The sequence below is a fragment of the Nocardia noduli genome (assembly GCF_019038455.1).
GTDB classification, from domain to species: Bacteria; Actinomycetota; Actinomycetes; order Mycobacteriales; family Mycobacteriaceae; genus Nocardia; species Nocardia noduli.
In genome coordinates this window covers 1-43,984 of record NZ_JAFMPL010000066.1, presented here as the reverse complement: position 1 = coordinate 43,984, position 43,984 = coordinate 1, and the positions used below count along the sequence as shown (strand labels likewise).

Below are 43,984 nucleotides of genomic sequence, written 5' to 3'. Positions count from 1 at the left end.
CTCTCGCGGGTGGCGAGTGGATGGCCGCGTGTGGTCGCGATCACCAGGTCCTCGACCCAGAGCTTTTCCACGGTGAGTCCTGGCTGTTCGACGCTGCCGCGGATCAGTGCCAGATCGCAGTCGCCGTCGGCGACCGCCGTGATGCGTTGGCGGAACGGCTTGATGACGAATTCGATTTCCGCGTCGGGGTGGGCGGCGCGGGCCGCGGCGATGGCCGAGAGCGAACGGGTCGCGAAGGACATGTTGGCGGCCAGGCGGATTCGATGCCCGGTGGTGCGCACGGTGGCGCGGATCGCGGATTCCAGGCTCAGCATCTGCTTAGCCAAGGGTAGTAGCCGCATGGTCGCGTCGGTGGGGACGACGGCCCTGGTGGAGCGCTCGAACAGCGGCACGCCCAGGTCGCGCTCGAGTCGGGCGATCTGATGACTGATCGCCGACTGCGAGATGAAGCAGCGGGTTGCGGCCTTGCTGAAGCTCAGTTCCTCGCAGACCGCGATGAAGTATGCCAGCTGGCGAAGCTCCACGACAACTCCTCATTCATGAATGATCCAGATAAGAGTCATCTCCATTATGCGCCTGAACACCTGAAATATCTGCGTTCCGAATAACGGTTGGTAATGAGAGAAGGAGGCTGTCATGGAACACGCAGATGTGGTCGTCGTCGGATCGGGGTTCGGAGGGTTGGCCGCGGCCAAGCAACTGGCGAAGTCGGGAATCGAGTACGTGCTGATCTCGAGCACGCCGGAACACCTTTTCCAGCCGTTGCTCTACCAGGTCGCGACAGGTGTGCTGGCATCGGAGGAGATCGCGCCCCCGATCCGGTCGATCCTGCGGCGTCACCCCGAGGCCGATGTTCGGCTCGGCAAGGTGGTCGCCATCGATCCCGATGCCACGGTGCTGACCTACGAACACGACGGTGTGCGCACCGAGATCGGCTACGGTGCGCTGATCGCGGCCACCGGCGCGTCGCAATCGTATTTCGGCCGCGACGATTTCGCGGAGAAGACCTTCGCGCTCAAGACCATCGACGACGCGAGGATCCTGCGCGGGCAGATCCAGCGCGTCTTCGCCGAGGCCGCGGTCGCCGACGAGGAGAGCAGGAACAGGCTGCTCAGCTTCGTGGTGGTCGGCGCGGGCGCGACCGGTGTCGAGGTCGCGGGCCAGTTGAAGGAACTGTCGAAGCGGTACTTCCACCAGGAGGTTTCGGTCAGCCTGGTCGAAGGCGCGGCCGAGGTGCTTCCGCCTTTCGGTGGTGGACTGTCGGAATACGCGAAGAGGTCGCTGGAGAAGGGTGGCGTCGAGGTGCTCGTCGACACCTTCGTCACCGATATCGAACCGGGCAAGGTGACGGTCAAGGACAAGTCGGGCGTCGAGCGCCGGATCGCTGCCGAGACCGTGGTCTGGTCGGCCGGTGTGAAGGCGGGCGGCTTCGCCGAACTCCTGGCCGAGGCCACCGGATGCGAGACCGACCGGGCCGGAAGGCTGCTGATCAACCCGGATCTGACCGTCGGCGGATACGCGGACATCTACGCCATCGGCGATATGACCTCGCTCAACGGCTACCCCGGCCAGTCGCCGGTGGCGATGCAGGAGGGCAGGCACGCCGCCGATATCGTCCGCCGCAAGAAGCGCCCAGGCACCCCGTTCCTCTACTGGGACAAGGGCAGCATGGCGGTGATCAGCCGGTTCAGCGCGGTGACCAAACTCAACGACCGGATCACCTTCCGCGGCGTGACCGCCTGGTTCATCTGGCTCGCCGTGCACCTTTTCTATCTGGTCGGGTTCCGCAACCGCTTCGCGGCGGTGGCCTCGTGGCTGGTGGCGTTCATCGGCAGCGGCAGGCCGGGGTTCGCCGAAGTGGAACGCGAGCCGGTCGGCGAGGTGCCGCAGCCGCAACGATTGGCGGCCTGAGTGACGGTTCGGATATCGCGCTGCTTCGGCGATCGGGGCAGCGCGGTCGCGTGGCCGGAGGGCTGTCGCTAACGCGGACCGACGATTCGGTGAACGCCGGGTGTGACGGTCGTCTCGTTAACCGAACCTGCATCGCGGCGACACTTCGAGGTCGCTCCATCGCTGTCTCGGACTGGCTTCATCACGGATATGACTATTTCGTCCGTGTTGACAGCCCCGAGTCGGCAGACGGACTCGGGGGTGGAACGGTCTCGGTACTCGCTGGTCGTCTCGTCCGACGCCGAACATCGTGAGGCCGCGCAACGCCTGCGCTACGGCGTCTTCGCCAACGAGCCCGGCTTCCATATCCCCGACCACGGAACCGGTCTGGACGCCGACAGATTCGATGAGCACTGCGACCACCTGCTGGTCCGCGACGATGCCACCGACCAGTTCGTCGGCTGCTACCGCATGTTGCCGCCGGACCGGGTCGCCGCCGCGGGCGGCTATTACACGGCCACCGAATTCGATCTGAGCCGGTTGGATCCGGCCGGGCACCGGATCGTCGAGATGGGTCGCGCCTGCGTGGTGCCCGATCACCGCAACGGTTCGGTGCTGACCCTGATGTGGGCGGGCATCCTGCACTACATCCAGCTCACCGGCTACGAATGGGTGATGGGCTGTGTCTCGGTGCCGATGAGGGACACCGAGGCCGACGAGCCGGGAGTGAACGTGCGCGGCGTGCGGGACATGCTGCTCGCCCGGCACGGCTCCGACCCGGAACGTCGTGTGCGCCCGTACAACCCGGTCGTCGTCGACGGCCGCACGCTCGACGAGCTGACCCCGCCGTCGCGCCCCAAACTGCCGCCGCTGATGCGCGGGTACATGCGCCTGGGCGCGGAGATCTGCGGTGAACCGGCCCACGACCCCGACTTCGCGGTCGCCGATTTCGTCGCGCTGCTCGGACTCAGCACCATCAACACCCGCTACCTGAACCGATTACAGGACGCGGCAGCGACATTCGACGGTGGACGGTGAGATAGATGGTTTCGGACGCCCCCCTCGCGACAGCCACGCATTCGTGGATGCCGTCGAGTCCCTGCGGACCAGGCTGCCTCGAGTCGATCGACACGGTCGGCGGCGCACGGGTCGCCGCCCGACTGCTCGGGGTGGCGGGGCTGTTGGTCAGCTTCCCGCTGCTGAATGTCGCGACGCCGCAGCGCAGACGCGAGCAGTTGCAACGGCGCTACGCCCACGCGCTGCTGGGCTGCCTCGGAATGCGATTGCGGGTCGTCGACAATCGTGTCGCCGCGCGCAACGTGACCGAGGAATCCGTGCGCACCGACCTGGTCGCACGAATCGGCACCGCGCTGCGGCGTGACGATCGCGGTGTCGAGATCCGCCCGACCAGAACCGGTTACGCACCGCCCGCCACCGGAGTTCTCGTCGTCACCGGCCATATCGGCTGGACCGACGTGGTCGCGTTGGCCGCGGTGCAGCCGCTGGGATTCGTGGCGCGCGCCGATATGGTCGAATGGCCGCTGCTCGGGAACCTGGCGAAACTGATGCGGGTCGTCCCGATCGAGCGCGAACGACTACGGTCACTGCCCGATGTGGTGGCCGCCCTGTCCGCGCGGCTCGCGGCGGGCGACCGGATGGCGGTCTTCCCGGAGGGCACGACCTGGTGCGGCCGCGCCTACGGCGGTATGCGCCCCGCCCTGTTCCAGTCCGCCGTGGACACCGGCACCTACGTCCAGCCGGTGCGGTTGCGCTACCTCGACACCCACGGCGCGCAATGCGCGGTGCCCGCGTTCGTCGGCGAGGACACCTTCGTCGGCTCGGCCGCCCGGGTGCTGCGCTCACGCGGCATGGTCGCCGAAATCGTGCTCGAACCGCTGGAACATCCCGGCCTGGACCGCCGCGACCTCGCGCGCCGGTGTGAGATCGCGGTGCGCGGCGACGAACGATCGCGCCACGGTGTCGCGGGCACGGAATGGATCGAGGCCACGACGACGCGGGTGCAGGATCCGGCGCCGATCACCGACGCCACCGAGCCGCGGAACACGACGGCCGGGATTCGTCCGCGCGCGGGTGTGCGACGTCGAGCGGTCGCGCTGTTCCGCGGTCGCGGCAGGGATGCCTCGGCGCGGCGGTCCGTCGGATCGGGGCAGTGATTCCTCGAGCCGAGTGCGTGAACGGGCGATAGCCCCTCGGACCAGGACTTTCGATATGCCGCCCTAGCGGTGGCACATCACTGTTACCTGCGGCGAGATCCGTTCACGCTGAGCGCAAACCTGGTGCGATGACCGGAATTTCTGCATCCTGCACGGATGCTCGAAGTGAGGGACACGGCAACCAACGAGCGGCGAACCCCGCTGTATCGTCGCCCGGGGTTGCTGCGCGCTCTCGCCCCGATCGCCCTGTTGGCGCTCTGGCAGATCGTCAGTAGCAACGGGTGGGTCTCGGCCAAGAAACTGCCCGCGCCGTCGGTGGTGCTCGACGCCGGACTGGAGATCTACCATTCCGGTCAACTCGGTGACGCGCTGCTGATCTCGGGGCAGCGCGCGCTGTTCGGCTTCCTGCTCGGCGCGGGGCTCGCGCTGGTCCTGGCCACCGTCGCCGCGCTCGGCAAGGTCGGCGAATACACGCTCGACCCGCCGTTGCAGATGATCCGCACGATCCCGCTGTTCGGCCTGATCCCGCTGTTCATCATCTGGTTCGGCATCGGCGAGGAACCCAAGATCTATCTGATCGCGCTCGGCGTGTTCTTCCCGCTCTACCTGAACACCTACTCCGGAATCCGCCAGCTCGACCCCAAACTGCTGGAACTGGGCCGCACCCTGCAACTGACCCTGGTCGAGCGACTCGGCCTGCTCATCGTGCCCGGCGCGCTGCCCCAGATTCTCGTCGGCGTGCGCCAGAGCCTCGGCATCGCCTGGTTGTCGCTCGTCGTCGCCGAACAGATCAATGCCAGCGCCGGTCTCGGATTCGTGGTCAACAACGCCCGCGAATTCCTGCGCACCGACATCGTCATCTTCGGTCTGCTGATCTACAGCCTGCTCGGCCTGGCCACCGACGCGATCGTGCGCGCCCTCGAACTCCGCGCCCTGCGCTGGCGTACCTCCGTCGATCGAAGGAACACCCGATGACGATCACCACGAAGGTCGCCGCCGAGCCGGTCGCCGCCGCCGAGCCCGCCGCAAAGGCAGCCCGAATCACCGGATTGGGCAAGAGTTTCGGGCCGAACGTCGTCCTCGACGGCATCGACCTCGACATCGCCGCGGGCGAGATCGTCGCGCTGGTCGGGCGCAGTGGTTCCGGCAAGTCGACGCTGCTGCGCGTCATCGGCGGACTCGAGACCGCCGATCGAGGCTCGGTCACCGTCGATGCCCAGCCCACCTTCGCCTTCCAGGAAGCCCGGCTGATCCCGTGGTTGCCGGTGGTGCGCAATGTTGCCCTCGGGCGTCCGCGCCCGCGCAATCGGCGCAGGGACCAGGAATTCGCCAGGACGGTGCTCGAGCAGGTCGGCCTGCGCGAGCGAGCCGACGCCTGGCCGCTGACCCTGTCCGGCGGCGAGGCGCAGCGGGTGGCCCTCGCCAGGGCCCTGGTCGCCAACCCTCGGCTCCTGCTGCTGGACGAACCCTTCGGCGCGCTCGACGCCCTCACCCGCCTGTCGATGCACGAACTACTGCTCGGCCTGCACGCCGAGCACGGATTCGGTGTGCTGCTCGTGACGCACGACGTGACCGAGGCGGTCACCCTCGCCGATCGGGTGCTCGTCCTCGACGACGGCCGGATCGCCGACGAGGTCGCGATCGACCTGCCGCGCCCGCGATCGCATTCGGCCCCCGAGGGGGCCGGGTACATCACCCGCCTGCTCGCGCTGCTCGGCGTCCGCGCCTGATTTCTCTGTGCCTTATACCGCAGAGCCCGACTTCTTCATGTCCCACAACGCAGGAAAGCAGTTCTCGTGAAACGACTCTCGATATCCCGACTCGCAGGCGCGGCGATGCTCGCCGTGGCCGTGTTCGCCACCGCGGCGTGCGGCGGCGACACCGAGCCCGCCGCCGACGGTCCGGTGGACCTCGGTTCGGTCACGCTGAAAGTCGGTGATCAGAAGGCGATTTCGATCGAGGTGCTGCTGCGGGCATCGGGTCAGCTGGAGAATCTGCCCTACAAGATCGAGTTCTCCACCTTCACCGCGGGCCCGCCGTTGATCGAGGCGGCCGGTGCGGGCGGCATCGATCTGGCGCAGGTCGGCAACACCCCGGTGATCTTCGGCGCGGCGGCGAATGCCGATATCAAGATCGTCGGCGCGCTCGCCGCCACCGGCAAGGGCGACGCGATCCTGGTCGGCAAGGATTCCCCCGTCCGCGCGGTCGCGGATCTGAAAGGCAAGAAGGTCGCGGTCACCAAGGGAAGTTCGGCCAACGCGAACCTGCTGCTGCAATTGCAGAAGGCCGGACTCGGTCTGAGCGACGTCGAACCCGTCTACCTCGCCCCCGCCGACGGCTATGCCGCCCTGACCAGGGGTGATGTCCAGGCCTGGGCGGTATGGGATCCCTACACCGCGATCGCGGAGAACGAGGTCGGCGCCAGGACCATCGCCACCGCCGACCAGGCCGCCAACGGCTACAACTTCTGGGTCGCCTCGAACAAGGCCGTCGGCGACGCCGGAAAGTCGGCCGTTATCAGCGATTTCTTCACCCGCTACGCCGCCGCCACCAAGTGGTCTTCGGACAATCTCGACCTGTGGTCGACCAAATACGCCGAACTCACCTCGATCCCGGTCGACGCCTCCCGCATCACCTGGACCCGCTCGATCAAGGAGCCGATCGCCCTCGACGACAAGGTGGTCGCCTCCGAACAGCAGATCGCCGACGCGTTCACCAAGGCAGGCGCGATCCCGGGCAAGATCAGCTTCGCCGATTTCGTCGACAACAGATTCGAACAGCGGAAGTAGTCGGGGTCACTCACACCCTGACGAGGACTCGACGAAGCTCGTTCCCCCGACGGCCCCGCATCCACGATGCGGGGCCGTCGGTGTGGGGTACCGCGACAGAACCCCCGCATCGGCTACGGTCTACGACGCACCAACCTGCGCGATTCCTCACGTCGAGAGGCGAAGTCCGTTGTCGGTGAACCTGTTCTGGCGTTCGATGTCCGTCGTGGCGGTGTCCCTGCTGATGGCGGTGCCCGTGTACAGCCGGGCGGACCCGGTGGACGACGCGCACCCGATCGGGTTGGACCGGTTCTATCACCAGCGGCTCGAGTGGAAGCCCTGCGGCGTCGAGAATATCGACAAGGCCGGGGGCGAGTGCGCGGATGTGCTGGTGCCGCTCGACTACGGCAACCCCGCCGATCGCACGATGACCGTGGCGATTTCGCGGGTGCCGGCCGGAGATCCGGAGCGGCGAAGGGGAATTCTGCTGTCCAATCCCGGCGGACCCGGTTCGGTGGGGTTGGACAGTATCGACCTGCTCGGTGATGTGCTCTCGCCGGAGGTCATGGCGAGTTACGACCTGATCGGCATGGATCCGCGCGGGGTCGGCGAATCCGGTCGGAGTCCGCGGTGCGGGTGGCCGGTAGGGGAGATGATCCGGTCGGCGGGGCTGGATCCACTGGGATTCGTGCACGACACGGTGCAGTCAGCGGGGATGGCGGCGAGCTGCCTGATCCGCGATCCGAACAGGCTGAGGCAGTTCACCACCCGCAACACCGCGCGTGACATGGATATCGTGCGAGCCGCCCTGGGGGAGGAAACGGTCAACTTCTACGGCGTGTCCTACGGCACCTACCTCGGTGCCGTGTTCACACAGATGTTCCCCGAGCGCACCGACCGCGTCGTGCTCGACAGCGCGATCGACCCGGACCGGTACTGGGAGGGTTTGGTCCAGGACTGGGGTCCGGCGGACGAGATCGCCCTGGACGACTGGGCCGACTGGGTTTCCGGCCGGGATGACGAGTTCCGGCTCGGTGCGACCCCGCAGCAGGTGCGCGCGAATATCGAGGAGCTCGTTCGTTTCGCCGCGCGCCAACCGATCGTCATCGACGGATTCGCCATCGACGATCACTGGCTTCCGTACATCCTGCACAGTTTGCTGATGAACTTCCGGCTCAACGAAGCGCTCGCAGCCACCGTGCGGGAGATCGCCGATGCCGCGGGCGGTCCGCCCACCACATCGCGAACACCCCGTCTCGGTGCCATCGTGGCGGCGCTGCGCGACGAGGAGAATTCGGTACTCGCGGAAATAGCCTGCGGCGATGCCGGGGTGCCGATCGATCCGACCTGGTACTGGCGCAATATCGAAGAGACCCGCGTCACGCAGCCGGTGTTCGGCGCACTGGCGAACAACATCCAGCCGTGCGCCTTCTGGCTTCGTCCGGTCGAGCCGCCGACCGTCGTCCGGAACGCGGTGCCCGCGCTCATCGTGCAGGCGACGGGAGATCCCCGAACCCCTTATGCCCACGGCGTCCGATTGCACCAGGACATGTCCGGGTCACGGATGGTGACATTGCAGGATGTCCGCATCCACATGACATTCCGGCCCGAACTGAGCAGCTGCGTGAGTGACGCGATCAACACGTACTTCAGCGTGGGAACCAGGCCGGATACCGATATCACCTGTTACGCGGATCATTCCACGCCATAGGCGGCACCGGGATGGGCCGACCGGCCCGTGTCTCGAGTGGTGTTCAGGGTCGAGAGTCGACGATGCCGGTCGCACCGGCATCGAACTGTCGGGACCGGCCGGTCAGCGTTGGATGCGGTCGAGGTAGGAGCGGCGCTGCTGTTGGTCGTACTGTCCGGGGTCCCGGCCGACGAATTGGCGTTTCACAGCCCGCAATGCCGTCTCGGGGATGCCCTGTTCGACAGTGCCCATGGGGGCGAGCCATCGGGGGATGGTCACTTCGGAGCGTCGGTGGCGGACGGTGTCGGCGATGGCCTCGCCTACTTCACGGGGTTGCAGGGTGGGTTGCAGTTTCAGGTTCACCCCCGAGGTGAGCTCGGTGTGCACGGCGGCGGGCATGACGGTGGTGAGGGTGACGCCGGTGCCTGCGAGTTCGGCGCGGACCGCGCGTGAGAGCGCGCCGACGGCGAATTTCGAGGCGCAGTAGACCGCCGCGCCCGGTGTGGTGACCTTGGCGGCCATGGAGGCGACGTTGACGATGTGGCCCTGTCCGCGCGCGACCATTCCCGGCAGTGCCAGGCTCATGCCGTTGATCACCCCGCCGACATTGATGGCCATCTCGCGGTGGTGACCTGCCAGGTCGAGGTCGAGGAAAGGCGCCAAGCGCATGATCCCGGCGTTGTTGACCAGGATATCGACCGGTCCGGACGTGGCGGCGGCGATCAGGAACTCGGCGAAACTGCCGGGGGCGGTGACATCGAGATGTGCGGCGTGTGCGCCGATCTCGGCGGCGGTCTCCTGCGCGGCGGCCAGGTCTATATCGCCGATCCAGACCTGTGCGCCGCGAGCGGCGAGCGCACCGGCGGTGGCACGGCCGATACCCCGGGCTCCGCCGGTGACGCAGGCGACCGCGCCGTCGAGCCGGATCACCGGTTCACCGCGCGCAGCGCGAAGTAGCCGATCGCCTTCACCTCGCCGGCGCGTGACGCCATCGACGCGCGGCCCAGACACACTCCCGGCACCAGTTCGACGATCTCGTCGCGGATGCGGTCCATCGGCACCAGGCCGCCGGCCGGGGCGCCGAGCGCGGGATCGGTGTAGGTGACGGCGACGACCGGTCGGAAGGGCGGCAGGACCGAGGGTTCGACGCGATACCGGAATCGGAAACCGTGGTACACCCCTTCCGGTGATCGCCGCCAGCCTCGGTGTCGCGGCACCGCCACCCGCAACGCCGAATAGGCCAGCCGGTCGAGCCGGTTGTATCCGGTCTCGGTGGCGGCATCGAAGCCCTTGCCGACCCAGCCCGGCCGCACCGTGATCACCGGATTGAGCAGAGCGGCTTCGGGGATTCCGAACAGCTTGCCGACGATCAGTCCCTCGTAGTCGCCGTTCAGCCGCGGCGGCGCGCCCTGGGCGAATAGGGCCGCCAGCAGGTCGCGGTCATCGGCGGAGCCGGTCCGGCGCAGGTGGTCCCAGCAGGACGCGGCGGCGTGCGCGGGAGCCGAGGTGGCCAGTTCGCGCAGCTCGGCGACCAGGGAGCTCGGTGCCTGCCCTGTCGGGGAGGGACCCGGGTGGCCCGCGGTATCGGTATCGGTCATCGAATTTCCTTTCGAGAGGGAACGGCGAAACGAGCTCAGGCCGCGGCCGACGGTGCGACGGCGGCGATGTGCGTTCGCGTGAAACGGGCGATCTCCGCGGTGAGCTGTCGGCTCTCGGGCAGGTAGGGGAACACCACCGGGAAGGCATGGATCTGCCCGTAGAAGATGTGCAGTTCGCACGGCACATCCGCCGCGGTGAGCAGGGTCGCCATGACTTCGGAGTCGACTCGCAGGAACTCGTCGTCACAGGCGACCAGCATGGTCGGCGGCAACCCGGACAGATCGCCGTTGACCGGAGACATCGCCGCATCGATCCGACCCTCTCGAGTGCAACCCCATTCGGCGATGCGTGTGAAAGCGGCCACGGGGAGATACGCCTCGGTGGCGGCGTTGCGGTGGGCGAGTTTGGCGGTCAGGTCGAGGTCGAGCCACGGGCTCACCGCGACCACGGCTCCCGGCGCGGGCAATCGCGCCTTCGCCACGCCCAACGCGGCGCTCACCGCCAGGAAGCCGCCTGCCGAGTCACCGGCGAACACCACCGACCCCTCGGGGACACCGCGATCGAGCAGCCACCCGTAGGCGGCGAGGCAATCGCGCACCGACTCCGGGACCGTAGCCTCGGGCAGATACCGGTAGCGCACCTGCATCACGGGCATACCGGTGGCTGCAGACAGTTCGGCGGCGAACCGGCGATGGGTCTGTAATCCTCCGGCGACGAAACCCCCACCGTGGAAGTAGAGCACCGCGCCACCGTCGAACCCTGGGGCGACTCCGGCGGCACGCACGACCTCGCACCGCACCGTCCGAGCCGCCACCGCTTCGATGCTGACCGCGGTGCGCAGCGGTAGTAGTCGGGCGCCCGATTCGACCAGCGCGCCTGCACGCAGCACCGGCGTCGAGATCGGCAGATGCCGCAATACCGGTCGCACCAGTTCCCGCACCGCCGCGGTGGCCAGCCGCGACCGCAGGCTGGGGCCGCGGCGGGTACCCACGCCGAAATGGTGACGGGTTCGGGGTGTGGAGGTCATAGCAGTCGCCTTCCGAAGCAGCAAGGTGAAACGAGCGTTTCATGTTGAAACGGTCGTTGTCAATAGTGGAGGGCCGGCTGCGGATGTCCGACGCGGTGGGAGGATCGCCTCATGAGCTCTCCGAAGCTGTGGCGCGGACAAACCCTGAAAGACCGCTCACTGGACCGTCGTGAGCAGTTGCTGGATGTCGGCGAGGAGTTGCTCGGCGTCGGCGGAGCCGCGGGGTTGACCACCCGTGCGGTGATCCGGCAGTCCGGCCTCAGTCCGCGCTACTTCTACGAAACCTTCGGCAGCCGAGAAGATCTCGTCATCGCCGTCTACGACCGGGTCGAGACCCGCCTGTTCGAGCGCATGAGCGGAGTTCGCGTCGAGGACGGGCTGCGCGCGGCGATCCGCGAGATCTTCGAGATCTGCGCGCAGTACTTCGAGGAGGATCCGGCCAGGGCGCGCATCCTGCTGCGCGAACCGCTCGGTGACGAAACGCTGCGACGCCACAGTGCCGACCGCGCGCCGGCCTTCCTTCGCATGCTGATCCCGATTCTGGGCGCCGAAGCGGGCGCGATCATGCCCACCGAGGACGAGGATCTGGCGATGGCCGCTGCCGCGCTGAGCGGAAGTCTGATCTCGCTGTATCTCGAATGGGTCGACGGGCGGCTCGGCGTCGGTCGCGACCGGCTCGCCGAGGTCGCGGTCGCGTCGGTGTTCGCGCTGCTCGAGGCGGTGCGTCACCGCGAATGAGAGCGCGGGCCGTGACAGGGGCGACATTGAGTTGAAACATGCGTTTCATGTTGAAACGCATGTTTCTTCCTCTGGCTGTACCGAAAGGGCCCTCGCCGATGACCGTCGAACACCCCGCGACACCCGTCCATGTCCCCGGTGTCGTCCCGGACCGGCACATCGTGATCGTCGGCGCCGGCATCGCGGGCATCGGAATGGCGATCATCCTGCGCCGCAACGGTATCGACGACTTCACGATCTCGGAGCGCGGTGACGACGTCGGCGGCGTCTGGCGCGACAACGTCTACCCCGGCGTCGGCGCCGACGTCCCCTCCTTCAGCTACCAGTTCTCCTTCGAGAAGAACCCCCACTGGTCGCGCCTGTTCCCCAAGGGCGAGGAGATCAAGTCCTACCTCGACCACTGCGTCGAGAAGTACGACATCGCCCGCCACATCGAATTCGACACCGAGGTGCGCGAGCGGCAGTGGTCGGAGGATGATCGGATCTGGCACGTGCGCACCAACCGCGGCGAGTTCACCAGCCGCTATGTCATCAGCGCGCTGGGTCCCTTCGTCAACGCCCGCACCCCGGCCATCCCGGGCCTGGCCGACTTCACCGGCACCGTCATGCGGTCCCAGCACTGGGACCACGACCGCGACCTGACGGGCACCCGGGTCGCGGTCATCGGCACCGGAGCCAGCGCCGTGCAACTGGTCCCCGAAGTCGCCGAGACCGCCGCGCACCTGACCGTGTTCCAGCGCCGCCCGATCTACGTGCTTCCCAAGCTCGACGTGTCGGTGCCACGGCCGATCCAGAAGGCGATCGGCACCGTTCCCGGCGCGCAGAACGCGCTGCGGCTGGCCTTCACCGCGCAGGTCGAAGTACTACTCGTTGCCGTGGCCGCTTACGGCAAATCGGTGACACCGCTGACACGTGGACTCTCCGCTGCCAGCCGCGCACTGCTGTTCGCCCAGGTCCGCGAACCAGAGCTGCGCGAAAAGCTCACCCCCGAATACGATTTCGGCTGCAAACGCCCGAGTGTGTCCAACGACTGGTATCGCACCTTCGCCCGCGACAACGTCAGCCTGGTCACCGAGCCCATCGAGCGCGTCACCGCTTCGGGGGTGCGCACCACCGACGGCGCCGAACACCCGATCGACGTGCTGGTCCTGGCCACCGGATTCCACTTCGCCCACGAACCGATCAACTACCGACTGTCGCCGGTGGGGACCAGCGACGGATTCGACCTCGCCGACTTCTTCGAATCCGAACCCCTGCAATCCTACGAAGGCGTCAGCCTGCCCCAACTCCCCAACGCCTTCTCCCTGTTCGGCCCCTACTCCTGGTCCGGCGGCTCCTACCATTTCATGGTCGAAACCCAGGCCAACCACATTCTCCGAGTCCTGCGCGAAGCCGAACGCCGCGGTGCGGACCGGGTATCGGTGCGCCCCGAAGCCAATGCCGGATTCCTGGAGTTCGTCCGTGCTCGCGCCGACAACTCACTATTGGCCATCAGCGACTGTGGCGCCTCCAACAGCTACTACTTCGACCACCACGGCGACTTCAGCTCCCTGCGGCCCACCACGGGCCTGCAGGCCTGGTGGACCAGCCGGAACTTCCCCCTCGAGGACTACACCTACGCCTGAGGCCGCCCATATGGAAGAAATCCGCACGTCAGGGCTGGCGCGACGGGCGGGAATATTCGGCGGCGGGCGGCGGCTAGACTTTACTGGTCATGAAGTCGGCTTTTTCGGGTCAGGTCACCGGTGGTGCGCCCAAGACGGTCTACCTCGATCATGCGGCCACCACACCGATGTTTCCTGCCGCCATCGAGGCGATGACGGCTGTCTTCGCACGGCCGGGTAACGCGTCGTCGCTGCACGGGTCGGGGCGGGCGGCGCGGCGGTCGTTGGAAGAGGCGCGTGAGTCGATCGCGGCGGATCTGGGCGCGCGGCCCTCGGAGGTCATCTTCACCTCCGGTGGGACCGAGAGTGACAATCTGGCGATCAAGGGGATTTTCTGGGCGCGGCGTGACGCCGATCCGCGCCGGGTGCGGATCGTCGCGAGTTCGGTGGAACACCACGCGGTGATCGACGCGGTCGAGTGGCTGGAAAAGCACGAGGGCGCGCAGGTGAGCTGGCTGCCGGTGGACGCCGACGGTACGGTGTCGCCGCGCACCCTGCGGGCGGTGCTGGCCGACCATCCCGACGAGGTGGCGCTGGTCAGCGTCATGTGGGCCAACAACGAGGTCGGCACGATCCAGCCGATCGCGGAGTTGGCCGCGGTCGCACGGGAATTCGATGTGCCGATGCACAGTGACGCGATCCAGGCGGCGGCGCAACTGCCGATCGATTTCGGCGCGAGCGGGTTGTCCGCGGCCAGTTTCGCCGCGCACAAACTCGGTGGCCCGCACGGGGTCGGGGTCTTGCTGCTTGGCAGGCAGGTGCCGTGTGTGCCGCTGCTGCACGGCGGCGGGCACGAGCGTGATCTGCGTTCGGGTACCTCCGATACGGCGGGCGCGGTCGGGCTCGCGGCGGCGTTGCATCAGACCGTTGTCGAATTGCCGGTATTCGGTGGTGAATCGAGCGCGCTGCGGGACGAGTTGATCGCGCGCGTCATCGAGGCGATTCCCGACGCGATACTCAACGGACCCGTCGGCGCGCGGCGGCTGCCGGGCAACGCGCATTTCACCTTCGCCGGATGCGAGGGCGATTCGCTGCTGATGTTGCTCGACGCGGCGGGTATCGAATGTTCGACCGGCTCGGCCTGCAACGCGGGGGTGGCCTCGCCGAGTCATGTCCTCATCGCCATGGGTGTCGAGCCGTGGCAGGCGCGGGGTTCGCTGCGCTTCTCTCTCGGGCACACGTCGACCCGCGCCGACGTCGATGCCCTGCTGACTGTCCTCCCGAACGTGGTGGAACGGGCCAGGGCCGCGGGCCTTGCCGGAGCGAAAGGTGGTGTGTGATGCGAGTACTCGCGGCGATGAGCGGTGGTGTGGATTCCGCCGTGGCGGCGGCGCGCGCCGTCGATGCCGGACATGACGTGGTCGGCGTCCATCTCGCGCTGTCGGCGTCTCCGGGCACATTGCGCACCGGTTCGCGCGGTTGCTGCTCCAAGGAGGACGCGGGCGACGCCAGGCGCGCCGCCGACGTCCTCGGAATTCCCTTCTACGTCTGGGATTTCGCCGACCGGTTCAAGGAGGACGTGATCGACGATTTCGTCGCCTCCTACGCCGCCGGTGAGACGCCCAACCCCTGCCTGCGGTGCAACGAGAAGATCAAATTCTCCGCGCTGTCGGATCGGGCCGTCGCGCTCGGCTTCGACGCGGTCGTGACCGGGCACTACGCCAGGCTCGAGGACGGCGTGCTGCGCCGCGCCGTCGACGCCGACAAGGACCAGTCCTACGTGCTGGCGGTGCTGAACGCCGGGCAACTCTCGCGCGCGATGTTCCCGGTCGGCGACACCCCGAAGCCGCAGATCCGCGCGGAGGCCGCCGAACGCGGGCTCGCGGTGGCGAACAAGCCCGACAGTCACGACATCTGCTTCATCCCCTCCGGTGACACGCGCGCGTTCCTCGGCGCGAAGATCGGCATCAGGCCGGGCGCGGTCGTCGACGCCGACGGCCGGGTGCTCGGCGAGCACGAGGGTGTGCACGGTTTCACCGTCGGCCAGCGCAAGGGGCTCGGTCTGCCCGGTCCCGCCGCCGACGGCAAGCCGCGCTATGTCACCGCGATCGACCCGGAATCGGGCACGGTGCGGGTCGGCTCGGCGGAGGATCTGCACGTGTGGACCGTCAGCGCGCAGCGAGCGATCTGGACCAGCGGTGTCGCCCCGAGCGGTCCGATCGAATGCGTCGCGCAGGTACGCGCGCACGGCGGTATCGCGCCCGCGGTGGCCGAAGCCGTCGGTGACGGGCTCGTCGTGCGGTTGAGTGAGCCGTTGACCGGTGTCGCACGCGGTCAGGCCGTGGTGCTGTACCGGCCGGACGAGGCGGGCGACGAGGTCATCGGCAGCGGAACCATCAGCGATACGGCGGGTGCCGACAGCGCGGTCGGTGCCGATGTCGGCGTGGGTGTCGGCGAATAGCATTCGCGATGACTCGGAGTCGATGGCGTCATCGGCTCCGCGGACCCACCGGACGGGGCGCGCGGTGTCGGGCGGCGGTCCCGCCGATTCGCTCGGCCACGTCGCCCTCGTGAGATACGAGCCGGGCGGGGCGATCACGACGGGGCTGACCGGATATGGTCGCCCGGCCGGGTATCGGCGACGAACCGACAGGGGTATCACGTGGTGAGCGAAATCCGGACCGGCGAAGCGGCAGTCGAATCGACGGCGTTGCTGCGCGGCGGCACGGCGACGGGCGTCGGCTCGTGGCCCGGTGTCGATCCGCGCGAGGCCGCGACCACGATCCTCGGTGAACTTCCCGACCTGACCCATCTGGTCGAACTTCCCGCGCGCGGACCCGGAGCCGACATGGTCGGACGCATGTCCGCGCTGCTGATCGACCTGCGCTTCGACACCACCACCAGGGGTTACCGGCTCTCACCACGTCCGGGGTCGCTGTCGCGCCGGGCACGGGATCTGCTGCGCGCCGATCTGGACGCACTGGAGGAAGCCTGGGAGGTATCCGGTTCCACCGGCACGGGTCGGGTGGTGAAGGTCCAGGTCTGCGGGCCGCTGACGCTCGCGGCGCAGGTGGAACTACCGGGTGGGCATCGGATTCTGACCGATCGCGGCGCGGTCCGCGATGTCTCGGAGTCGCTGGCCGAAGGTCTCGACCGGCACGTGGCCGAAATCCGCAAACGACTGGGCGCCGAGGTGGTCGTGCAGTTGGACGAGCCGTCGATCGATGACGTGTTGAACGGTTCGTTGCGCGGGGTGAGTGTCCTGGACACGGTGCGCGCGATGCCCGATCCCGAAGCGCTCGCCGTCCTCGACGCGGTCATCACCGCCCAATCCGCGCCCGTGCTCGTGCACAGTTGCACCGAACCGCCGCCGCTGGATTTCCTGCGCCGTAGCGCGGCAGCCGCGGTCGGTTTCGACCTCGCGACCATCGGGACGAAGAATCTCGACGCGATCGGCGAGATCGTCGACGCGGGGAAGTTCATCGCCCTCGGTCTGGTCCCGACCACCGCGCCGTCGGCCCCGGTCACCTGGCGTGAGATCGCCGAACCGGGGGTGCGACTGATCGACCGTCTCGGTTTCCACCGTTCGGCACTCGCGAACTCGGTCATCGTGAGTCCCGCGTGCGGCCTGGGTTCGGCGCCGCTGCCGTGGGCGCGCACGGCGATCGGCCTGGCGGCGGAGGTCGCGCGGGCCTTCGGCGAAGAACCCGAATCGTTGGATTTCGACGCCTGATTCCGGGCGGACCGACGCCGCCGCGTGAGTATCGCCCCCAGCGGGAATATGGCGATGACGTGCGAGTATGTTCCCGGATGTGTCGGTGGGCTCCGATAGAATCCACGGTGTGAGTGACAGCGAGAACGCGGCGGTTGCGGCGACGGCAGAGCAGCGGGTGCGGTGGCAGGAACTCGCGGACGAGGTGCGCGAACATCAGTTCCGCTACTACGTGCGCGACTCGCCGATCATCACCGACGGGGAGTTCGACGAATTGCTGCGGCAGCTCCAGGATCTGGAGGAGCGCCACCCGGATCTGCTCACCCCGGATTCGCCGACGCAATTGGTCGGCGGCGGATTCGCGACCGATTTCACCGCGGTCGACCACCTCGAGCGCATGCTGTCGCTGGACAATGTGTTCGACGTCGACGAGCTACGCACCTGGGCGAACCGGGTGGAGGCCGAGACCGGAGCGCATCCGCACTATCTGTGCGAGGTGAAGATCGACGGTGTCGCGCTGAACCTGGTCTACGAGAACGGCAGACTGGTGCGCGGCGCGACCCGGGGTGACGGCCGCACCGGCGAGGACGTCACCTTGAACGCGCGCACCATCGACGACATCCCCGGCGAGCTGACGCCGACCGAGGAATTCCCGGTGCCCACCCTGCTCGAGGTGCGCGGCGAGGTCTACTTCCGGCTCGAGGATTTCGAGACCCTCAACGCGCAGATCGTCGCGGAAGGTAAACCGCCGTACGCGAATCCGCGCAATACCGCCGCAGGATCGCTACGGCAGAAGGATCCGGCGATCACCGCGCGACGTCATCTGCGGATGATCTGTCACGGTTTCGGTCGGATCGAGGGGTACGCGCCCACCTCGCAGCACGAGGCCTACCGGGCATTGGCCGCCTGGAGCCTGCCCGTGTCCGAGCACACCCGCCGCGTGCGGGGGATCGACGCGGTGATCGAGCGGGTGGCCTACTGGGGCGAACACCGCCACGACATCGAGCACGAGATCGACGGCCAGGTCGTCAAGATCGACGAGATCTCGTTGCAGCGCCGCCTCGGCTCGACCTCCCGCGCGCCGCGCTGGGCCATCGCATACAAGTACCCGCCGGAAGAGGCGACGACGAAACTGCTGAATATCGAGGTCAACGTGGGCCGCACCGGTCGCGTCACCCCGTTCGCGGTGATGGAGCCGGTGTCGATCGCGGGGTCGACGGTCGCCATGGCGACCCTGCACAACGCCTCGGAGGTCAGGCGCAAGGGTGTGCTGATCGGCGACACCGTCACCATCCGCAAGGCGGGCGATGTCATTCCCGAAGTGCTCGGCCCGGTGGCGGACGCGCGTACCGGCGACGAATACGAATTCGAGATGCCGAAGCGCTGCCCGGTCTGCGGCACCGAACTCGCCCCGGAGAAGGAGGGCGACGCCGATATCCGCTGCCCCAATCAGCGGTTCTGTCGCGCGCAATTGCGCGAACGCGTCTATCACATGGCGGGACGGGGCGCGTTCGATATCGAGGCGCTCGGATACGAGGGCGCCGAAGATCTGCTCGAATCGGGCGCGATCACCGATGAGGGCGATCTGTTCGATCTCGACGAGGCGCGGCTGCTCACCACCTCGCTGTATTCCAACAAGGACGGCGCGCTGTCGGCGAACGGCAAACGCCTGCTGGACAATCTGCGCACCGTGAAGGAACGCCCGCTGTGGCGGGTGCTCGTCGCGTTGTCCATCCGCCACGTCGGCCCGACCGCGGCCCGCGCGCTCGCCGCGGAATTCGGCAGTATGGATCGGATCGAGTCGGCCACCGCCGAGGAGCTGGGCGGCGCGGACGGCGTCGGCCCGACCATCGCCGCCGCCGCGGCGGAATGGTTCACCGTGGACTGGCATCGTGCCATCGTGGACAAATGGCGCACCGCCGGGGTGCGGATGCGCGACGAGCGCGACGAATCGATCGAACGCAACCTCGAAGGTCTGTCGATCGTGGTCACCGGTTCGCTGACGGGTTTCACCCGCGACGGGGCCAAGGAGGCGATCCTGGTCCGCGGCGGAAAAGCGTCCGGGTCGGTTTCGAAGAAGACGGCGTTCGTCGTGATCGGGGATTCGCCGGGTACCAAGGCGGCCAAAGCGGAAGAACTCGGCGTCCCGATTCTCGACGAGGACGGATTCCGGCTGCTCCTCGAAGCGGGACCGGCCGCTGTGCTGCCCGAGTCGCCTGACGAATAGGCCGATGGGGGGCGTCGCCCGGACATCCGAGACGCGGACCAGGTCTCGGCGTGCCGGTTCCTGATGGCAGCGGGAGGCCGACGCCCGACAGTCCGGCGGCCTGGCTGAGAATCCCGCCGAGCGAACGGCGACGCCGTGCCGTGAATCCACGGCCGTGAATATCGCCGGTGGCGAACGTCGCTTGACCTGAACCTCACTTCAGGTAACACGATCGGAGTGGTAGGCGGTCGCACCCGCCGCTCGATCCGATCGACGAGGGTGTCCGGCCGCACCCCCCGGCGACCCTCAGGAGATCGCAATGACGTACGAACACACCGCGTTGATCACCGGCGCCTCCGCCGGATTCGGTCTCGCCCTCGCTCGCGCTCTGGTCGCGCGCGGCGGACGGGTGATCGGCACCGGGCGCCACGCCGACCGGCTGGAATCGGCGCGCAGCGAACTGGGCCCGGCGTTCCTGGCCGTTCCCGGTGACATCGCCGACCCGCGGCACCGCGCCGACCTCGCCGCGACGGTGCGCGCGGCCGGGCCGCTGGATCTGCTCGTCAACAACGCGAGCAGTCTCGGCCCCAGCCCGCTGCCCCCGCTCGTGAACTATCCGCTCGACGAGCTGGAGCGGCTGTACCGCACCAATGTCGTTGCCCCGCTGGCGGTCCTGCAATTCGCTCTGCCGCTGCTGGGCGATGCCGGGGTGGTGGTGAACATCAGCTCGGACGCGGGACGCGAGCCGTATCCGACGTGGGGCGGGTACGGCTCGTCGAAGGCCGCGCTCGACCAACTCACCGCCGTGCTCGGCGCCGAACATCCGGAGATCGCGATCTACGCCTTCGATCCCGGCGATATGCGCACCGCCATGCACCAGGCCGCGTTCCCCGACGAGGACATCTCCGATCGCCCCGAACCCGAGACGGTCGTCCCCGCACTGCTGCGGCTCATCGCACGGCGTCCACCGAACGCTCGCTACGCCGCAAGCGATTTCGCCGACCTGGGCGCGGTGCGATGAGCACCGGGGTCGCGGTCGTCGACCGGTCCTTCTCGCTACCGCCGCAACGTCACGCGACCGCGCCGCCCGAAGCGCGCGGTCTGGCGCGCGACGAGGTGCGCCTGCTGGTGGCGCAGGACGGCATCGTGCACGCGCGGTTCCGGGAATTGCCCGGGCACCTGCGCGCGGGTGATCTCGTGGTGGTCAACAACTCCGCCGTCATGACGGCGGCGGTCGACGCCAGGCTCGGTGAGCTGCCGGTGACGGTGCACTTCTCGACCTGGCTCGACGACGGCGGGTGGGTCGTCGAAATCCGTTCCGCCGAACGCACGCCCTTTCTCGACGGCCTCGACGCCGGGACCGAACTGCTGCTGGCGGACGGGTCGTCGGTCGTGCTGGTGCGACCGTGGCTGCCGCCCGCGCGCAGGCTGTGGGTGGCTCGGACCACCGTCGACCCGCGGATGTCGATGGCCTCGCACGGCCGCCCGATCACCTATTCGTATGTGCCGCAACGCTGGTCGGCCGATTACTACACAACGGTTTTCGGTCGCCTGCCCGGCAGTGCGGAAATGCCGAGTGCCGCAAGGCCGTTCACCGACCGGTTGGTGCTCGATCTGCTCACCTCCGGAATCGCGGTCGCGCCCGTGACGCTGCACACGGGTGTCTCCTCCCCGGAGACCGGCGAGCCGCCGAGCCCGGAACGATTCGTCGTCCCCGCCGCCACCGCACGTCAGGTCGACGCGACGAAGGCGGCGGGTGGTCGCGTCGTCGCGGTCGGCACCACCGTCACCCGGGCTCTCGAATCGGCGACCGACCGGCAAGGATCCACGCACGCCCGGTCCGGCTGGACCGATCTGGTACTCGGCGCCGACCGCCCGGCCCGCGTGGTCGACGGCCTGATCACCGGCTGGCACGCCCCCGGCGCGTCACACCTGGACCTCCTGGTCGCGGTCGCCGGTCCGGAGATCGTCGGCGAGTCCTACGCCGCCGCCCTGGAAACCGGCTACCTGTGGCACGAATTCGGCGACAGCGCACTGCTTATGCGCCCGGTCTGATCCGGCCCGGCGAGGTGGCCGCGCAGGCTCAACGGCACTGTCCGGGTTCCGGGTTACTTCTCCTGGTCGCCGAATTCGGTCGGCAGTGCGGGTCCGATCCGGCGTCATCGCCAGCGCGGTGCTGATGCGCGCGGTCTGATCGGGCTCGGCCATGTCGCCGCACACGGCTCAGCGGCACTGTGCAGGCATCCGGGTAGTCACCAGTCGAGTAGACGGTTCACATCGCAGGCATGGCCACGGCTGCTCGCTGAGGGGGTCGGGCGATGCTGCTGACAGGGAGATCCGGACACCGATGAGCAAACCAGCAGGGCGAGTTCGCTTGTAGCGGCCGAGCTTTCCACTGCTTCTCCGGCCTGCCAGTGGCCATCACCCTGGTCGCGTCCATCGACCGAGTCGAGATCGACCCGATTGCCGACTTCGGCCGAAAGCGTTTCGAATCAGGCGGGTCCGACGACGACCGTCGCGCTCTGCTGACCGTCGAGTTCGAGGCGGGCGCAGTGGCCGCCCGGATCCAGTTCGATGTGCTGGCGGTTGACGCGGCGCTTACCCGTGGTGTCGATGACGGCGACGGTGCCGCTGGTCGTGCAGATCTTGGTGGCCCACGGCGCGGAGTAGGTCGCGGCGCCCGCGCCCTGGCATGTATTGGTGGAATTGCTGAGGAAGACGCGGACGGTGCCGTCGGGGCACGGGGCGTCGGCGACGGCGTTCGGGCCGAGTACGACCATCGACCCGATACCCAGCGCGGTCGCGATGGAGCCTCGGACCACCAGACGACGAACCGAAATTTCCATCGCTAACCCTCATCCGCTCGAACCATCAGATCACGCGACGTACACGCCGCGTCCTGCATGCTAGCGCTCCTACCGGCACTTGTCCGTGCGTGTGCTCGCCGCGCCCGCGGGCCGGACGCCGCGCTCGGAGAGTCGTGCCGAGCGGGGTGACCGCGGTCCGACGTCGGAGTTGCGGGGCGACGACGCTCCCGGGTGACCGGGGTGATGTCGGAACCGGATCACCCGACCGGAAGTATGGCGTCATGCTGCGGAGTTTTCAGGTGACCAACCACCGATCGCTGGCCGAACGGCAGGAACTGCGGTTGTACCGGGGGAGCGGACCCGTCGCGGTGCCGGTGACCGCGATCCACGGCGGGGCCGCGGCGGGGAAGACGAGTGTGATCGACGCGCTCGCCCAGATGCGTGACGCGGTACTGCATTCGGTGACCGGATGGGATCCCTACGCCGGACCGGTGCGCGCGCCGCACCTCGGATTCCCGGATCGGCCGACGGAATTCGTCGCCGGATTCGTGGCCGAGGGCGTGCCGTACACCTACGGCTTCCAGTTGGACAACGCAGGCGTGACCGCGGAATGGCTGCACACCCAACCGCGTTCGCGCAAACGGATCGTCTTCGAGCGCGCGGGCGAGCAGATCAAGATCGGCCCCATGTTCGAGGCCGCGCGCTACGGAATCGCCGCGCTGGTCCCGCTGGTGCGTCCGAACGCGCTGCTGCTCGGTCTGGCCGGGCAGATGTACGCCGAGGCGCTGGTACCCGCCTACCGGTGGTTCGCCGCGGTACTCCAGGTCGAGCACGGCGCGCGCGAAACCGCCGAGGTGGCCCATCGGCTCGGCTCGCATCTGTCGCGCGCACCGGAGAACGCCGCGCGGCTGTTGCCGCTGCTGCACGCCGCCGGACTCGGCATCAGCGACGTGCTGATCGCCGACAACGACCCGCTCTACGCCGACTACCTGCGCGAATTGGACGGTGACATCGCGGAGACCGCCAAACAGGTCGAACTGTGCGCGACCTCGCCCGGTCACGCCGACGCGCTGTTGCAGACCAACGGCGTCACGGCGGTCATGCTCCAACGCGAACTCGGCAATCTGCGTGCCGCCCGCGAGGCCCTCTACGCGCGCATGGTGGCCCGGCGAGGGGTCGGGCTGCACCTGGTGCACGCGGGCGTCGACGCGCCTTTCGAGATCACCGACGAATCCGCCGCCACCGTCTCGCTGCTGCGACTGCTGCCTCCGATGCTGGACGCGCTCGACGAAGGTCTCGTCCTCGCCGTGGACGATATCGGCGCGCGCCTGCCCGCCGAACAGACCGACCGCCTGATCCGGCTGTTCCAGAGTCCGGAGACCAATTCCTTCGGCGCCCAATTGATTTTCACCACCGACGATCGCGCGCTGATCGATCGCGGCAACGGCCGATCGCAGGGCACCCGCAGCGCCGTGTGGCAGGTGCGGCGCACCGAGCGGGGCGTCAGCGAACTCGTCGCGCTGTAGCGGCGGCGCGCCGGACCCATAGAGTGGTCGGCATGGTGGAGATCGCGATGTTGGTGATCATGGCCACGCTGCTGGTGGCGATGATCGTGCTGTATCGGCGCGGCAGGGGCGGGCCGAAGTACCCGGCGACGCCGGAGCGTGGTTCGCTGCACGTCACCGGGGTGAGTCCGCGCCCGGACGCCGAGGGCGAGCAGTTCGTGACGATCACGGGCAACCTCGCCGGTCCGTCGGTGCCGGACCAGGTCGTCTACGGGCGGTTCGTCTGGGACGTGAACAGCTGGCCCGCTATCGGCGAGGAGATTCCGGTGGTCTACCCGGCGGGTAAACCGGACCGCTGGCAGATCGCGCGGTAGGCAACCCGACTGTTCTCTCGGGTGAGGGCCTCCGCCGGGTGCGGGTACGGGACGGTCCGGCGCGTGGTGGCAGGATGCGGTTATGGGTGAGAACGACGCCGACGTCGCTGTCCGGACGGCGAGCGTCGCCGAATACGACGCGGTCGGAGAGCTGACGGTCGAGGTCTACGTGGGCGAGGGTTACGTCCGCGCGGACACCCCGTACGCGGCGCAACTGGCCGATGCCCGGCATCGGGGCGCGGCGGCGCAGATCCTCGTCGCCGTCCACGCGGGGCGCGTCGTCGGATCGCTGACCGTGGCTCGGCCCGGCACCGACTACGCGGAGATCGCGCGTGCGGGTGAACTCGAGTTCCGCATGCTCGCCGTCTCGAAGGCGGCACGCGGGCTCGGGGCGGGAACCGCGTTGGTGCGCACCGTGATCGAGACGGCGGCGGCCGAGGGGTTCCACGCGGTCGTCCTCACCACGATGCCCGCCATGGCCGAAGCCAGGCGCATCTACGACCGCTACGGGTTCGTCCCGGTCCCCGAGCGGGACCGGACGACCGACACCGGCGAGGATCTCACCGTGCTGCGGCTGGAACTGCCCGCCGCGTAAGGGATTCGAGGCGTTCAGCCCAGTACCGTGGCCACTATTCCGGCGAGATAGCCGAGCCGCGCGACCTCCGAGGGCCGGAAATCCGGTCCGCCCGGCCTGCCGAGCATCAGCACCTTCCCGCTGGTGCCGAGCGGCGCGGCGGCGAGTTTGGTGTCCATATCGCGCCAGATCTGCGGAACCCATTCGGATTCGGGATCGAGCACCGCGGGCTTGTCCAGCGGCATCCACGGCGCCGAACCCGCCTGGGTCTCCGGCGCGCTCTGACTGCCGACCACCCGGTACGCGCCCTGCGGGCCCATATCGATGATCGTGCTCCAGCCGACCCGGAGCACCCGGGGAACGCCGTCGACCAGCACCTGCATCCGATCGTCGCGGGCGCTGGCCACCTGGTCGATCAATTCGAGTTCGCGATGGGTGTCGAGCACACCGGAATACGGGCGGATGGAATCCACGTGGACGTCGCCGATGGATTCGGCGGCGGTGATCAGGGTGTCCGGGAGGGCGTTGGGTGGCACCTCGACGACGAGATCGTCGACGGCGAAACCCGCACCGCGTTCGACGACGTCCAGCGAGAGGATATCCGCGCCGACGGAACCGAGTGCGAGTGCGAGTGCGCCGAGGCTTCCCGGGCGATCCGGAAGTTGCACGCGGAGCAGATATGACACGCGCGTTCCTTTCCTCTTGCCGGCCGAGCGTGGTCGCTGGATACCCGGTCTGGCAATCTTTACACCCCCGGGCTTCGGTTATCGACCCGAAGTACGGCCAGTGAGGTACGCCACGCAGAAAAATCGCGCGCCCTCGGCGTGTCACTCTAGTTGAAAGGGTGTGTCGCCGCACGGCGGGCGCGAACGCAGGGGGACGCGCAGCGCCCGCTAGGCTGTTCGATGGCCGAATTCTCCAGGCCGATTCTCCATGCTCGACGATGCCGAAAGGGGTCCCGCGGTGCCCGCCATCTCCCGCGACGAGGTCGCACACCTCGCCCGGCTGTCCCGGCTCGCGCTGTCCGATACCGAACTGGATCAGTTCGCCGGTCAGCTGGATTCGATTCTGAGTCACGTCCGGACCATCTCCGAGGTCGCCGCCGCGGATGTCCCGCCCACTTCCTCGCCGAATCCGGCCACCAACATCACCCGCCGCGACGAGGTGGTTCCATGCCTGACCCCGGAACAGGCGCTCTCGGGCGCTCCGGCGCAGGAGGAGCAGCGGTTCATGGTTCCGCAGATTCTTGGAGAGGGCGAATGAGCAGAGGGCGAATGAGCGCGGCACCGGGCGGCAGCGGCGTGATCACCTCGACGGCGGCCGAACTCGCCGCGCGGATCCACGCGCGCGAGATCACCTCGGTCGAGGTCACCCAGGCGTATCTGGACCGCATCGCCGAGGCGGACGGCGCCATCCACGCCTTCCTGCACGTCTCGGGCGAGCAGGCACTGACCGCGGCGGCCGAAGTCGACGCCGCGCTGGCCGAGGGCAAGGCCCCGGCTTCGCCGCTGGCCGGAGTTCCGTTGGCGCTCAAGGACGTCTTCACCACCACCGACGCGCCGACCACCTGCGCCTCCAAGATTCTGGAGGGCTGGGTCTCGCCCTACGACGCGACCCTGACCACCAGGTTGCGCGCCGCGGGCATCCCGATTCTCGGCAAGACCAATATGGACGAGTTCGCCATGGGCTCCTCCACCGAGAACTCGGCCTACGGCCCGACCAAGAACCCGTGGGACACCACGCGCATCCCCGGCGGTTCCGGCGGCGGTTCGGCGGCCGCCCTGGCGTCGAACCAGGCGCCGCTGGCCATCGGCACCGACACCGGCGGTTCCATCCGCCAACCCGCCGCGGTGACCGCGACGGTGGGCACCAAACCGACCTACGGCACGGTCTCGCGCTACGGCCTCGTGGCCTGCGCGTCCTCGCTGGACCAGGGCGGCCCCTGCGGACGCACCGTGCTCGACACCGCGCTGCTGCACGAGGTGATCGCGGGGTACGACCCGCGCGACTCCACCTCCCGCGATGTGCCGGTGCCGCCGGTGGTCGCGGCCGCGCGCGCGGGTGCGGCGGGTGACCTGCGCGGCGTGAAGGTCGGCGTCGTCAAGGAATTGCATTCCGACAGTTACCAATCGGGTGTGATCGGCTCCTTCGACGCGGCGGTCGCGGTGCTGAAGGAACTGGGCGCGGAGGTCATCGAGGTCTCCTGCCCGAATTTCGAATACGCCCTCTCGGCGTACTACCTGGTCATGCCGAGCGAGGTGTCGTCGAACCTGGCTCGTTTCGACGCCATGCGCTACGGCCTGCGCGTCGACGACGACGGCAAGCACAGCGCCGAACAGGTGATGGCGGCCACCCGCGCCGCCGGATTCGGCCCGGAAGTCAAGCGCCGCATCATGATCGGCACCTACGCGCTGTCGGCGGGCTATTACGACGAGTACTACGGCCAGGCGCTCAAGGTGCGCACGCTGATCACCCGCGATTTCGACAGGGCCTACGAACAGGTCGATGTGCTCGTCTCGCCGACGAGTCCGTTCACCCCGTGGAAACTGGGCGAGAAGGTCGACGATCCGCTGGCCATGTACCTCTCGGACCTGTGCACCCTGCCCACCAACCTGGCCGGTCACCCCGCCATGTCGGTGCCTTCGGGACTCAGCGCCGACGACGGCCTGCCGGTCGGATTCCAGATCATGGCGCCCGCCCTGGCCGACGATCGCCTCTACCGGGTCGGCGCCGCCTACGAAGCGGCGCGCGGACCCATCGCCTGACGAAACGCGGTCCCCTTCGCTCCGGTCACGGCGCGGAGGGGATGCGCTATTCGCCTCGCGCGCCGATTCTTTCGTGCACCGTGAGCAGCAGGTGATCGAATCGGGTCTGGACGTGCGCGGCCGGGCCGGGCAACGTGTCCAGGTCGATCAGCAATTGCGCGGCCAGGTCGCGGAGTTTGGTGTTGGTCTCCTGTGAACGCCAGCGCAGGACGTCGAACGCCTGGTCATCGGTGATCCGGTAGACGTAGCGCAGGATGCCTTTGGCCTGTTCGATCGCCGCGCGGGCTTCCGGCGGCCCGGCGTCCTGCTGCTCGATTGCCCGTCGCTGTTCCTCGTCGCGGGCGTCGGTGAGGTCGATGTAGTACCCGGCGGTCCCGACGACCACGCCGTCCTCGAGCAGCTGATCGGCCAGCACGATCACCTCGTGCGCCGTGCCCGCGATATCGACGATGCGATGGCGGCTACAGAACGCCTGCCCGTTCGCGACCGCGTCGGCGATCACCGCGGCCACATGGTCGCGATCCTCGGGATGTTTGTGCGAGAGCAGCAGTTCGGTCGTCGGCAGGGCCTCGCCGAGGGCGTAGCCGTGCATGGCGGCCACCTCGTCGGACCAGTCCCACCGTTGGTCGGCGAAGCGGAATCCGAACCGGCCCGCGGTCAGTCGCAGGCCACCGCCGAGCACGCGGTCGACGTCCTCGGTGATACCTTCGGCGGATTCCGTCATATCGGTCACCAATCGAGTATGCCCGTGGGGTGGAAACGGCTGCTCACCGGTCCGCGTACGAACGCGAGTTCGAAACACGCGGGGTTCGTCGTGCACGCGCTCGTGGCGACGGCTACGCTACGTCAGCCCTTCATGGGAGCTGCGCTCCGAGGGGTATCGCTGATCCGGAAAGGCCGGGTAATCCAGGTGTTGGTAGGCGGAACCATGGAGACGGTTTCGGAGGTGGCCGGCGCGGGCTTGTTGTCCGAGCTGGTGGAACACCTGCGACAGAACCGTACGGTGTTGCGCGAGGAGTGGGCGCGTCGGATCACCGAGGCCGAATTGCTGACGGCCATGTCGCCGGAGGAGATGTTCTCCGAAGCCACCTCGGTCTACGACAACTACGTCGCGGTCCTGGAGACCGGCAGCGTGGAGGCCCTGCGTGACTACGCGCGCGACCTGTCCGAGCGCATCGTTCCGCGCGGTGTGGAGACCGACGAGGTCGTCGGCATCGTCCTGCTGCTCCGCGATGTGCTCGCCCGCTCGCTGTTCGAGAAGTACCAGTCCGATTTCGAACTGCTCAACAACGTGCTCGACGCCTACGAGCCCGCCGCCAACCGGATCGCCAACACCGTCGGCGTGAGTTTCGTCGAGGAACGCGAACGCATCATCCGCCAGCAGCAGGAAGCCATCCGGGAACTGTCCACCCCGGTGCTCCAGGTGCGCGAGCAGTTGCTGATCCTGCCGATCATCGGCGTGCTCGACGGTCAGCGCGCCCGCCAGCTGACCGAACAGCTGCTCGGCGCGATCCGCGCCAACCGCGCCAAGGTCGTGGTGATCGACATCACCGGCGTGCCGACGATCGATTCCACCGTCGCCAACCATCTCGTGCAGACGGTCGAGGCCTCCGGTCTGATGGGCGCGAGTGTGATCATCACGGGGCTGTCCTCGGAGATCGCGCTCACCCTGGTGACCATCGGACTGGACCTATCGAAGATGAACGCGGTCGGTGACCTGCAGGGCGGAATCGAGGAGGCCGAGCGCCACCTCGGCTACGAAGTCAGCAGGACCTCGGATCTGTTCCGTTCCCAGACCGCCACCGAGCCACGTCTGCGTGCGTGATCGAACACCTCCCGTCGGGCGTCGTCTAGGGTTGCCCTGGTGCCCGTGTCCGCCCGCTGACGGCGGCCGCACGGCATCGCGAGCTCTGCCGCGTGCCACGACGGTGAGTATCCATCGCTGGACGAGAAGGAGATCGTGCGATGCTTTCCGGGCGTAAAGAGGGAATGGGCCGTGCAACGGCCGACCTCTCCGGATCGGAGACCACACTGGACCCCATCGGTGCCGGAGTGTGGCACAAGCCCGAGCCGCTGGTGCTCCTGGTCGAGGACGACGCCGCCGACGCGCTCCTGGTCGAGGAACTGATCGCCGACGGCGCTCCCGGGGTCCGGCTGGTGTGGGCGAATTCGATCGCCCAAGCCGGTGAACGGCTGGCCGAAGGCCTGCCCGACTGCGTCCTGCTCGATCTGAACCTGCCCGACGCCCACGGTCTGGACGCGCTCGCGAGCATCCACGACTACACCGACCAGGTCCCCGTCGTCGTGCTGACCGGCCTGGATCAGGAGCAGACCGGTCTGGCCGCCGTCGCCGCCGGTGCGCAGGACTATCTGGTCAAGGGCCGGGTGGAACCCGAATTATTCGGGCGCGCAATCCGTTACGCGATCCAGCGTAAGCAGACCGAACTCGCCGCCGCCGCACTGCGCCTGAGTCAGCTGCGGGCCGAGGAGAACGCGCGACTCGAGCGCGGGCTGCTCCCGAAACCGCTGTTACGCGGTGAGCGGGTGATCGACGTGGTGGCCCGCTACCGCCCGGGCCGGGTCAAAGCCCTGCTCGGCGGTGATTTCTACGACGTGGTCCAGCTCGCGGACGGCACCGTGCACGCGCTGATCGGTGATATCGCCGGGCACGGACCCGACGAGGCGGCGATCGGTGTCGCGCTCCGATTGGCGTGGCGCACACTGGTTCTGAGCGGGATCACCGGGCCGAGGCAACTGGGTCTGCTGGAAGAGGTGCTGCTCGCCGAACGCACCGGACGGCGCACCTTCGCCACCGTGACCACACTCGTACTCGATCCGGGCGCGCGCGCCGCGCGGGTGTTGCGCGCGGGCCATCACGGCATGTTCCTGTGCCGGGGCGGCGAGGTCGACATGATCGAGGTGCCGGGCGGACCCGCCCTCGGATTCCTTCCTGGACAGGCGAATTGGCCGGAACAGGAATTGCTGGTTCCGGTCGGGGCCGGGTTGATGCTGTTCACCGACGGCCTGTTCGAAGGGCATATCGGCCCCGGTTCCGAGCGCCTCGGCGAGGAGGGACTGCTGAACCTGGCGCGCGGCCTGAGCGGACCCGCGCCCGCGGATTTCGTCGACGCGTTGATCGAACAGGCCGAAGCGCTCGCCGCCGGACACGGCGGACTCGCCGACGACGTGGCCGTTCTGTACCTGCGGTGGAGTACCGAGCAGGGAACCGGGAGCGGCGGTCGATGATCTCGAGTTCGCCGAGACGCGGGCTCGCGGGCAGGCTGACGGTACAGACCTGGTTCCAGCTGGTTCTCGGACTGATGGCACTGCTGGTACTCGTGTCCACCGTCGCGGGCGCCGCGCTCATCGCGCAGACCAATCGGGTCGCCGACCGCCTGCTCGACTACGTCCAACCCGCCGCCACCGAGGCCTACCGCCTACAGACGGCCCTGGTCGATCAGGAGACCGGAATCCGCGGTTACGCCATCACCGCCGACCCCCAGTTCTTCACGCCGTATCTGGAAGGCCGAGCGCAGCAGGCACGGTCGACGGCGCGACTGCGCGAACTGCTGGCGGGCCGTCCCGCGCTGCTCGCCGATCTCGACGCGGTGGAAAGCGGCGCCGCGCTGTGGCGCGACACCTACGCCGAACCCCTCGCCGCCGGTGTCACACCGTCCACCGCGCGCCCGACGGTCCAGGCAGCGGTCGTGGCGCGGGGTAAGACCCTGTTCGACGAACTCCGGCTGCGGTTCACCGCGCAGAACGAGGGCCTGGCCGCCGTCGCGGACCGTGATCGCGACGAACTCCGACACGCGCGCGCGGTCCGCGACGTCGTGCTCACCGGCATGATCGTGGCCTTCCTGCTGACCAGCGTCGTGCTGACCGTGCTGATCCGGCGGCTGGTGGCCCGGCCCCTCGATGAGCTGGAGAAGGCCTCACTGCTGGTCGCCGGTGGTGACTTCGACCACCGCATCACCGCGCGCGGGCCGTCGGATCTCGCGACGGTCGCCGAGGCGGTCGAGAGTATGCGCCGTCGGATCGTCGCGGAACTGGCCTCGTCGCGGGTCCAGGAGACGCAGTTGGCGCGGCAGGCGGCCGATCTGGACTCGCAGACGGTCGAACTGCGCCGGTCCAACGCCGAACTCGAACAGTTCGCGTATGTGGCCTCCCACGACCTCCAGGAGCCGCTGCGCAAGGTGGCCTCGTTCTGCCAGTTGCTGGAGAAACGCTACGGCGATCAACTCGACGACCGGGCCAGGCAGTACATCGACTATGCGGTCGACGGCGCCAAACGGATGCAGGTCCTCATCAACGACCTGCTCACGTTCTCCCGCGTCGGCCGGATCAACGACCGCACCGAACCCGTCGCGCTCGACCACGCGCTCGGCAAGGCCGTCGACAATCTCGCCGCGGCGATCGAGGACACCGCGGCCACGATCGTCCGGCCCGAGACCCTGCCCGAGATCACCGGCGACCCGACACTGCTGGTCATGCTCTGGCAGAACCTGGTCGGCAACGCGATCAAATTCCGCAGCCCGGACCGCGCGCCGGTCGTGCGTATCGAACACGAGACCGACGCCGACGGTGTGCGGCAGTTCACGGTGGCCGACAACGGGATAGGTATCTCACCGGAGTTCGCCGACAAGGTGTTCGTCATCTTTCAACGCCTGCACAGCCGCGACGAATACAGTGGAACGGGGATCGGATTGGCACTGAGCAAGAAGATCGTCGAGTACCACGGCGGACGTATCAGGCTCGACACCGACTATTCCGGCGGCACCCGATTCGTTTTCACCCTCGCCGAGCCGACACCGTCATCCGAGAAGGAGTTCACTACGTGACCATCGAAGCCAGACCCATCGACATCCTGCTCGTCGAAGACGATCCGGGCGACGAACTGATGACGAGGGAGGCGTTCGAGGACAACCGGATCGGCAACACCCTGCATGTCGCGCACGACGGCGAGGAGGCGCTCGAATTCCTCTACCGCCAGGGCCCGCACGCCGATGCGCCGCGTCCCGACCTGATCCTGCTCGACCTCAACCTGCCGAAATACGATGGCAGGCAGGTGCTGGAGAAGGTCAAATCCGACCCGGATCTCGCGCATATCCCGGTCGTGGTGCTGACGACCTCCTCGGCCGAGGAGGACATCCTGCGCAGCTACAAATTGCACGCCAACGCCTACGTGACCAAACCGGTCGATCTGGATCAGTTCATCGCGGCCATCAAGCAGATCGACGATTTCTTCGTCCAGGTGGTCCGGCTGCCGCAGCGACGGTGATCGTCGCGCGGCGGCCGGAGCCACGCTCAGTTCGCGTCGACGGCGCGATCCACGGTGTCGAAGACGGCGAGCAGTTTGTCCAGACCGGTCACCTCGATCGGCCTGCGCACCTGATCCGAGGCCACCACCCTGAGTCCGCCCGAGGGCGCCGCCTCGGTGGCGACGAGCAGCACGCTCAGTCCGGCGGATCCGAAGAAACCGACACCGGACAGGTCGACGACCAGCACCGGAGGCTGCTCGCGCAACGCCTCGTCGATGGCCGACTGCAACTGCGGCGCGGAGGCCACGTCGACTTCACCACTCACCGTGAGCACCGCCGTCGAGCCGACGGAGGTGCGTTCCACCTCGAGGAGCAGGTGCTTACCCTCGGCGCTCATCGGGCCGTCACCCGCGCGTCGCGCGTGCCGGAACCAATGCGCACGTCCGGTGCGCTCACGGTCGCGTTCACTGCACTACCTCCGCTGCCGATCGAACCTCTGCCGAATCCGAATGCGGCGCAGAGGATGAGCCTTCGTGGTCAACTTACCCGACTCCGGGCCACCGTATGCCCCTGGTTCTGTTCCCCGGCGAGACAGAGTTATTCTGGCCGCCCCGGAGGCTCTACATCTCGATGAGGCGGTAGCAATGGCAGAGTGGACCACGGATAACTCGACCACGATCGAGGTCCGAGTGCCCGCGCAGCTCGAACAACTGGCCATGCTGCGTGCCCTCGTCGAAACCGTGGCCTTCATGGCGGATTTCGCCGTGGACGAGGTCACCGACATCCGGTTGGCGCTGGACGAGATCGCGACCGGACTCATTCTCGACGCGGTGCCCGATTCGACCATCGACTGTCGGTTCACCTACCACGACGCCGCCGCCATGCGGGTGCGGGTGCATTCGGTCTCGGCATCGCAGACTCCGCCCAGTCAGGACAGTTTCGGCTGGCATATCGTGCGCACGCTGACCCGGTCGGTCAACGCGACGCAGACCGAGTTCGACGCGGCCCGCAGCGGCTATCCGGTGGTCGTCGACTTCGAATGGGCGCGCGGCGGCACCGATGGCCGATAGCGCCGAACCGCGCTCGAGACCGGAGCAGCGTCGAAGTCATTCGGGTACCGAGAGTTACGACAACCTGGAACCGATGTTCGCCCGGCTCGCGGAGTTCGACCCCGACGATCCGGCCCGTGCCGCGTCGCGTCAGGACATCATCGAGCGCTGCCTTCCGCTGGCGGCCAATATCGCCCGCCGGTTCTCCGGCCGCGGCGAGAATTACGACGACCTGTTGCAGATCGCCCGCGTCGGCATGGTCCAGGCGGTCGACCGATTCGATCCGTCCTACGGCGCCTCGTTCCTCTCCTTCGCGGTGCCGACCATCATGGGCGAGGTCAGGCGGCATTTCCGCGATCACACCTGGGCCGTGCGGGTACCGCGCAGGCTCAAGGAGATCCAGCAGACCATCGGACCGGCGACCGAGAAACTGACCCACGAACTGGGCCGGATGCCGCGGGCACGAGAGATCGCCGAGGAGATCGGCGCGGATCTGAACGAGGTCACCCAGGCGCTGATCGCCAGGAACGCCTACCAGAGCACGCCGATCGATCCCACCCCCGAGGGCGGCGATTCCGACAACACCCCCGCCTCGGTGCTCGACACGCTGGGGGCCGACGACACGAACTACGATTCGGTCGAGGACTACCTGGCCGTCCGCCCGCTCATCGCCGCGCTTCCCGAACGGCAGCGGCAGGTGCTGGTCTGGCGCTTCTTCGATTCGCTGACGCAGATCGAGATCGCCGAGCGACTCGGCTGTTCGCAGATGCAGGTCTCGCGGATTCTCACCAAGACCCTGAGTTCACTGCGCGAGCAGGCGATGCGCGACTGATCGCTGGGCCGAGGTGAGCGCCATCATCGCGTACTGGGTGGTGCCGTCCGGGGCGGCGTGCGTGCGAACCAGATCGCAGAGCCGGTGCACGAGCAGCAGACCCCGGCCGCCGATCACCCCGGCGCGTGCGGGTCTGCGCCCGGCGAGCGCGTCGTCGAAACGTCCGAAGTCGTGCACTTCGCAGACGAGGTGGTCGCCGTCGGTCCACAGCCGGACCGTCGACGGCCCTTTACCGTGGCACAGGCTGTTGGTGGCCAACTCGGTCACGATCAATTCCAGATCGCCCAGTCGCGCGTCGTCGAATCCGAGGCGTTTGCCGTGTTCGGCGGCCCACCGGCGCGCGGTGCCCATATCGGCGAATTCGGCGACGGTGAGTTCCGCCGCGCCCTCCGGTGTCGGGATCGGCCGGTTGTGGCGCTCGATCACGGCGCCCGGGTCGTAATCCGGGCTGGCGGTGCGGCGGTGGCCCCGCCAGAGCGTCGGGTGGGAGGCATTGGCGTCGGCGATGACCTCGGCGCCGAGCGCGGCGAGATCGTAGGGACAGACGATCGTCACCTCGCGTCCGGCGAACGCGGGATTGATCAGGGCCTCGTGCTGGGCGCAGGCGGGGTACTCGAGTTCGGTCCGTCCCGCCCAGACGGGTTCGCCGATGATGCGGACGTGCGCGCCGGGATGTTCGTCGGCGAAGGCGCGCAGCACCGTCGCGATGATCCGGCCGGGATTGCGGCCTTCCCGCTCCATCTCGACCCACGTCACCTCCGGCGCCGAATCGCCCAGCGCCGCGCGCAACAGCCGGAGTTTGGCGTCGGGCACCGCGACGGCGACCGGTTCACCGAGGGCGAGGCCTTCGCGAATGAAGGGAACCAGGGCCGCCAGGTACTCGTCGTCGCCGTCGTAGAACAGGGCCGGGTGCGAGAATTCGCGGGTCGCGCCGGTTTCGGTGACGGTCATGGGGTGTCCGTTACGTGGGTATCGAGCCAGTGTTGCCTCTGTCACCGTATCCTCCCATCTCGCCGATGTGGGCGACGCACCGCCGCGACGGTGCGCGAACCCGCGCTCGGCCTCAGTCCTGATCACCACGGTCGATGCTCTCGTTCGTCGTCGGTGCGCCTCGCCGCCAATCGAATTCGACATGGGTCGGATATCCGGAGACGGTGATGTCGAACGGCTCCTGGCTGGCGGTGGCGTCATGGGTGAGCGTGCGGACGATGCGCCACGCGAAATCGCGTTGTGTCACCCCGCGATTCGCCCAGGCCGCGGAGTCGACCTCGACCGACATGCGGTCCTTGTCGTAGGTGAAGCGGCAGTCGATCATCGATCCTGGCACCGCGTCGACGACGAGTGCTGTCGCCACCTCGTTGAGGACGAGCCGGATATCGGCGATGTCCTCGGGACGGAATTCGGCATCGACGGTCACCGCGTCCGCGAGTGCCCGCATCAAAGCGAGGTGTTCGCGCCGTGCCGGTACCTGGATTCGGACGGTGGTCGTGTCGGACAGGGTTTCCGAAGCCGATTGCATGTCTACCTCACCACCTATTACCCGCCGACCCCGAATATCGGGCGGCTGCCCGGCCCGGAACCTCTGGTTCACTGGAAGAATCGGTCGATATCTTGTCGGTCGATTACCCCGTCACATGTGATCGAATCGTGTGCTCCACGTCCCTTTCGCGCCGGTCGCCGACATGCGGTCAGATCGGTCGGAATCCGGCTCCGACCTCGGGTCCGGCATTCAGGTCGGCGACGACGGCATGGATATCGGTGCCCATTTCCGGCCCGAAACAACCCACGCCGTAATACGCGTTGACCATTCCGACCAGGGTGCTGCCGACGACGATCGGCGCTCCCGAATCCCCTTCGAGGACGCAGAGCTGAGTCCAGGTCCTGCTCTCGGGTCCGGCGAGATCACCCCAGGTGACCCCGCAGGTATTGCCGGTGGTCCGGCCTTTCTTGCACACCACGTTCGGGAATTGCGCCGGTGCGCCGATATCGGCGATGGACAGCGTGCCGACCCGATTCACCGGACTGATCCGATCCGGATCGAACGCGATGACGGCATAGTCCAATGCGTGATTCGTCCGAACGAATCTGCCGACCACGCCCTGATCCGGATCCGCCTCGGCCGACACCGCGGCCCCCGGCTCACCGCAATGCCCGGCGGTCAGCCCGACCAACCGGCCCGCGGCGTCGTAGCCCACGGTGGTCAGCGTGCAGGTGGCCCGCTGATCGATCACTATTCCCGAGCCGCCGCCGACGGCCGGGGGTTCGTCCCGCGCGGCCGCCGGGCCCGCGCCGAGTGCGGCTGCCGCGACGGCGAGCGCGAAGACGGCGGGCAGGGTCGTTTTTCTCGAATGCGTCGCTCCCACATTCGTGCGGGTGCCCGACCGGGACGGTGTCAAACGGCGTCGGGTCCGATCGGCCCGGGGGCTCTCAGCCGGTGCGCAGGGATTCGGCCCTGAGCTGGATCCCGGCCGTCATCCCCTCGAAACCGTGGCGCAGATTACGGCCGAGGATCGCGGCGACGACGGGATGCAGCCAGCCGTCGAGTTCGAAATGGGATTCGTAGCGGGTGCGGTGCTCTCCGGCCGGGGTGACGGTGTGCGAGCGCAGGCTGCGCAGGGCGCCCGCCGGTACCGGCTTCATCGAGTAGCTCAGTTCGCGGCCGGGAATGTTGGTGCGGATCCATTCGCGCTGTTTACGCGGGGCCGAGCCGATGACGGTGACGAGCATATCGATCGGCGCTCCCGGTTCGAGGGTGCTCTCGCACCGTTTCACGAACGGATTCCACTCGCCGTAGCGCGGGAGATCGGTGATCACCTGCCACACCAGGTCGGCGGGAGCGTCGATGTAGACCGCGGCGTCGATGACAAAGCCCATGGGAGAAAATTAGAACAAGTTCTACTCGGGGGCAAGGTTCGATGTAGTAGTACCCCTCAGTTGTTGCCCCTCAGTAGTTGCCCCTCAGCAGTCGCCCATACTCGTGCCCTGGTCGGTGCCGTAGCGGTGGCCGTGGCCGGTCGGCGCGTCGAGAGCCGACAGCAGGTCGGCGGTGGTCTGGACGAAACTCAGCACCGGCAGCCAGGCCGGAATCGGTGCGTCGACCCGGACGTCGTCGAGGTCGGGGGCGCGCCAGAGCAGCGACGGCGACCAGTGCACCACCGGGTCCGAGCTGTTGGCCAGGATCGTCGCGCGGCCGTGGTGCACATCGCCCGCGGGCGGACCGGCCCACAGCGCGGCGCAGGTCCGACGGTCCTGATCGGCGTCGTCGGTGAACAGCGCACTGCCGCCCAGCGCCCCGAGACTCTGCCCGTAGACGAACAGTCGCGGCGGGTGGGCGCTGCCGGCGAGACGCCGCTCGATCGCGGTGAACAGCGCGCGGGCCGAGGAAGTGGCCCCCTCACGGCCGAAGATGAATGTCGCCCAGCTCGGCGCGAAGGAGTACTGCAAGCCGACCAGCGCGACATCGTCGCCGAAACGTTCGGCGAACCCGGCGGCCGCGTCGGCGTCGATCCATCCCGAGCCGGTGGGGACGGTGACGACGATATTGCCGCGCCGGAAACCGCCGGACCGCTCCAGTTCCGCGAGCGCGAGCGCCACCCTGGCGTCGAGATCCGGCGCCGATTCGAGTCCCACGTAGACGCGGATCGGCCCGTCGGGTCCGTCCGCGACGAATCTGCGCCCCTGGCTGCCCAGCGAGGACCAGCTCACGGCGGACGTGGCGGTACCCGATCTGCCGGACGACACCGGCGGCGTCACCGTGGGATCGACCGTGGCGTTGGCCGCCGCGTAGACGCCGTAGCGCCATTCGGCCACCGTCGGCGCGACGATCGCACCGCCGAGGACCGCCGCCGCGACCGTGACCGCGACGCCGCGCGCCGCACCGAGCCGTCGCAGTACTCGACCGACACCGCGTGCGAATCCGAGGCCGAGCCCGGCGATCAGCGCGGCGCCCACTCCGCAGCGCACCCAGTACCCGGGGCCGATGGGCGCGGTGCCCATCGCGGCCCGCAGGCCGTTCTGCCAGTGGCCCGCCTGCGCGACCGCGGCGACCACGAGCACGACGGTGAGCGCGAGTAACGGTCCACGGTAGGCGGCGAAGTGGACATCGGTGTCGAAACCCTTGCGGCGCACCGTGAAACGGACGAGTCCGGCGACGCCGAGTGCTATCGCGACGAGCAGTCCGGTGAGAATCGCCTGCGCGCCCGACGTGCGGGGGAGCAGTCCCGGGGACAGCGAGGCCAGTACGCCCGCACCGGCCGCGAGCGTGGTCCCGATCCGTGGGCGTAGCAGCCGAGCCCGATTCATGCCGGTACTCCCACCGCGGCGAACCGCGTCGGCTCGCTCGTGGCGATCCCACGCCGCGTCGCGTCGAGCAGGAACCGCAGCAGAACCGCCAAACCGGCGACGCCCAGCCCGATGGTCCCCACCAGCCACCCGCTCACTCTCGAGCCCGCGAACAGCGATTCGACCACCGGTGCGCCGTAGTGCTGACGGCGTGAATTCAGATCCACCGCCACGTCGGCGATATCGGCCATGGTGCGGCAACGCGCCTGTCCGACCGTTCCGGTGCGGTCCGCGCACGCCTGCCGCATCCGCAGGTCGAGCGTGGCGTCGATAGCCTGGCGGGCCCACGGGCCGAGCGGTTCGCCGTGCAGGTCCGCGTAGCGCAGCAGGTCGTAGCCGAGATCGTGCGCCTTGCACGCGATATCGAATTCGGCGGGCAGCGGGACCGGCGAGGAGCAGTCGCCGCCGGGATTCACCAGCAGACCGTCGATCGTGCTCGGCCGGTACCCGAATACCGAGGTGAAATCGTCGGGCAGGGCGAACACGCCGGTTCCGGAGCCGGTGATCGCGGCGACGGCCCGGGTGGCCGAGGTGTTCTCGACGGCGGGCGGCCGGTCGACGGTGACGGCTCCCGTCACCGGGGCCAGGGTGACCGTGGCGGTGATCGCCGTCAGCGCGACGGCCGTCACCGCCGCGCAGCGCCGCACGACGGCGCTGGGGGTGGCGGCAGCCCGGGTGTGGACCCGGTCGGATCCGGGGTTCACCCGTCGTGCGGTGCTCGAGGTGCTCATGGTCCTCGACGCTAGGAATCGCGCGCACCCGCGGGCGTCCCGCCGCGGTCCGGTTCGTCGCGCCCGCCACCGGGGGAGCGCCCCTGTCGCCTCACCCCGGGGTACGGGGAGCGAATTCACCCACGGGTATGAGGCGCGGGATCGGGCGGGGTTTCTACTGTCGTAGTCATGGAACAGCGAAGCCGTGCCTGGTTCAGGATGATGAGCGCACGGATGTGGATCGATGTGTGCACCGTGGTCACGGCACTCGTGCTGTTTTCGGTCGCGTGGCCGACACTGCACGTCACCCATGTGGTTCCGGTGGCGGTGCAGCCGTTCATCGCCGCGTTGGCGGTCTTCCCGATCCTGCTCGTGCGGGTCAACCCGGCGTTGGGCTGGGCCATCTCGGCCGGATCGGCGCTGGTGATCGCGTTGGCGATACCGCATCAGCCCGGCAGCGACCTGCCGTTCCAGGTGGTGCAGATCCTGTCGCTGATCGCGTTGCTGTTCGCGGTGGGTCTGCGCGCGTCCATGCAGATCGTCGCGATCGCCTGGTTCGCCACCTCGCTGCTGTTCGCGACCACCACCTCCGGTGAGGGGGTGAGCGCGGCGTGGGGCTGGCCGATCGCCCTGTCCGCGGTGGTGCTGTTCGCGCTGCTGGTCCGCTGGCTGGTGTCCTCGCGCGTGCAATTGCTGCGCCAGGAGGAGGAGACCGAACTCGAACGCGCCCGCCGCGCGATTCTGGAGGAGAAGGCTCGGATCGCCCGTGACCTGCACGACGTGATCGCCCACCACATGTCGCTGGTCGTGGTGCAGGCGCAGACGGCGCCCTACCGCGTCGAGGGCGTCACCCCGGCCGCGCGCGCGGAATTCGACTCCATCGGCGCGACCGCGCGCGAGGCGTTGAACGAGATCAGGGGCATGCTCGGCGTGCTGCGCAGCGACGGTCAACTGCCGGAAACCGCGCCGCAGCCCAAGGCCGCCGAGGTGGTCGGCCTGTTCGAGGGCGCACGGCGCGCGGGCGTCTCGATCGAGTGGACCGTGAACGGCGACTTGGAGACGATCGGCGAGACGACCGGTCTCGCGCTGTATCGGATCGCGCAGGAATCGCTGTCGAACGCCTCGCGTCACGCGCTCGGCGCGCCGGTCCGGGTGCTGATCGTCCGCGATCTCGACCTGACGTTGCGGGTCACCAACGCCGCGGGCACCGAATCCGCGCGTCCGGTCGGCAACGGTGGTCACGGAATCGCGGGTATGCGGGCCCGCGCTCTCGCCGTCGGCGGTGAGGTGATCGCGGGCCCGAACACGGACGGCGGTTTCGTGGTCGAGGCCCGGCTGCCGCTCGGTCCCGGCACACTCGACCCGGTGCGCGTACCGGACGATATGCCGGCCGTCCGGTCCGCCTAGGAGGTCGGGGACGGTCACGGCGACGGCGGAACGCGGTGTCGAACAGCGGGCCTTACGCTGGGCGCGTGGCTATTACGGTTTTGATCGCCGACGACCAGGCGATGGTGCGCCAGGGATTCGGCGCCCTGCTCGCCGCCCAATCGGATATCAGCGTGGTGGGCGACGCGGCGGACGGGAAGATCGCGGTGGCCGAGGCCAAGCGGTTACGCCCCGACGTGGTGCTGATGGATGTCAGGATGCCGGAGATGAACGGCCTCGACGCCGCCCGAGCCATCCTGGCCGCCGGATTCGATCCGCCGGTGCGCGTCCTCATGCTCACGACCTTCGACATCGACGACTACGTGTACGAGGCGCTGAGCATCGGCGCCAGCGGATTCCTGCTGAAGGACGCGCCCGCCGAGGAATTGGTGCGCGCGGTCCGGGTCGTCGCCGACGGGCAGGCGCTGCTCGCGCCCACCGTCACCCGCAGGCTGATCGCCGACGTCACCCGTCGCCGCACCGCGACCCGGGCCAAACCGACCCCCGCGCTCACCTCGCTGACCCCGCGCGAACGCGAAGTACTGGAACTGATCGCGCGTGGCATGTCCAATATCGAGATCGCGGAAAGTCTCTTCGTCGCCGAACAGACCGTGAAAACCCATGTGTCGAAGGTCTTCTCGAAACTCGGTCTGCGCGACCGAGCCCAGGCCGTCGTCCTGGCCTACGAATCGGGGCTGGTGACCCCCGGCTGATCGGCGCTCAGCGCGAACAGTCGCCGCCGCGCAATTCCTCGCGATGCCGGTCGAGCAGACGGGCCAGCCGGTCCAGCAGCAGGGTGGCGTCGTCGTAGGTGCCGGATTCGGCCTGCGCGGCGACGGCGACGGCGACCTGCCCGGAAGGAGTGGGGATCAGGCCGAACTGGCGGACCGTGTACACCCCGGTGTCGTCGTCGGGACCCCAGCCGCCCTTGAATTCGGCGCCGTCGATGGTGCCCAGGCCCCAGCCCTGTTCGGGTGTGATCTCGCCCATGAGTCTGGTCACCTCACCGGTCTGGGACAGGCACGGCAGTTTGGAGGCGAAACGCGCCTGCTCGGTCAGCGTCCATTCGGTCGAACCGAACGAGGTGTAGTCCAGGGTGGTGCGCGGACCTGCGAGTCCGGTGGTGCGATCGCCCGCTTCGTCGAGCACGTCCTGCACCGCCTGCGCCGCCTCCAAGCCGTCGCCGAGTGACTGCCACAGCGCTTCGGCCGCGCCGTTGTCGGAATAGGTGATCGCCGCCTCCGCGTCGCCGCGCGCGCCCTCGGGATCGTGGCGCAACGCGGCGATGGCGAGCGGGACCTTGATCGTCGACCAGGCGATCCCGGTCGTCCAGTCGCCGAAGACCGTCATCCGGCCACCACCGACCGGCATGATCGCCACGCCGACCTGCCCGGCCAGCATCGGCTGCAACTGGGTGAAATCGGCGGCGAGCGATCCCGGCCTGGCGACCGACCAACCCGAACGCCATGTCCCACCGGAACTCAGGGTCACCGCCGGTGCGCCGGACGCGTCGTTGTGCTGTGGGAACAGCGCGCAGGACGCCAGAGTGAGCATCACCAATACAGCGGTACCGCGCAGTACCGATCGAGGGACATGAAAGTTTCGAGCCGTCTTCACCACCGCGTCCTCCCCACCACCAGCGCATCGCGGAGCCATCGGCGGTGAAACACTCCTCATCTCGCCGACCCGCAAGAATGCCGGACGGCGGGAACATCCTCGTGCGTTTCGCGAATCGCGAACGCGTCGACGACGTCCCTCTCCTAGTTTTCCCGATAATCGCGAAGATTTCGAAATCCCGAGGTGACGCGGTCGACGGGTAGGCTCGGAAGGTGCGTTCGGCTCCGGAACTCGTACGCGGTGAAGAGCGGTCGCGCACTCGCTACGCTTCTCTGTGCTGGTTCACGGAAGGGGGCGGCGTTGATCGACAGCGGTGAAGTGTTCGCGGGATACACCGTCGAGCGACTGCTCGGTCAGGGCGGCATGGGATCGGTGTACCTGGCACGCCATCCGCGGTTCTCCCGCCAGACCGCGCTGAAACTGCTGAATCCGAACCTCTACACCGACAACGAGGTGCGCGCCAGGTTCGAACGCGAGGCCGACCTCGCCGCGCAACTGGACCACCCGAGCATCGTCACCGTGTACGACCGTGGTTCCGAGAACGGCCAACTCTGGATCGCCATGCAGTACATCGACGGCGTCGACGCGGCGACGGTGAATCCGATGACCCTGCCGCCGGAACGCGCCGTGCAGATCATCGAGGGTGTCGCCGACGCGCTGGACTACGCGCACGGCATGGGGGTCCTGCACCGCGACGTCAAACCGGCCAACATCATGCTGGCCCGTTCCAGCGTGGGGCAGGGCGAGCGGGTCTTCCTCACCGATTTCGGAATCGCCCGGCTGCGCGAGGATTCGACCCACCTCACCCAGACCGGCATGTTCACCGCAACGCTCGCCTACGCCTCGCCCGAACAGATGACTGGCGGCCACCTCGATCCGCGCACCGACCAATACGCGCTGGCCTGCGCGCTGTACTGGCTGCTCGCCGGCGTCGGCCCCTTCGACGCCGACAACCCCGCCGACATCATCCACGGACACCTCCAACTCGCCCTCCCTCCACTGGCCGTGCGCCGCCGCGGCCTGAACCCCGCGTTGGACGCGGTCCTCGCCGCGGGCATGGCCAAACGTCCCGAACATCGATACAACACCTGCGCCGAATTCGCCGCCGCCGCCAAACACGCCCTCACCACCACGTCCGGGCCCCGCCTGCCGACGCCGCCACCCGGTGCCGTGCGCGGGAATCCGGTTGTGCCGCCGCAGCATCCCGGTGCGTATCCCGCACCCGCGCAACAGTTTCCGCCCGCCGCCCCGGTGTACCCGGCTTCTCCGCAGCCGGGGGGTCCGTACGCGGGTGCCCCACATCCCGCGGCCCCACC

General features: G+C 68.3%; 44 protein-coding genes. 29 read left to right on the top strand and 15 right to left on the bottom strand.

From position 1 onward, the window contains the following. Nucleotides 1-524, bottom strand: a 524-nt coding sequence (locus JZ792_RS27625) for a LysR family transcriptional regulator (protein WP_216914883.1), incomplete at its 3' end; no start/stop codon positions are given. A gap of 112 nt (nucleotides 525-636) precedes the next feature. Between JZ792_RS27625 and JZ792_RS27620 the strand changes: the two genes are divergently transcribed. The 7 genes from JZ792_RS27620 (at nucleotide 637) to JZ792_RS27590 (ending at nucleotide 8,543) form a co-directional block, all read left to right on the top strand. Continuing rightward, the gene (locus tag JZ792_RS27620; RefSeq protein ID WP_216914881.1) at nucleotides 637-1,911 is read left to right on the top strand and encodes an NAD(P)/FAD-dependent oxidoreductase; all 1,275 of its coding nucleotides are present in this window, start codon (nucleotides 637-639) and stop codon (nucleotides 1,909-1,911) included. A 189-nt stretch (nucleotides 1,912-2,100) separates the two neighbouring features. After that, nucleotides 2,101-2,928 (top strand): GNAT family N-acetyltransferase, encoded by an 828-nt coding sequence (locus JZ792_RS27615; protein WP_216914879.1) that lies wholly within the window; start codon nucleotides 2,101-2,103, stop codon nucleotides 2,926-2,928. A 5-nt stretch (nucleotides 2,929-2,933) separates the two neighbouring features. Then, nucleotides 2,934-4,064, top strand: a complete 1,131-nt coding sequence (locus tag JZ792_RS27610) for a lysophospholipid acyltransferase family protein (RefSeq protein ID WP_216914877.1) — start codon at nucleotides 2,934-2,936, stop codon at nucleotides 4,062-4,064. 156 nt (nucleotides 4,065-4,220) lie between these two features. Continuing rightward, the gene (locus JZ792_RS27605; RefSeq protein WP_216914875.1) at nucleotides 4,221-5,039 is read left to right on the top strand and encodes an ABC transporter permease; all 819 of its coding nucleotides are present in this window, start codon (nucleotides 4,221-4,223) and stop codon (nucleotides 5,037-5,039) included. After that, nucleotides 5,036-5,794, top strand: coding sequence for an ABC transporter ATP-binding protein (locus tag JZ792_RS27600; RefSeq protein WP_216914873.1), 759 nt, complete (start codon nucleotides 5,036-5,038; stop codon nucleotides 5,792-5,794). The genes JZ792_RS27605 and JZ792_RS27600 overlap by 4 nt, the downstream gene beginning before the upstream one ends. Before the next feature lie 105 nt (nucleotides 5,795-5,899). Then, nucleotides 5,900-6,853 (top strand): ABC transporter substrate-binding protein, encoded by a 954-nt coding sequence (locus JZ792_RS27595; protein ID WP_216914898.1) that lies wholly within the window; start codon nucleotides 5,900-5,902, stop codon nucleotides 6,851-6,853. A 175-nt stretch (nucleotides 6,854-7,028) separates the two neighbouring features. Further along, nucleotides 7,029-8,543, top strand: coding sequence for an alpha/beta fold hydrolase (locus JZ792_RS27590; RefSeq protein ID WP_308165486.1), 1,515 nt, complete (start codon nucleotides 7,029-7,031; stop codon nucleotides 8,541-8,543). Nucleotides 8,544-8,645: 102 nt separating this feature from the next. On the opposite strand, the gene JZ792_RS27585 is transcribed toward JZ792_RS27590, so the two are convergent. From JZ792_RS27585 to JZ792_RS27575, 3 genes are read right to left on the bottom strand one after another with little or no spacing between them, the layout of a single operon-like run. Continuing rightward, entirely contained in the window at nucleotides 8,646-9,452 is an 807-nt protein-coding gene (locus JZ792_RS27585; RefSeq protein WP_216914869.1) for an SDR family oxidoreductase, read from the bottom strand. Beyond that, nucleotides 9,449-10,120, bottom strand: coding sequence for a hypothetical protein (locus JZ792_RS27580; RefSeq protein ID WP_216914867.1), 672 nt, complete (start codon nucleotides 10,118-10,120; stop codon nucleotides 9,449-9,451). Before JZ792_RS27580 ends, JZ792_RS27585 begins: the two co-directional genes overlap by 4 nt. Nucleotides 10,121-10,155: 35 nt before the next feature. Next, complete coding sequence (locus JZ792_RS27575; protein WP_216914865.1) at nucleotides 10,156-11,148, bottom strand: alpha/beta hydrolase; 993 nt, start codon at nucleotides 11,146-11,148, stop codon at nucleotides 10,156-10,158. 111 nt (nucleotides 11,149-11,259) lie between these two features. Here JZ792_RS27575 and JZ792_RS27570 point away from each other — a divergent pair, with 111 nt between their 5' ends. From JZ792_RS27570 to JZ792_RS27535, 8 genes are all read left to right on the top strand, one after another. Further along, on the top strand, nucleotides 11,260-11,886 hold the full coding sequence (locus JZ792_RS27570; protein WP_216914863.1) for a TetR/AcrR family transcriptional regulator: 627 nt from the start codon (nucleotides 11,260-11,262) through the stop codon (nucleotides 11,884-11,886). Between the two features lie 98 nt (nucleotides 11,887-11,984). Next, nucleotides 11,985-13,511, top strand: coding sequence for a flavin-containing monooxygenase (locus tag JZ792_RS27565; RefSeq protein ID WP_216914861.1), 1,527 nt, complete (start codon nucleotides 11,985-11,987; stop codon nucleotides 13,509-13,511). A gap of 89 nt (nucleotides 13,512-13,600) precedes the next feature. Further along, nucleotides 13,601-14,830, top strand: a complete 1,230-nt coding sequence (locus JZ792_RS27560) for a cysteine desulfurase family protein (protein WP_216914859.1) — start codon at nucleotides 13,601-13,603, stop codon at nucleotides 14,828-14,830. Next, nucleotides 14,830-15,951: a tRNA 2-thiouridine(34) synthase MnmA gene (mnmA, locus tag JZ792_RS27555; protein ID WP_216914857.1), complete on the top strand. Its 1,122-nt coding sequence runs from the start codon at nucleotides 14,830-14,832 to the stop codon at nucleotides 15,949-15,951. The genes JZ792_RS27560 and mnmA overlap by 1 nt, the downstream gene beginning before the upstream one ends. 204 nt (nucleotides 15,952-16,155) lie before the next feature. Then, nucleotides 16,156-17,223, top strand: a complete 1,068-nt coding sequence (locus tag JZ792_RS27550; RefSeq protein ID WP_438804390.1) for a methionine synthase — start codon at nucleotides 16,156-16,158, stop codon at nucleotides 17,221-17,223. A gap of 67 nt (nucleotides 17,224-17,290) precedes the next feature. Then, nucleotides 17,291-19,429, top strand: a complete 2,139-nt coding sequence (gene ligA, locus JZ792_RS27545; RefSeq protein ID WP_216914855.1) for an NAD-dependent DNA ligase LigA — start codon at nucleotides 17,291-17,293, stop codon at nucleotides 19,427-19,429. Nucleotides 19,430-19,727: 298 nt separating this feature from the next. Next, entirely contained in the window at nucleotides 19,728-20,429 is a 702-nt protein-coding gene (locus JZ792_RS27540; protein WP_216914853.1) for an SDR family NAD(P)-dependent oxidoreductase, read from the top strand. After that, nucleotides 20,426-21,463 carry an S-adenosylmethionine:tRNA ribosyltransferase-isomerase gene (locus JZ792_RS27535; protein ID WP_216914851.1) on the top strand — a complete coding sequence of 346 codons (1,038 nt, stop codon included), beginning with the start codon at nucleotides 20,426-20,428 and terminating at the stop codon, nucleotides 21,461-21,463. Before JZ792_RS27540 ends, JZ792_RS27535 begins: the two co-directional genes overlap by 4 nt. A gap of 437 nt (nucleotides 21,464-21,900) precedes the next feature. Here the strand turns inward: JZ792_RS27535 and JZ792_RS27530 are convergent, their stop codons facing one another. After that, nucleotides 21,901-22,254, bottom strand: a complete 354-nt coding sequence (locus JZ792_RS27530; RefSeq protein WP_109528118.1) for a hypothetical protein — start codon at nucleotides 22,252-22,254, stop codon at nucleotides 21,901-21,903. Between the two features lie 260 nt (nucleotides 22,255-22,514). Between JZ792_RS27530 and JZ792_RS27525 the strand changes: the two genes are divergently transcribed. From JZ792_RS27525 to JZ792_RS27515, 3 genes are all read left to right on the top strand, one after another. After that, nucleotides 22,515-23,741 (top strand): AAA family ATPase, encoded by a 1,227-nt coding sequence (locus tag JZ792_RS27525; RefSeq protein ID WP_308165484.1) that lies wholly within the window; start codon nucleotides 22,515-22,517, stop codon nucleotides 23,739-23,741. 32 nt (nucleotides 23,742-23,773) lie between these two features. Continuing rightward, nucleotides 23,774-24,094 (top strand): hypothetical protein, encoded by a 321-nt coding sequence (locus JZ792_RS27520; RefSeq protein WP_216914847.1) that lies wholly within the window; start codon nucleotides 23,774-23,776, stop codon nucleotides 24,092-24,094. Nucleotides 24,095-24,176: 82 nt separating this feature from the next. Continuing rightward, nucleotides 24,177-24,689, top strand: coding sequence for a GNAT family N-acetyltransferase (locus JZ792_RS27515; protein WP_216914845.1), 513 nt, complete (start codon nucleotides 24,177-24,179; stop codon nucleotides 24,687-24,689). A 14-nt stretch (nucleotides 24,690-24,703) separates the two neighbouring features. Here the strand turns inward: JZ792_RS27515 and JZ792_RS27510 are convergent, their stop codons facing one another. Then, a complete protein-coding gene (locus tag JZ792_RS27510; protein ID WP_216914843.1) occupies nucleotides 24,704-25,354 on the bottom strand; it encodes an ACT domain-containing protein in 651 nt (216 codons plus the stop codon). Nucleotides 25,355-25,631: 277 nt separating this feature from the next. On the opposite strand from JZ792_RS27510, the gene gatC reads away from it, so the two are divergent. Both gatC and gatA read left to right on the top strand, forming a co-directional pair. Beyond that, nucleotides 25,632-25,931, top strand: a complete 300-nt coding sequence (gene gatC, locus JZ792_RS27505; protein WP_109528547.1) for an Asp-tRNA(Asn)/Glu-tRNA(Gln) amidotransferase subunit GatC — start codon at nucleotides 25,632-25,634, stop codon at nucleotides 25,929-25,931. Nucleotides 25,932-25,942: 11 nt separating this feature from the next. Continuing rightward, the gene (gatA, locus tag JZ792_RS27500) at nucleotides 25,943-27,433 is read left to right on the top strand and encodes an Asp-tRNA(Asn)/Glu-tRNA(Gln) amidotransferase subunit GatA (protein WP_216914841.1); all 1,491 of its coding nucleotides are present in this window, start codon (nucleotides 25,943-25,945) and stop codon (nucleotides 27,431-27,433) included. Nucleotides 27,434-27,479: 46 nt separating this feature from the next. Here the strand turns inward: gatA and JZ792_RS27495 are convergent, their stop codons facing one another. Then, a complete protein-coding gene (locus tag JZ792_RS27495; protein WP_216914895.1) occupies nucleotides 27,480-28,157 on the bottom strand; it encodes an ANTAR domain-containing protein in 678 nt (225 codons plus the stop codon). 204 nt (nucleotides 28,158-28,361) lie between these two features. Between JZ792_RS27495 and JZ792_RS27490 the strand changes: the two genes are divergently transcribed. From JZ792_RS27490 to JZ792_RS27475, 4 genes are all read left to right on the top strand, one after another. Further along, a complete protein-coding gene (locus JZ792_RS27490) occupies nucleotides 28,362-29,258 on the top strand; it encodes an STAS domain-containing protein (protein WP_109528113.1) in 897 nt (298 codons plus the stop codon). Nucleotides 29,259-29,398: 140 nt separating this feature from the next. Then, entirely contained in the window at nucleotides 29,399-30,679 is a 1,281-nt protein-coding gene (locus tag JZ792_RS27485) for a PP2C family protein-serine/threonine phosphatase (protein ID WP_254190440.1), read from the top strand. Further along, entirely contained in the window at nucleotides 30,676-32,274 is a 1,599-nt protein-coding gene (locus JZ792_RS27480) for a sensor histidine kinase (RefSeq protein ID WP_216914839.1), read from the top strand. The genes JZ792_RS27485 and JZ792_RS27480 overlap by 4 nt, the downstream gene beginning before the upstream one ends. After that, nucleotides 32,271-32,714 carry a response regulator gene (locus JZ792_RS27475; RefSeq protein WP_216914837.1) on the top strand — a complete coding sequence of 148 codons (444 nt, stop codon included), beginning with the start codon at nucleotides 32,271-32,273 and terminating at the stop codon, nucleotides 32,712-32,714. The genes JZ792_RS27480 and JZ792_RS27475 overlap by 4 nt, the downstream gene beginning before the upstream one ends. Nucleotides 32,715-32,740: 26 nt before the next feature. On the opposite strand, the gene JZ792_RS27470 is transcribed toward JZ792_RS27475, so the two are convergent. Then, nucleotides 32,741-33,091 (bottom strand): STAS domain-containing protein, encoded by a 351-nt coding sequence (locus JZ792_RS27470; RefSeq protein ID WP_216914834.1) that lies wholly within the window; start codon nucleotides 33,089-33,091, stop codon nucleotides 32,741-32,743. Between the two features lie 247 nt (nucleotides 33,092-33,338). Between JZ792_RS27470 and JZ792_RS27465 the strand changes: the two genes are divergently transcribed. Next, entirely contained in the window at nucleotides 33,339-33,764 is a 426-nt protein-coding gene (locus JZ792_RS27465; RefSeq protein ID WP_216914832.1) for an ATP-binding protein, read from the top strand. Further along, nucleotides 33,754-34,575, top strand: a complete 822-nt coding sequence (locus tag JZ792_RS27460) for an RNA polymerase sigma factor SigF (RefSeq protein WP_216914830.1) — start codon at nucleotides 33,754-33,756, stop codon at nucleotides 34,573-34,575. The genes JZ792_RS27465 and JZ792_RS27460 overlap by 11 nt, the downstream gene beginning before the upstream one ends. On the opposite strand, the gene JZ792_RS27455 is transcribed toward JZ792_RS27460, so the two are convergent. From JZ792_RS27455 to JZ792_RS27430, 6 genes are all read right to left on the bottom strand, one after another. Then, nucleotides 34,546-35,526, bottom strand: a complete 981-nt coding sequence (locus tag JZ792_RS27455; RefSeq protein WP_216914828.1) for a sensor histidine kinase — start codon at nucleotides 35,524-35,526, stop codon at nucleotides 34,546-34,548. The genes JZ792_RS27460 and JZ792_RS27455 overlap by 30 nt on opposite strands. 112 nt (nucleotides 35,527-35,638) lie before the next feature. Next, complete coding sequence (locus tag JZ792_RS27450) at nucleotides 35,639-36,094, bottom strand: ATP-binding protein (RefSeq protein ID WP_254190439.1); 456 nt, start codon at nucleotides 36,092-36,094, stop codon at nucleotides 35,639-35,641. Nucleotides 36,095-36,263: 169 nt separating this feature from the next. Continuing rightward, nucleotides 36,264-36,938, bottom strand: a complete 675-nt coding sequence (locus tag JZ792_RS27445) for a S1 family peptidase (protein ID WP_308165483.1) — start codon at nucleotides 36,936-36,938, stop codon at nucleotides 36,264-36,266. Nucleotides 36,939-37,002: 64 nt separating this feature from the next. Continuing rightward, entirely contained in the window at nucleotides 37,003-37,449 is a 447-nt protein-coding gene (locus tag JZ792_RS27440) for an SRPBCC domain-containing protein (RefSeq protein WP_216914826.1), read from the bottom strand. 84 nt (nucleotides 37,450-37,533) lie between these two features. Next, nucleotides 37,534-38,877, bottom strand: a complete 1,344-nt coding sequence (locus JZ792_RS27435) for an alpha/beta-hydrolase family protein (RefSeq protein ID WP_216914824.1) — start codon at nucleotides 38,875-38,877, stop codon at nucleotides 37,534-37,536. Then, on the bottom strand, nucleotides 38,874-39,647 hold the full coding sequence (locus JZ792_RS27430; RefSeq protein ID WP_216914822.1) for a hypothetical protein: 774 nt from the start codon (nucleotides 39,645-39,647) through the stop codon (nucleotides 38,874-38,876). Before JZ792_RS27430 ends, JZ792_RS27435 begins: the two co-directional genes overlap by 4 nt. Nucleotides 39,648-39,815: 168 nt before the next feature. Here JZ792_RS27430 and JZ792_RS27425 point away from each other — a divergent pair, with 168 nt between their 5' ends. After that, nucleotides 39,816-41,033 carry a sensor histidine kinase gene (locus JZ792_RS27425; RefSeq protein ID WP_254190438.1) on the top strand — a complete coding sequence of 406 codons (1,218 nt, stop codon included), beginning with the start codon at nucleotides 39,816-39,818 and terminating at the stop codon, nucleotides 41,031-41,033. Between the two features lie 65 nt (nucleotides 41,034-41,098). Further along, the gene (locus JZ792_RS27420; protein ID WP_216914820.1) at nucleotides 41,099-41,764 is read left to right on the top strand and encodes a response regulator; all 666 of its coding nucleotides are present in this window, start codon (nucleotides 41,099-41,101) and stop codon (nucleotides 41,762-41,764) included. Nucleotides 41,765-41,771: 7 nt separating this feature from the next. Here the strand turns inward: JZ792_RS27420 and JZ792_RS27415 are convergent, their stop codons facing one another. Next, nucleotides 41,772-42,605, bottom strand: a complete 834-nt coding sequence (locus JZ792_RS27415) for a serine hydrolase (RefSeq protein ID WP_216914885.1) — start codon at nucleotides 42,603-42,605, stop codon at nucleotides 41,772-41,774. Nucleotides 42,606-42,968: 363 nt separating this feature from the next. On the opposite strand from JZ792_RS27415, the gene JZ792_RS27410 reads away from it, so the two are divergent. Then, nucleotides 42,969-43,984 (top strand): serine/threonine-protein kinase (locus JZ792_RS27410; protein ID WP_216914818.1); only part of this gene is annotated, 1,016 nt, incomplete at its 3' end.

Bases quoted from the DNA above. Each gene is read 5' to 3' on its own strand.
- JZ792_RS27620 (WP_216914881.1), top strand. From the start codon at position 637: ATGGAACACGCAGATGTGGTCGTCGTCGGATCGGGGTTCGGAGGGTTG.
- JZ792_RS27615 (WP_216914879.1), top strand. From the start codon at position 2,101: ATGACTATTTCGTCCGTGTTGACAGCCCCGAGTCGGCAGACGGACTCG.
- JZ792_RS27610 (WP_216914877.1), top strand. From the start codon at position 2,934: ATGGTTTCGGACGCCCCCCTCGCGACAGCCACGCATTCGTGGATGCCG.
- JZ792_RS27605 (WP_216914875.1), top strand. From the start codon at position 4,221: ATGCTCGAAGTGAGGGACACGGCAACCAACGAGCGGCGAACCCCGCTG.
- JZ792_RS27600 (WP_216914873.1), top strand. From the start codon at position 5,036: ATGACGATCACCACGAAGGTCGCCGCCGAGCCGGTCGCCGCCGCCGAG.
- JZ792_RS27595 (WP_216914898.1), top strand. From the start codon at position 5,900: ATGCTCGCCGTGGCCGTGTTCGCCACCGCGGCGTGCGGCGGCGACACC.
- JZ792_RS27580 (WP_216914867.1), bottom strand. From the start codon at position 10,120: ATGACCGATACCGATACCGCGGGCCACCCGGGTCCCTCCCCGACAGGG.
- JZ792_RS27575 (WP_216914865.1), bottom strand. From the start codon at position 11,148: ATGACCTCCACACCCCGAACCCGTCACCATTTCGGCGTGGGTACCCGC.
- JZ792_RS27570 (WP_216914863.1), top strand. From the start codon at position 11,260: ATGAGCTCTCCGAAGCTGTGGCGCGGACAAACCCTGAAAGACCGCTCA.
- JZ792_RS27565 (WP_216914861.1), top strand. From the start codon at position 11,985: ATGACCGTCGAACACCCCGCGACACCCGTCCATGTCCCCGGTGTCGTC.
- JZ792_RS27560 (WP_216914859.1), top strand. From the start codon at position 13,601: ATGAAGTCGGCTTTTTCGGGTCAGGTCACCGGTGGTGCGCCCAAGACG.
- mnmA (WP_216914857.1), top strand. From the start codon at position 14,830: ATGCGAGTACTCGCGGCGATGAGCGGTGGTGTGGATTCCGCCGTGGCG.
- ligA (WP_216914855.1), top strand. From the start codon at position 17,291: ATGTTCCCGGATGTGTCGGTGGGCTCCGATAGAATCCACGGTGTGAGT.
- JZ792_RS27540 (WP_216914853.1), top strand. From the start codon at position 19,728: ATGACGTACGAACACACCGCGTTGATCACCGGCGCCTCCGCCGGATTC.
- JZ792_RS27535 (WP_216914851.1), top strand. From the start codon at position 20,426: ATGAGCACCGGGGTCGCGGTCGTCGACCGGTCCTTCTCGCTACCGCCG.
- JZ792_RS27530 (WP_109528118.1), bottom strand. From the start codon at position 22,254: ATGGAAATTTCGGTTCGTCGTCTGGTGGTCCGAGGCTCCATCGCGACC.
- JZ792_RS27520 (WP_216914847.1), top strand. From the start codon at position 23,774: ATGGTGGAGATCGCGATGTTGGTGATCATGGCCACGCTGCTGGTGGCG.
- JZ792_RS27515 (WP_216914845.1), top strand. From the start codon at position 24,177: ATGGGTGAGAACGACGCCGACGTCGCTGTCCGGACGGCGAGCGTCGCC.
- gatA (WP_216914841.1), top strand. From the start codon at position 25,943: ATGAGCGCGGCACCGGGCGGCAGCGGCGTGATCACCTCGACGGCGGCC.
- JZ792_RS27495 (WP_216914895.1), bottom strand. From the start codon at position 28,157: ATGACGGAATCCGCCGAAGGTATCACCGAGGACGTCGACCGCGTGCTC.
- JZ792_RS27490 (WP_109528113.1), top strand. From the start codon at position 28,362: ATGGAGACGGTTTCGGAGGTGGCCGGCGCGGGCTTGTTGTCCGAGCTG.
- JZ792_RS27485 (WP_254190440.1), top strand. From the start codon at position 29,399: ATGCTTTCCGGGCGTAAAGAGGGAATGGGCCGTGCAACGGCCGACCTC.
- JZ792_RS27480 (WP_216914839.1), top strand. From the start codon at position 30,676: ATGATCTCGAGTTCGCCGAGACGCGGGCTCGCGGGCAGGCTGACGGTA.
- JZ792_RS27470 (WP_216914834.1), bottom strand. From the start codon at position 33,091: ATGAGCGCCGAGGGTAAGCACCTGCTCCTCGAGGTGGAACGCACCTCC.
- JZ792_RS27465 (WP_216914832.1), top strand. From the start codon at position 33,339: ATGGCAGAGTGGACCACGGATAACTCGACCACGATCGAGGTCCGAGTG.
- JZ792_RS27460 (WP_216914830.1), top strand. From the start codon at position 33,754: ATGGCCGATAGCGCCGAACCGCGCTCGAGACCGGAGCAGCGTCGAAGT.
- JZ792_RS27455 (WP_216914828.1), bottom strand. From the start codon at position 35,526: ATGACCGTCACCGAAACCGGCGCGACCCGCGAATTCTCGCACCCGGCC.
- JZ792_RS27450 (WP_254190439.1), bottom strand. From the start codon at position 36,094: ATGCAATCGGCTTCGGAAACCCTGTCCGACACGACCACCGTCCGAATC.
- JZ792_RS27440 (WP_216914826.1), bottom strand. From the start codon at position 37,449: ATGGGCTTTGTCATCGACGCCGCGGTCTACATCGACGCTCCCGCCGAC.
- JZ792_RS27435 (WP_216914824.1), bottom strand. From the start codon at position 38,877: ATGAATCGGGCTCGGCTGCTACGCCCACGGATCGGGACCACGCTCGCG.
- JZ792_RS27430 (WP_216914822.1), bottom strand. From the start codon at position 39,647: ATGAGCACCTCGAGCACCGCACGACGGGTGAACCCCGGATCCGACCGG.
- JZ792_RS27425 (WP_254190438.1), top strand. From the start codon at position 39,816: ATGGAACAGCGAAGCCGTGCCTGGTTCAGGATGATGAGCGCACGGATG.
- JZ792_RS27415 (WP_216914885.1), bottom strand. From the start codon at position 42,605: ATGCTCACTCTGGCGTCCTGCGCGCTGTTCCCACAGCACAACGACGCG.